The following is a 46863-nucleotide window of genomic DNA, read 5'->3' on the forward strand; positions in this document are numbered from 1 at the left end:
GGTCATCATGTCCAACGTGGTCATCATGTCCAACGTGGTCATCATGTCCAACGTGCTCTGCGTGTAGCTCAGATGAAGTTACGCTCTGTGATACAGGTTTAGCTTCAGTATCGTGATTATGCGGGGCATAACCTAACCAATGTGGCAGTAATACCGCAAGTAAGCAGATAGCGCCAATTAAGCTACCCGTACCGGCGGCAAATTTATCTCGCTGCGTTTCTTTACCGTGTTCTTGTTTGTACGGCTGATGAAACACAACATGTAAAATAGAACCCATCACTAACGCTTGGAACCAGATTAACCAATTACCGCTGTCGTGCGCGATCAGTTCGCCACCCAGCCAAGTGCCAGCAACAGTAGCCACTGACATTGCGGTTAATACCGCTAACGGTAAGGCTCGGCCATAATGCGGACGCAACAACCACCATACGGTTAGGCCAACAGGAAAACGATGCAGTACCACACCAATTGCTAATAAATAAGCGGTCTGATCATCTTCAATCGCCAGCGCGCCACCATCGGTGAGTGCATGTAAAACTAAGCCTAGTACGCCTAATATCAAGGTGACCGAATGGGTTTGCTTAGCGACTTTATGAAATACTTTTTCGACTATACCGGGGCCAAATAAGCCAACCAACATCAGTCCAAGCACGGCAATACCACCACTTTCCAGTAATTCTGGCAAGATATGGAATAGCACCAAACCGCCAATCGATACAAAAATAAAGCTATCGAAGAAAGCAAAGCGATCAGATTTAGAGCCGACAAATTTACATAAATAAGGGCCAAGGAAGAGCGTTGCAATGCTCAGAAATAACAGTAAAGACATGGTATGAACACGAGGTCAGTAAAACAGGTGTTATATTATAACATAACGGATATGATGGATGCCAGTTAGAATTGTTATATTATAACAATTCTAACTGGCATCCATAAAACAAGGGTAAGCCGTAGAGGAGTATTATTTTACGACTTTAATATTATGTTTTTCTAATAAATGCACATATTCTAACGAGGCGTCTTCGTCAGTGATCACCATATCAACCTGTTCAAATTGATATAATGGCGTATTGTGCACTTGACCAAATTTAGAAGAATCAGTGATGACAATGTTCTGTGCACCTTTTTCTAAAATGGCAACACCGACATCAGCACGCATCATGTTACGACTGGTAAAGCCAGTATTCGGATGCAAGCCATCAATACCTAAGAATGCTTTGGTAAAGTGAGTGTGCTTGATGCAAAGACGTGTCAACGTACCAACCATACTTTCACTTTCGTGTTGATATAGACCACCAAGCACGATGATTTTAACATCAGTCTCTTTCATCAAGTGAGCAATATAACTACTCGGCGTAATGATAGTCACATCACTACGGTTACCTAATTCTTTCGCCAATAATGCATTTGCACTACCGCCTTCGATCATGACTGTTTCGCCATGTTCAACCAGACTTGCTGCACACATCGCCATTTTGCGTTTGTGCTCATAATTTACCGTAATACGGTGAGACACGTTATCGGTATTATGTGGAGTAGCACCACCATGAACACGACGGATGAAGCCTTCTTTTTCTAACTTGTTCAGGTCATGACGGATCGTGACCTCTGAAACACCCAGCTTAATCGACATTTCGCCAACAGAAGCGCGTCCCTCTTCATTTACAAGATTAATAATATCAGTATGTCGTTGCTGCATGATTTCTCATATCCCACACAATTAAGTTACCTATTAAGTAGATAGTACCACTTTCACCTGAAAGTCATAAGTACTAATTAGAGCTACAAATTGAAAAACCCAGATACGTAGCATAACTGAGAGCTTCATCGCTAATAACAAGTTTAGCTTACTGTACCGACCATGATTTCTCGTGCCACGTTTGAATGATATGGGAAATTTCATACCAGTCGTGTGCACAAGTGACTTTATCTCTAAACACCTTGTTATGTGGTTGTTTTATCATAATACAGTTGTCGATACCGGCATTTTTCGCATCCACTAGATTGTCATATTTATCATCAACAAAAGCATGAATTTCATGTGTCTCATTAATTTTATTTAAATAAGTCGCTTTTGACTCACCAAATTCAACAAAGAAAATATCTTTAAAAATATTACCAAAGCAATGATACATATTGGCGCGACGCAGCGCTTCTACTTGTGGATCACGACTACAGGCGGTAATACAGAAGATTTCATAACCTTCTTGCGTTAACTTAGTCAGAATGCGAGATGCGCCTGGCAATGCGTCCAACGCACCAAATTGCCAGCTAGATGCAAACTCTTTTAATATTGAAACATCCTGGCCTTCTTTAATACCCAACCATTCACAGAGATCCCAAGCCAATGGCTTGCCAATCACTTTCTTATCATATTGATGATTTACAAATTCGCGTAATCGAGAACCAAAATCTAATACCGTATCATCAATATCAATGACTATCGCTTTCATAGACGTACTTCCATTTATTGTGATCATTTCTGTCATTAATCGTTATATAAAATACGATAATATTGCTCGAAGAACAATATTACATAGATAGCTGATTATGTATATTAATCATCTGTGAAATCAAGTCGCGAACCCTAACTGAGAGTCAAAACATCTCGTGTTCTCACGTCCCTAAACCACTGCATTACATTTACACAGGTATTAAAAAGGCACCCTCAGGTGCCTTAATATTAACGCATGTTTCTCTACAGATTAGATCACGCGAGAAAACTGTTGCTGACGTGCACGTTGACGCAAATACACATCGAAACACATGCAGATATTACGGATCAACAATTTACCTTTCGGTGCGACTTGCAGCATATTACCTTCAATAATAACCAATTCATCGTTAATAAAGGTTTGTAACAATGTCATGTCTTCAGCAAAATAAGTGGCAAAATCAAGCTGGAATGTAGCCGCTATCTTGTCCATATCAAGCTCAAAATTACACATTAACTGCTTGATCACAGCACGACGAATAGAATCATCGTCATTCAGACCTACACCACGCCATTGTGCATGGCCAAGTTCTTCAACTTGCTGGTAATAGGCTTTTAATTCTTTTTGGTTTTGCGAATAGGCATTACCAATCTGACTAATTGAAGAAACACCAAGCCCTAATAAATCACTTTCACCTTGGGTGGTATAACCTTGGAAATTACGGTGTAAAATACCTTCACGCTGCGCAATGGCCAATTCATCATCCGGTTTCGCAAAGTGGTCCATGCCAATAAATTGATAACCGTTGTCGGTTAAAAATGAAATTGCGTCTTCCAAAATCGCTAAACGATCGGAAGCCGACGGCATATCCTCTTCTTTCATTTTACGCTGACCCGCAAATAAGCTCGGAATGTGCGCATAGTTAAATACGGTTAAGCGAGCAGGGTCTAAATCAAGTACACGTTCTAACGTCTTATGGAAAGTCGCTTTAGTTTGGTGTGGCAAGCCATAAATTAAATCAATATTCGTCGATTTAAAACCAAGTTCATGTGCACGTTTAATAATAGCAAAAATGAAATCTTCATCTTGTTCACGATTAACGGCGACTTGTACTTTTTTATCAAAATCTTGTACACCAAGGCTTAAACGGTTAAAACCAACCTTAGATAATAGATCGATCGTACTCAGTTCAATTTCACGTGGGTCAACTTCAATCGAAATTTCAGCATCATCATCAAAATTAAAACTGTTTTTTAACACATCAATCAAACGTTGAATTTGTGGTTGTGTTAAGAAAGTTGGCGTACCACCACCCCAATGTAATTGCGATACATGGCGGTTTTTGAAAAACGGCGCTTGTAGCTTAATTTCGGCTTCAAGTACATCTAGGTACTTATCGGCTTTATGCAGATGGCGGGTAATCACCTTATTACAACCACAGTAATAACAAAGCTTATGGCAGAAAGGAATATGCACATACAATGACAACGGCTTATCTGGCGTCTCGTCGCAAGCAAAGCGAAAGTCTTGATAACTAAAAGATTCATCAAATTCCAACGCGGTTGGATAAGATGTATATCTTGGACCACTGTAATTATATTTTTCGATCATAGCCTGATCCCAGACTAATTTTTGATTTAGCATATTCATCCCCTAAGACAACTCGCGACAGTATGCCTAAAATAAGCACCTTGCCGCTTGTCTTACATCATAATATTAACGATTGCGCGCTATTGATTAACATTCAAATGTTGTTAAACGTGCGACATCTTGTTGCACACGCTCAGCATATTCACCTTCAAAACGAAAACGGTCTAAATCGAACTGCATACGTGCTTTTTTTGATAACTCACTGCGTGCATCCATAATCGGCATATGTTTTATTTTTTCATAAAACGCATGTAAATCAGGATACAGCTTAACCCAATCAACAGGTTCCGCAGCTGGAATTGCAGCGAGTAACTTACTGATGCGGATAGTGCCTTCAGACAAGTCACACTCTTCACTTCCCATTGCTTTAGCAATAATCTGCACACTTTCAGTGATACGGACTTTACGTGCAGCAATGGCTTCGTTTTGTTGATTAAGCTGCTGCACTTGTTGCGCTTTTACACGATACAGTAAACGTCCTGCATACACTGCTAATGCCAGAATGATCAGGCATCCGATGCCGATTAAAATCATCCAACTCGTTTGCATTATTAGTCCTCGCTATCGTTATTCTTTAACTTTTTTTCTGTTGCTAAGAAGCGAGCATACAACTCGTCTTCAGATAATTGTTCATTATTAGTCTGTAGTGATTTAGCATCAAGTTCTGCCATCATCGCTTCATCCCACTCTTCTTCATCATAATCTTCTTCAAAGTCTTCGTCATCAGCATAACCAAGTTCTTCAAGCAAGAATGCGTGACGCTCTACGCGCTCATCCACGTAATCTTGATCATCAAGATTTAATACTTCGTTATTATCTAGACGCAGTAATAAACCATTTAGACGCGCATCACTTTCTAACTTATCAAGCTCTTGCTCGAATGTTAATACTGGTGCAACTGGTTTCACATCTGCTTTTGGTTGTTTTACTTTTATAATTGCAGGTGCTGCTACAGGTGTCACTGCCGCCACTAATTGGATCGGCGCTTTGCTGCCTACGCGTGGATCGCTTGATTTACGTGGACCATTAGTGCGTTTTTTGCCTACTTCAGCTTCAGCCATTTTATTGCCTGATGCTAAGCCTTTACGTTTTTTTAAACGTTTTTGTTTACGCGCTTCTACTGCTTGGGTATTCGTTTCACGTTTAGCACGGTCTGATTTTGCAATTGCTAACGGGCCGCCTGAGCGTTCTTTTCTTTTACGAGTCATAGTATTCTCTGTTTTAGATCTGTCTAATAATCATGTTTATAGTGGTGCGTATTTATAACATTAATGATTAGCGGGTATCGTATTTCGTCTTATTTAAAGATAGTCAATTTACCAATCTTTATTAAGGACATAATGAGGCAATTCTTTAAGTGAGCGCAGACTACCAAAAAAGCAGGAAAGAAAAAAGATAATTTAGGTCAGATGAAAATAAAAAACTCAGCCGAGGCTGAGTTTTTTACGATATTAAAATGCACTCACTAAACAAAAATGATTAGTGAAGACCGCCTAGATATTTAGAAATCATTTCCATATCCGCAGGTTTCATTTTATATGCAATATCTTGCATCATACCATTATGGTCATTTGCACGTTCTTTACTGCTAAATTTCTCTAGTTGCGCTTTAATATAATCAGCATGCTGGCCAGAGATTTTCGGGAATTTAGCCGTTTCGCTACCATTACCACGTGGACCATGACATGCAGCACAACCAGCGATACCACGTTCGATGTCGCCACCACGGTACAATAGTTCACCAGCAGCAACCACTTCTTCAGGCGTTTCTTCAGGCTTCATTGTTTGCGCTGAGTAAAATGCAGCAAGATCCTGCATGTTTTCTTCAGTTAACATCGCCGCCATACCCATCATGACAGGATCGTTACGACCCTTTTCACCACCAGTTTGCATCGCCAGTTGAAAATCTTTCAACTGTTTAACAATGTACGAAGCATTCTGCCCCGCTAATTTAGGGTAGATACTTGCTGGGCTATTGCCATCAGCACCATGACACGCAGTACATGTACCAGAAATAGCTTCACCCGTTGCTGCATCCCCTGCAGCTTGAGCTGAACCCATTAATCCGATTAACATTGCAAAAGATAAGACAAGACTTTTCATAGCATTCCACTTGTTATTTTCAGCTTCCGATCCCATGTCACGGCGTGACATGTTACACTTATTATTATTCTATTTGACTATTTTACACATTTTCAAAAAAAAGTAATCATTTAACACAATTTCAATGAGAGATATTAGATTGGATAACAAAAAGATACACTTCGAAAACGCTGCATTTAGGATTAGTGCGCCAGACATTAGTCACCTAACAGATGATTCGGGCATTGAAATTGCTTTCGCTGGGCGATCAAATGCAGGCAAATCAAGTGCATTAAACACACTGACACGCCAAAAAAGCTTAGCGAGAACCAGTAAAACACCTGGCCGTACGCAACTTATCAACGTTTTTGAAATCGAAGAAGGCAAACGCCTAATCGATTTACCGGGTTATGGCTTTGCTAAAGTACCATTTGAAGTAAAGAAAAAATGGCAGAAAGCATTAGGTGAATATTTACAAAAACGCGATTCATTAAAAGGTATCGTGGTTTTAATGGATATTCGTCACCCACTTAAAGATTTAGATAAACAATTAATTCTTTGGGCAATTGATTCTGAAATCCCAGTAATGGCGTTATTAACGAAAGCTGATAAATTAAAACAAGGCGTTCGTAGTAAAACCGTTAAAGAAGTACAAGCTGCAGTGAAAGAATTTGGTGGTGACGTAACCGTTGCACCGTTCTCATCATTGAAACATACCGGAATCGACGTACTTAAAAACAAACTATGTGAATGGTATGCGCTGGAACCTTCAACAGGTATTCCAAGTGACGACGATGTACCGTTTGATGATAGTGATTTTGAATACATTGACGAAGACTAATTCAAACACTGAATTTTAGACAAAAAAAACGCCTCGTCAAAAAGTGACGTGGCGATGAATAATAAATTCAATTTGAAACAAAAGGTTTGAAATATAATTTCGAACCTCCATACCCTACCCCGCCAATATACTGCAAACTTATTTCACACGAAAGTAAAATACGTTATTTAGTTACATTTTTTGTGACAAAGCGCACTTACAGCATTAATTTATGTATAAAAACAACAAAACCAGCCCTAAGACTGGTTTTAGTTTTTATGCTTCATGCACCAAAGTTATGCAATTAAAGCTTAATCAGTGCTTCATTAGACATTAATGGGCTTCATCCCAGTTATCACCCACACCCGCTTCTGCAAGTAGTGGTACATCTAACGACATTGCCGCTGCCATGAGTTCTTTGATCTTGATAACGTAAGCTTCAACGTGTTGCTCTTTGATTTCGAAGACTAATTCATCGTGTACCTGCATTAGCATGCGAATTGAATCAACTTCTACCGTCTCCATCCAACCAGCAACGTTAATCATCGCCTTTTTGATGATGTCTGACGCTGTGCCTTGCATTGGGGCATTAATCGCAGCACGTTCAGCCGCCATTTGACGCATTTTATTACGCGCATTGATTTCCGGTAAATACAGACGACGACCCGATAACGTTTCAACATAACCATTTTCTTTAGCTACTTTACGCGTTTCGTCCATGTATGTAAGTACACCAGGGTAACGCTCAAAGTAGCGCGCCATGTACTGCTTCGCTTCTTTCTGTGGCACATTTAACTGACGGCCTAGACCGAATGCACTCATGCCATAAATAAGACCGAAGTTAATCGCTTTAGCACTACGGCGCTGATCTGTTGTTACTTCGTCTAACCCAACAGAAAATACTTCAGCGGCTGTGGCACTGTGAATATCTTTACCTTCCGAGAACGCCGTTAACAGGCCTTTATCTTGTGATAAATGCGCCATGATACGTAATTCAATTTGGCTGTAATCCACTGCGACATATTTATAACCTGTAGCAGGAATAAATGCCTGACGAATACGTCGACCTTCCCCTGCACGCACTGGAATATTTTGTAGATTTGGATCGCTTGATGATAAACGACCGGTCGCAGTAACGGCTTGATGATAAGACGTATGTACACGGCCGGTTTTTTCTTCAATCAAGGTTGGCAGCTTATCGGTATACGTTGATTTCAGTTTACTTAAACTGCGGTACTCTAAGATCAGTTTTGGTAACGGGTAGTTTAGCGCCAGTTCTTGTAATACTTCTTCCGCTGTCGACGGTGCACCTTTTGGTGTTTTCTTAATAACCGGTAATTCCATTTGTACGAACAGAATTTCTTGCAACTGTTTTGGCGAGCTTAGGTTAAATGGTTGCTCAGCAATTTCGTGCGCTTTTGCTTCCAGCTCTATCATACGCGCACCAAGCTCTACACTTTGGGCATCGAGTTTTGATTTATCAATCAACACACCTTCGCGCTCAACCGACGACAAGATGCTAACTAACGGTAATTCAACTTCGTTAAATAAAGTCACTAACGAAGGTTCAGCTTCGATCTTAGGCCACAACACATTGTGTAAGCGTAAGGTTACATCTGCATCTTCAGCTGCATACGGAGATGCTTGCTCGATCTCGATTTGGTTAAAGGTTAATTGTTTTTTACCTTTACCGGCGATCTCTTCAAAACTAATGGTTTGATGACCTAAGTATTTTTCCGCTAAGCTGTCCATGTTATGACGCGTCGCAATACTGTTATAGACATACGATTCGATCATGGTGTCATACGCAATACCAGCTAACTTAATGCCATAGTTGGCTAATACTGATGTATCGTATTTTAAATTTTGACCGACTTTTTTAGCATTACTGTCTTCAAGCAACGCTTTTAATGACGCTAATACATGGTCACGATCTAATTGCTCAGGTGCGTCAATGTAGTCATGCGCAACCGGTAAATAAGCCGCTTCGCCTTCTGCAACCGCAAATGACAGACCAACTAATTCAGCCTGCATGTAATTAAGACTCGTGGTTTCAGTATCCAGTGCAAACAGATCGGCTTTTTGTAATTTTTCTAACCAGCGATCAAAATCGGCTTGGGTTAAAATCGTTTCATAGTTGCTGCGATCAATAGTACAAGGCGCTACCACATCAGCAGTGTCAGAATCAGAGTCGCTTGTCGCTGAAGTTGATTTTGCTGCTTTACCTGCATGCACATGCTTAGTTGCATCTGCGCCGCCTACTAACGCCGCTAACCAACGCTTGAAGCCCATTTGCTTGTATAACTCAGCCAATGCATCAACGTCTGTCTCTGCGATCGCGAGATCATCAAGCGTTACACCGGTTTCCACATCAAGCTTGATCGTTGCTAATGCATAAGAAATTTCCGCATTGTCTTTATGTTCGATCATCTTTTTAGCCAGGGTTTTCGAACCACGGAAACCTAACGCTGCAATCGCATCTAAGTTTTTGTAGATATCTTCAATACTACCCAAACCCTGCAACAAACCTAACGCCGTCTTTTCGCCAACACCCGGTACACCCGGAATGTTATCGGCAGCATCGCCCATCAGGCCAAGCAGATCGATGATCAACTCTGGTGGTACACCAAATTTGTCTTTAACACCTTGTGGATCCAATACCGTATCAGTCATGGTGTTGATCAGCGTGACATGTTCGTCAACTAGCTGCGCCATATCTTTATCGCCAGTACTGATCAAGACAGCGCGACCTTCTGCACTCGCTTGTTTCGCGATCGTACCGATCACGTCATCGGCTTCAACACCCGAAATACAGATCAAGGGTAAACCCAGCGCTTTAACAGCGTTATGCACAGGTTCGATCTGACAACGTAGATCATCCGGCATTGGCGGACGATGCGCTTTATATTCTGGGTACATTTCATTACGGAACGTAGGGCCTTTGGCATCAAAGACAACGGCTATGTGGCTTGGATCGAACTGGGTTAATAAGCTCTTTAACATGTTAACGACACCATACACAGCGCCCGTCGCCATACCTTCAGCATTGGTTAAATGCGGAGGTGAATGATAAGCACGAAACAGGTACGAAGAGCCATCGACAAGCACAAGGGGATTGCTAGGGATCGTAGACATAAAAATTAAACTCAATGAAATAAATGATGAATAGAGTAAGCATGCCACAAGCCGCCTATTCACGCTATGTTGATGATAAAAATATATCTCGCGATCAGATCTTAACCACCAGATCATAGATCTGGATCTAACTGTGGATAACTCTGTTAACAATGACGATCTAAAAAACGAAAAATCTGTTAAGATCTTAACTGCAAGCTTTAAAAACCAACTAATAACAGTAACTTACTTATTTTTAACGTAAGATCTAAAATAATTTAACGCTTTTAGGATATGTGGAAAAGAATCTTAAACTGAAGAAAGTTATGCATAAAAAGAACTCATGATGATTAAAAAGAATACACTATGGATTACAGAAAATGTTTGATTTATGTTAATAAAGAAGGTTTTATTGCAGAAAATAAAAAGCCGGTATTGATCAAACTTCTCTATAATCGAGGGATTAGAAGTTTGATCTACCGGCCCGAAAAAGATTCGGTTTACCCTGCAAGGAGTAATGGATTAAAATTAACCCGGAAGCAATGTGAGCAATGTCTTGTCCTACCGAAATAAATACTGACTTCCTGAAGAACAAGTTAATAGTAATCATTCTCATTACTGTTTGCAAGACTTTCCGATCAAAAACTTAAAATAACTTTGCCCCTGAATTTCAGGCATTAAAAAGCCCAGCAATACTGGGCTTAACAATCACATCTAAATAACCGCTACTAATCAGCGATAGTTAACTGCTTCTCTACTGATTTCGCATAACCAGCCAATACCGTCGCATGTAACGCTGTCGGTATGTTTTGCAAATGCGCAGCAAACTTAGCACGTTGCCCTGCCGTTACCGAACTCGCTGCTTTTTGGTATGCAGCGGTGCCGTGTAATTGTTCTGCCGCTAATAAATTAGTGGTGTGCAGGTGATAGTTATTATCTATCGTTTCATCAATACGCAGCGCTAATTCGTTCGCGTCGGCAATATCATCGACAATCACGTCACCAAAAGTAACATTGACGTGACCTTTAAAACCGACAATGCCTTTCACAATACTGTCGATATCTTCAAATTCAGCTTTATTGTACTCACCAGCAGTCGCTAACTTACAAATCTCATTGGCTTTCGCCGCATCGTTTGGATCGAATTCATAAGAGATCGCCACCGGCACGATATTTAATGATTTCATATATTCAGGAAAGCTAATTTTCTGGCCCTTACCATGCATATACATCATTTTTAAAATCGCAGGGTCGGTTTGATCATTACCATCTTTAGCACGACCTTCTTTCTGGGCAATCCAGATAGATTGGTGTTCTACTTTGATTGAATGGGCAATATAACCCGATAATGACTTAAAGGCCGCGATCATTTCACGCACACCCTTGGCTGAGCGTTTTACAATGAAACTTTTATTTAAGCGCATCAAATCGGCTACAAATGGCTTTTTCAATAAATTATCACCAATCGCAATACGCACAGTATCAAGGCCATGATGATGCAGCGCCCAGTTTACAAATGCGGGATCCATGGCAATATCGCGGTGATTGGAAATGAATAAATAATTCTTATCTTTGTCTAACTTCTCGGTCCCATTAAAGGTGACTTGAGTTGTGGTGGTCGCGATCATTTTTTCCATATAAGCGATCACTTCGTGCTGAATTTCACTCACGCTAGTGATGCTGCGACATTTACGGCGCAGCGCCATACGGATCATTGGGAATATCACCCAACTTAAATGCTTAACCAAGCGCGGGAACTGAAAATGCGCTATCGCAGTAATAAATTCTTTATCGTTAACCAAGCGTTCAACAACACTGGCTATTTCGTCATCATTAAAAGGACGAATATCATCGTATAATCCGACGTCAGTTGCCATTCGGCACCTCAATTGCGTGTAAATTAAAAGCGTAAAATCTGGGACGCGGCGATTATACCTTAACTACCAATACATTTACTGTAATAAAACAAAAAAGGCGCTAAACTTTTCACTTATAGGTGAGTCAGTTTAGCGCCTTTCGCCCTCGTGCTAGCTAAGTTGTATTAACTCATTTTTGCACTTGTGAGGTTGTTGTTACTATTACCTTGGAAAGTAATAACACTCGCCAATTTAGTTAATAGCACACCGTACAATGGTAAAAATATCGCCAAACTAATCAATAATTTGAACCCGTAATCAACCGTTGCGATTTCAACCCAGTTAGCTGCCATGAATGCATCTGAACTTTGGTAAAATGCCACAAAGAAGAAAATGATGGTATCAATTAAGTTACCAAATACCGTTGATGATACTGGTGCAACCCACCAGGTTTTTAATTGTCTTAAACGATTAAAAACAACGATATCAAGCGCCTGCCCGAATAAATAAGCCAAAAAGCTTGCTAGCGCGATACGGCCAACAAAACTATTAAACTCGCTTAAGCCAGCAAAACCTTGATAACTACCTTCAAAAAATACCACAGACAACGCATACGAGATCGCTAATGCCGGTAACATCACTTGCGCAATAATGCGTTTCGCCATGCCAGCACCAAAGACACGAATTGTCAGATCGGTTGCTAAGAAGATAAACGGAAATGTAAATGCTCCCCACGTTGTGTGGAAACCAAATATATTGATTGGAAGTTGGACTAAATAGTTGCTCGCTGTGATCACTAATATATGAAAACAAGAGAGACAGATCAACGCTTGACGCGTCTGCATTGCAGTTAATTCACGCATAATAAACCTTTTTAGTTAAATTCATGGGGTAAGGGAACCCATGCAAATTGTATCCGCCCTTTCAATTGAAACAGGCGGACGGGCATTATACAAAAGCTGACCTTGAATTCAATGTAATTATATCAAGCTGAAATAGAAAAACTTTATTTCTTATTTATATGTGTCTATATAAATAGTATTGTTAATGCGATTAAATTAAAGCAGAATTCACGTTAGAATTCTGTATCACACACAGCTGGAGATGGCAGCGGCCAAGTCCAACAAGCAATTTGAGCCTTGCAAAGAACGCAAAGCACAAGTACTAAGATGTTAGGCTTCAGGATGAGCTTTCGTTATCTTAATTAAATCTTTGTAAGGATATTAACGAGTAGATGAATAATCAAAAAGTTGACCCTCAGAAGGTCACTAAACCGATTCAGTTGTTGGCCGCGTGGCTAGTAGGTTTGATTGTGGTTAACGGAAGCTTCCTAAGTTCTGCTGTTGCAATAGGTAACTCAGCATGGGAAAGCTCAGTGTTAATCATTGCGGCTGTCGTTAATGTTCCTATGTTTTTAGGGGCAATCTTCTTGCTTCAAACTCGTTTTAGACCTGAGTTGCAAGAGGATGTTTTTTATTCTCAGTACCTAGATAAGAAGTCTAACCAAATTGTTACTGTGAAAAATGATGACCATCATGAGATTAATACGTTAAAAAGTGAAGTTAAAAAGCTAGAGGTCTTACTTAAAAGTGCAACTTCGAGAGAGAAAAATAGCTGGGGAAACTGGTCTATAGCATTGAATAAGTTAATGCCAGATTACTCTGAAATCATAAAATCGCTTAGAGGTAAAGACATTCAGCTGAAATCAATATTTGGAGACAAAGAAAACTCAGTCATGCCATTAAATAAAATTGTTGCAATCAGTGATAACCTTGACTCTCAGTCAGTCATTACAATACTAAAATTGATTAGCAAGTTTGACATGGATGGTTACGTATACTTCGACCCTATCCATGAAGTTGACCAAGAAGATGTTTATATCGGTTCATATGGTTATGATGAAGGTGAAAGATTGAGCCATATAATTCCCATTAATAACGAATTAAGACGACTTCTTGCTGATTCATGTGATGCAGCAGACCTGAATCAATATGAGTTATTAAGCAGGTAAAAACGACAAGCGGGTTGATACCTAAACTGTTTAGCAGTGATATAGCAGGAAAATCCATTACAACACTGCCCGTTGATTTACCCATTGCCCTATGCCTTGCGTAACATACGTCTAAAACCAAAGGCAATCCAATTGAAGGGGTCAGAATGCTAAAACATAAGCAGTCTGAAATGGGATTTTTGCAACCTGCGCAAGTAATCAATCTACTCGAAACACTCCGCAAGGCGCACAACAAAGATGCACAAGTCATTACAAAAATATGTTTAAGTACAGGTTGCCGATGGGGTGAAGCAGTAAATCTTCGCAGTGAGCATATCGCAAATAACATTGTGACGTTCGTCAGTACCAAAGGTAATAAACCGCGATCAGTACCAATATCAAGCGCATTATCAAAACAGATGCCAAAGCGAACGGGCAAACTATTCCCGAAAAGCTGTAATGATTCCACATTCAGAACTGCAATCAAAAATACCAAGATAAAATTACCCGCAGGTCAAATGACACATGTATTACGCCATACTTTTGCTAGTCACTTTATGATGAACGGGGGCAATATTTTGGTGCTGCAACGTATACTGGGACACGCTTCAATTGTGGACACCATGAAATATTCACACTTTGCGCCCGACCATTTAGAAGATGCAGTTAGATTGAATCCGTTGGTTGGGGTTGAATAATTGAAAATCAACGCCCTGTTAAGATTTGAAGCACGAATGACCAAATCTCTGCAATGCAACATAAACACTGCAAACAGAGGGTCAAGCGTGCTGAATCATTCTTATTTGTTAAGTGTAATTTTCGTTTACTACTCTATTGAAACATTTAGTACTTCAACATCAACTTTTTTTACCTTAATTCGTTCTTTCGCTTTCAGGTCGTAAACTCTAACGGTGTACTTTACGAATTTTTCATAGTTTCGTTCTAACGTTGGATATACCTTAAAAAGAATTTTTGACCATTCAGATTTTCCTAGTGGTGATGACAGAACTGTATTAGGGTTATAACTTTCATAATCAAGCTCCCAAGCTTTGTCATGAAATTCAATTGCCTTTTCAATTTCATTGCTAGCTAGATGCGATATAAACAATCCATTGTATGAAGACGCCGATTCGTCAACTTCATTTTGTCTGTAGAGGGAAAGAGATTTGGTAAAAAACTTGTTCGCACTTTTCAATTCATCAGTGCTTAAATAAAACCAACCAAGACTATTACTCATAGATGCCGTTAGTGGTACATCATGACCTATTAGCTTTAATACTTTATTTATTTTATGCGTATATTTATGTGGGTAGTCGTTGTCTGCAACTTCAGCTAAATATGATTCAACTATAGAAATAAGCATCAACTCATCAACATTCTGCTTACTAAGGCGATCCAACACAAAATCATAAGATTCAATGGCTTTCTCACCAGAAATCGAATTCGCTATAGCGAACTTCTCATATGGCTGTAATCGTTTCTCGACCACATCGTTGACTTCATTATCTATATATAGAGCTGCGCCATAAATTGAGACAATTAAGCCTACAATACCACCAATAATAGTTACTACCTTTTCCAACTTATACTCCTTTATTACACTTAACATTAGTATAAAAAGGCGTGCCCACTCAGCTCATTAGAACAGCTTAATTTACCGCCAATAAGCTATGAATTAAATGATTTCATCATAATACCAAAATCAATCATTTCTGAGAAAAAATGCGCGCCTGATATATCAAATTTATGTTCCAGTTACTTCCTCACCGAAACTTGTATCTTACTGAGCTTAAAGAATAATAATATTTATTACAATAGAAAGTGTCAGATGTGTACTGCCAAAACAGATATTGTTCCATGTAAAATAATACTGCACAAAAACCGACTTCCCCTAACCCCTCACAATCAACCTTACCGCTACTACTTTAACGAGTATTGAGATTAAGATATGTTCATCAAAAAAATTTCAACATCGGCGCGTAATTCTTAAGATAAAAACAGGTTTAGCAGAGGTTAAAGGGTTATCTTCGTAGCGCAATCATGAACCGCTTCGCGGGTTTCGCCGCCATCATGGTAATCGTAATATTAACGTTTAACGGGCGGCTTATATGCTCACACGTTCGCATGGTATTAAACCCAAGAATATCGTCACAGTTGAGCACATCAAGGTTATGTAGCCCCATCAATTTAGTCACAACAATAGAATGAAAACTCATTGAGTTAAGTTTGATTTTTGGATCTGTTTTTATAGGGAATTGGCGGCAGATTGGCGGCTAAAAGTACATCAGGTTTGATGTAAACCATATCAAAAGTAAGGTGGGAATTATAAACAATACGCTAACACACTCAATTGGGTGTGGTTTGAGGGAACCCATGCAAATTGTATCCGCCCTTTCAATTGAAACAGGCGGACGGGCATTATACAAAAGCTGACTTTAAATTCAATGTAATATATTTATCAATACTCAGTAAACATTTTCTGTAGGTATAAACAATTAATTGAAACAACTGATATATAGTAGTTAAGCTTTATTGATTTAGATATCAAGTCGTCATAAATATAATTATTAGATCCCCAATAAACATTGTAAGTGGTTCGCACTAATTGAACTTTAACAGATTGATTTTAAAATATAATGCGAGTATCTTCAGTTCATAAACTTAAGTAAGACTCAGCTCTTATTCGGGATTCAACTTAATAACTGTCATGTGTCGGTGAAACCGCCCAAGCTTTTACGATACTCAACATATTAATTAGAGAGATTTTAGATGGCTAAAAATATTTACAGTGTTACGGTAATTCGCAAAGGTCGAGAGTCTGATTATTACGACTTTTGGGAGAACGATTTGAAAGTAAACTCTCAAGGTGAGGAATTACATTCAGATTTAGTGGGATTCACTGAAAATGTTGAAGCTAAAAATTTGAAGAGTGCTATTTCAATGGTAAAAGAGAATCATCCTGACAACCATATAGTCAGTGAACATTCAAGCAAAGCTGGTTAGTTCCGTAAATGACCCACCGCTAAGGCGGCGTCATGTGTCAGTGAGTAATATATAGTAATTATTCATTTATCCAACCAAGGCCAAAATAGAAATAATGATAAGCGACTGGAACGAAAAAAACATTGGAACTTTTAGTATTAATGGTAAAGATTATTTAGGAGAGTTAAAGCTAAGCGGCTCGAACTCCTTACTAACTGTTTGGGGGGAGGATAGGGCTACGTCAGTGCTTGGACATAACTTACCAGATCAAATACACGGTTCTTTTAACGATTTAAAAAAGGTAACTTTGTTAGATCTATTTAACTTTGGTGGCGGTCATAATTCAAAACAACGTTCTGATGGTAACTATGATTATCGTTATTTCAGTGAAATATGTCCGAGCTACGTTATCCTTGGAGATCGTTATATTGCAAAAGAAGAACAAAGCTTCGAGGCAATAGAATTTTTCATTACTCACTCAAGTACATTGTTCTTCGACTCACAGACCTTTCATGACGTTATTCATACAAACAAAGAAATGGTTGAAAGGCTTATAACTGAGGATCATTCTAAGTCTGAAGAGTTATACGAGAACTCTTTTCCAAGAAGAAGTATAAAAGTTGGTGATTACCCGATTGTTTCCATCTATACAGGTGCCCATGAAATAATTTCTTTCGACACATCTCTGGGTAGAGTTGAAATATGTAATAGACCACTACACCAATTAGCGTCTCCTAATGGTTATAAATTAGAAAACAAGGTTTCTTGTACTATTAGATTTACTAAAAATCTAAACTTTGAACAGGCCAATAAAACCACCCCACCATTACTTTCCATTTTCGAATTAATCTTGGGGTGTAAGCTAGAAATAATTGAATATAAATTACATTCCCCGTCCACTAAAGAATACCCTGAAATTTTTGATATTTACCAATGCAGAGAAAGTTTAAATAATGATGATGAAAAAATTCCTCATCCTGCACAAAGGCTTATCCACGTAGAGTCTAACCAAGACGAATTCAAACGGGTAGTTTGCAATTGGCTTATAAAAAAAGATGATTGGCAGGACGCGAGATGGCAGTTCTTCGGCTCTTTTGCTGAGAATAAATATGATACCGATAGGTTGATAAAAGTTGCTAATATGTTCGACATCATTCCAACTAGTGCTTACGGTAAAAAAAATAACCTACCAACAGAACTCGAGGCCGCTAAGCAAGAGTGTAGAAAGATATTTAAAGGATTGCCTGATAGTATAGAGCGAGGCTCAATACTCGGTGCATTAGGGAGACTTGGAACAAAAACTCTTAAACATAAAATTCAGATTAGAACAGATATTATTAAGAGTGGGGCTTCATATGATTTCACAAATATTGAATTAGTAATTAGCCAAAGTGTAGATTGTAGAAACTATTTTGTTCATGGTGGAAATCAGAAATTCGATTATTATGACAACCTTGATATGGTTTGTTTTTTCATAAGCACACTCGAGTTTATTTATGGGGTGTCTGAATTATTAGAATCTGGGTGGGACTTTAATAACTGGAAATATAATAGCCCAATGAACCACCCATTCTATTTTTATTTGGAAAGCTATCAATTTAATATTAATAAGCTTAAAAATATTACAAATTAAACTTGATGCTAACGCTTGTAAAAAGCCTCCTAATTTAAGGCTAATTAGTAGGACTACAACTGCTATTTTAAAAGGGAAAATTAATGCTTAACAATACATTTAATGCTTTATGTAATGAAGCCATGTTCACTAAAGATATTCTTGGTGCAGGAGCAACTCAAATTCGCTCTGGAAACTATGCTCAAAAAGGAGCTTATTTTCAGTCTTTTACCAGTCTATCAACAGGTTTAGAAAGAGTAGGGAAAATATGCCTAATATTGGATTATTATATTGAAAATGATGGTAAATTCCCTGATTTTAAATATTTAAAAAACCAAATCGGGCATGATCTAGAACTAATTTATCAAAATAGCCAAACAATAATCAGAAAACGAGATATTAAATCACGCTGGTTAAAAAATTTAGATGGTGAAGTACATAGCAATATAATTAAGCTTCTTTCTTCATTTGCTAAAGGAGATAGATACTCAAACATTAATGTTTTAATTAATAGCAAACAGCAAAATGATCCTGTTGCTATATGGTTTGAAAAGGTAGACCTTGTTTTATTTAAGCATAATGTAACAGAAAAGAAAAAACAAAAAATAGCTAATGATGCTCGTATTACAGAGCAGATAACTGGTCATTTTACTTTCGTTAATCATACATCCGAATTAGGGGCTAGTATTACATCTGTTGAAGATGCATGCTTTAGAACTGGTGTTTACGAATCTGTAGCACCGCTAAGACAACTATTCGTACTGCAAATAATTCGCTACTGGATAGAGTTAGCAAGTAAACTACAGTACTTAGCTATGGAGCTTGGCTATCAAGACATTCCTTTTCTTAATGAAATATTTGCTCCATTTTATAACGATGACAGCTACTTTAAAACAAGAAAGACTTGGGATAAATTTTAAAGTAACTAATAACATGATTCAGTAGTGATACAGTTAAATAACCATGCTTTAAGAGTTACCGTAGTTTATCCTCAAAATAAAAAGTCTCCCAATTGGAGACTAGGTTTACTGCGCTACTATATTTTATAGATTAGCTTTCTGGGCTACATATTTACGGTTAATATCACCAACAAAAGTTTCAACTAATACAATGCATTTATTTAAGACTTCGTCTGTAATCTCCACAGTACTACCATCTAATTTATAGCCATTACGATGTACTAAGTGATGTCGTATTTCTAATTGGGAAAGCAACTCACCACTAATGTTAAGTCGTATGTTCATAACTTTTTTATAATACATATCTACGTCATTCAAGCGATGCCAAACCAACGATTTCATAGATTTGATCAAGTGTTCTTTTATAGAATTGTTTAAAGCAAAAGAAATGCTAACGGTTGCAGTTCGAAACTTATCATGACTTGCTAACTTCTGTAACGACAAGTGATTATTTGCAATTTCAAAAATAAACAGGTTAGATAAATATTGTTCCATTAAACTAATAATATTAGAGAAATATAATTTATTATGAAAATCATCTTTATTTTGTTCTTTTACTTGCGTGATTCCAGCATTAAATGTAGATATAAATAATGCAGGCGAAGGCTCAGAATTCATTAGCATGATACTCAACCCTAATCCTACCCATTAAAGATTCATCAAGTGAATCAATTTCAACAGTCCAATCGACTCCTACATTTGATGACGTTACTATAATGTTAAATTTATTGCCTTCATAATCTTCAATTGAATCATAATTATCACTAACGCTATCTCTATACCTATCAGCGGTATAGTTTGGAGATGGCACACTGACCACAGTTAACTCAGTAGTATCTTTATAGACAATTAAATAGCCTCCTGAGATTGGTGGCATACAATCATTGCCTTCTAATGTAAAACTCATATATCCAATGCTCTCATGATCCTAATTAAGATAATTATAGCAATTTAAAGTGAGTGTTAACATGATGAAAGGCTCGCATCACATTAATAAAATATCGAATAAGAATAATTTAAAAATAAACAATCCCGCACAAAGCGGGACTTCTCACCATTTGATTTTACCTTTCGAGTAATCTCGGCCTTGTTGCAAAATGTAATCAAACTTTCGTAGTTCTGCTATGTCGTTGACGGGAACACCCGTGAGTTCATCAAGGTACTTCGCGGATTTGGGCGTTTTCTGCATCATGATACAAGCATATTCGCAGTTATCTATGATGGTTTTACTCACCTCCTGACCACGTTGAAACACGTTGATTGTGTGGATACCGTAAGCCCTCGATAGCCGCAGTAATTTACCGAAGTAACCCGTTGCTTTACCCGCCCCCGTGCTGCCATATTCCGCCACTTCTTCGTTAATCGTTTTCAGTGCTTTTTTATGTCTGCCATTACCTGCCGCCCAAACTACACGACAATAATTATCAAAGTCAGCAACACTGGGTTCATTAGGCCGATATGCGATTTTGAACCCTTGCGTGGTTTTTCTCCCCGCCAGTAATGCCCGTGCAAAGTCTTTTAACTTGTCATAGCTTCGCACTTGTCGCGCTACAAGTTGGCCTTGGTATTCTCGTTTCGGGTAGTAAATTGCCACTTGGTCTGTGGCTTTAAGCAGTTTCTTTTTTACGAATGAGGTTTTACCACAACCCGACATTCCGACCACAAAACCTGATTTATAAACTAAATCCAACGCCCTCATCACGACAAGATTGAATTAGGAGATAGCAGTCGCAGAAAAATCCGTAATAAAAATAGACAGTTTCAATGCACCTAGATCAAGATTCTATATATGCAATTAAGACTTCACTCCAGCCGAATGCTAATTAGTGTAATAGGCCACAGTTAATACGGTGAAATTTAGTATAATTCCCAGATAGGGTAATTAGGATGGAAAAGTACAATGGAAGTAATAAAGGGTACAGCTAAAAAAGTTAGAAACACTGTAAAAATAAGTGGCAAAGGTAGTAGCGTATCAACCACTCATATTTCATTATTCCAAATAGAAGGCCAACCAGTTAAAGTAAAATCTAATGAACCTCTTATGATTGAAAATCACGATTTAATTTGTGTCGCTGGAAATAAAAATAAAGGATTATTTAACGCCTATGCATATAAAAATCTAACAACAGGGGTGTCTGGAAATGAAAATATTACACTAATATTTATCTTTGGTCTTATATTACTATTCGTAGGGGTATCTGTGTTTGCTAAATTTTCCGTTCCATTTTTTGGTTTCATGCCAAAAATACTTAGCTTGGTATTTGTTTTTAGCGGACTGTATTCATTTTATATGGGAAACCAAGTATTAAAAGCTTCCAAATTACTCATCTTAGAAGAAATATCTTAATAATCGTGAGACTTAAATTGTAGTAGTTCCTTACGAAGTTGAAATAATAGAGCTGATGATTAATCACATATTATTTTTGGTCACGTTAATTGTTCAATATAATCCGTATACAGGCGATTTGCTCTCTAGATAAGAATGCAAAACTCATCATTATATCGTCTCATCACAGTTTTAAAATAACATTACGGTAACAAAACCATTCACTGATCTGGATCAGTTTCCTCGTGTTTTAACTTGTTATGATTACCCATAAATAAGTAACTCATAACATAATTACTGACTAATAAAGGATGAACACGATGGACATTTGGACTAAACTTTTAGGCGATCTTTTCTCTGATACTGTCGGCATTGCGTCATTCAGCGTGATTGCACTGACGTTTATTATTGTTAGTGTGCTCATCAGTATGTTTATTGTTAAAAGCCGATAACGCGCCAGTATTTATCACGGTACAACAATAATTATCAGCAAATAGCGACTATAGTTAATTCATCATCATGAATGTTAGCCGCTTTGCGCCCCCTCATTAATGCCTTAATACATGATGGGCAATAATGAAGGACATTCAGCCACTCGGAGATGTCCATGATCACTATTATCAATCTAGCTGAAGCCAACCTGTTTATTAACCTGTCACAAACCATCACCCACAGTGATTACGAAACCGTATTAGAGCCGGTGATCGCCGATATACTAAAACAACATCAGCAAGTGAATGTCTGCGTTATATTCGCGAATGACTTTACAGGGTTCGAACTGCATGCGTTAGTAGATGATGCGATGATGGGGATAAAGTATTGGCAATACTGGCATAAAATAGCGTTTATAGCCGAACCGAAATGGTTACATACCATGGTAAACGCCATTGAAGCGATAAACCCGATCGCCGTCGAAAGTTTTTCAACGACGCTACAGGCTGAGTTATGGTTTAAAGAAGAAGAGATTTTTTAATCATAGGACAGAAATAGAATAGAATAAAACTAACTGGCCGCAGCGTTGCGGCTATTTTAACTTTACTGTGATTTTAACTTTTCTGCTATTTCGACCAGTATGCCCTGTTCTTCTTCACGGGCAACTGCCAACCATGCACTGGCAGTGTAATCTTCAAATTCAAATAACAAATTAATATCTTGGTATTCTAATACCCAAGCGTGACGATCTGCGCCCCAGTTTTTATCACACAAACGTGCATCTAATAACTCAACTAATGTCGGCGCTAGCGTCGTAAAGTTTTCAAAATTCAATCCCGCATGTTCTAACATTAAAATATTATCAGTCGCTTGCTGCGTTGCCAGTGTCCAGTTCATGTTTTTATCCTTAAATACGTTTGCTCTGCAATGTGCATGGTTAATCGTAAGCGGCTATTTTAGTCAGAAATTGACGCCCAAAGCGTTCCAATTTAACGTGACCCACACCATTTATATCTAACATTTCCGCTTCATTTTGGGGTTTAATCTCTGCCATTTCAGCTAATGACGCGTCATTAAACACCACATACGGCGGAATATTTTCACTGTCGGCAATGTCTTTACGTAACTTACGCAGCGCAGCAAAGAGTTTACGATCATAATTAAAATTGGCGATACGGCTACTGCGTTTTGGCGCTTTGTCGACATTAGTAATAGGTTGTAAGCGTGGCTCGGCTAATTCCAGTGCCTGCTCACCACGTAATACGGGGCGCGCGGCTTCAGTTAACTGCAATACCGAGCTGCGGGTAATGTTTTGCAATAATAAACCGCTGTGGACCAATTGACGCAGAACACTTAACCAATGTTCTTGCGATTTGTCCTTACCAATGCCAAACGTCGATATTTTATCGTGACCACGTTCCTTCACCCGTTGGTTTTGTGAACCTCTTAATACGTCTACAACATAGGCCATACCAAATGCTTGGCCAACGCGATACACACACGACAATGCCATTTTCGCATCTTCAGCACCGTCATAACGTTTCGGCGGATCTAAACAAATATCGCAGTTACCACACGCTCTGTCATTAAACTCACCAAAATAATTCAGTAGTACCTGACGACGGCAGGTTTGTGCTTCTGCAAACGCCACCATGGTATTAAGCTTGTGCATTTCTACACGTTGTTGCTGTTCATTTTCAGTTTGCTCAACCATATAACGCACGCGCATAATATCGGCCGGATCAAACATCAATAACGCTTCTGCAGGTAAACCATCACGCCCTGCACGACCGGTTTCTTGATAATACGATTCGATATTTTTTGGCAGATCATAATGCACCACAAAGCGCACATTGGGTTTGTTAATACCCATACCAAAGGCGACGGTTGCCACCACAATATCAAGTTCATCACGAATGAAGGTTTCTTGAGTATCTTGGCGTTCTTGTTGCGATAACCCTGCATGATAAGGTTTGGCATCAAAGCCCGCGCGGCTTAAACCTTCGGCGACTTCTTCTACGCGTTTACGACTGGTGCAATAAACGATACCACTGACACCGTCTTGCTGTTTCACATAACGTTTTAGTTGGTCTAACGCTTTAAATTTTTCTACCAACGAGTAACGAATATTAGGGCGATCAAAACTCGACATGCTCACTTTCGGATCATGCATTTGCAATTGATTAAGAATATCTAACCGTGTTGCGTCATCAGCCGTGGCCGTTAATGCCATCATAGGCACGTTGGGAAATAGTTGTTTCAACTTACCTAATTGATTGTATTCAGGTCTAAAATCATGACCCCAAGACGAAATACAATGGGCTTCATCAATGGCAAACAAACTGATCTGAAACTGCTGTAGGTATTGTAAGAAATCCCCGACCATCAAACGTTCAGGTGATAAATACAATACCTGCAAGCGGTTATTCTGTAGATCCTGATAGATTTGCGCTGATTCTTGGCGCGCCAAGCTAGAATTCATATACGCAGCCGAGACACCGCTGGCGCGTAAGGCATCGACCTGATCTTTCATCAAGGAAATAAGCGGACTCAGCACGATGGTTAAACCACCTCGCACCAATGCCGGCACTTGATAACATAATGATTTACCGCCACCCGTGGGCATAATAACGAGACTATCGAGACCAGCCACCGCATGTGCGATCACCTCTTCCTGACCCATGCGGAATTGTTGATAACCAAAAACACTTTCAAGCACTTGTTGCGCGGATGGCAGGGTAGAAACGGTTGCAGTCATGATGATTTGATCTCAGTTTGAGTAGTCGTTTAGGACTCGGCTCTAAATAGCGGTAATGCTGTAAATAACGCAATCGGCAATTTTAACAGGTTATCGAGGCAGTAAACAAACTCTAACCGCAACAAAATTTATGCAAATAATATTCACAGCCCCATCAATCGAATAAATATTGCCTAAACTAGATCGTAACAGTATAAAAAATAGTTATATTTATACCTAACCCACATACAAGGAGAGTCTATTGTGGAACCAGTTAATCCAGCTATAGCGGCATTTTTACCGAATGAAGTTCAGGATATGTTCTTCCCTTATGCCAGTGTCATGCTTGCACCTTTGTTACTCAACTTAGTCATAGGTTTTGCCTTGTCTTGGGTTATTGGTGTGCATTTCCGCTATTTTGCTTCTTCGTTTTGTAACCGCCAAGATTTCTCTCGTTTATTTCCGCTACTCATGCTCACCGTGATCCTGATTATTTCCATTGTTAAAGCGTCACTGGCATTAGCATTAGGCCTCGTTGGGGCGTTATCAATCGTGCGTTTCCGTACTCCGATCAAAGAACCTGAAGAGTTGCTGTATTTGTTTTTAAATATTGGTATCGCCGTTGCCCTTGGCGCAGGACAAACCATCGCGGCCATCTCGGCTTGTATTACCACATTAATATTAGTGAGTTTTATCAAACACTCGAAAACCGAGCATCATGGTGAAAAAGGGATTTTCTTATCACTGCGCCACCAACATGAGGGAGAAGATGAAGTTAGTATCAGTGAACTCCAAAAAATATTTACCAAGCATACCACCCGCAGCGATCTGCGACGGTACGACCATGAACAAAAACTAATTGAAGCCACCTTCTTCATTTCGTTCGCCAACAGTGAGCATTTAGATAACTTATTTGAAGCGTTGAAACTGCGCTATCCCGGCGTATCGTTATCATTACTCGAGCAACATAATATTGCTGGAGTGTAACTATGATCCTATCCGAGAACCGGTCGCGGTTTGCTAAACGCGACCGCTGGTATACGATTGGCGGAATATTACTGGTTTTATTCTTTGTCACGCCATCACCAAGTAGCATTAAAATCATGTTGGTTGAGCATGGCTTTGTCGCTCACAGTACTGATAGCAGCGCGAAACAAGCTCAATTAATCGATGCGCTGATTGATGCGCCAATGAAATACCTGAATGCCGATACCAATATTCCTCAGTTACAACTGGACATTAAATATCAAGATTGGATGCGCATAGTTGCCGACCGTAAACAAGCATTACAAGCAGGTCAGATCCCTGACCAACGCGCTGAAGTAAAAGCCAGTGTTAGCTATGAAGAAAATAAATACAGCGCAAAAGTACGTCTACAAGGCGATTTACTTGATCATGTTGCAGGGCCACAGCGCTGGTCGTTACGGGTAGAATTAAAAGGTAAAAGCAGTCTACTAAAAGTAAAACGATTTGCCCTACTCAGCCCCAATGTACGTGGTAATCATGCCCCCTTGTTGTTTAGTAAAACCTTAGACATCGCCGGCTTCGATATCATTTCACCGCAACATATCCCGGTAAATCTCACAGTGAACGGAACACCATGGGGTTTAATGTTATTGGAAGAAGTCTTTGCCAAAGAATTACTGGCCAATAACAACCGCACCGAAGGCCTGATTGTTAAGTTAGAACAAGCTACGCTTAATGAAAAAAACAGCCAACTACATAAGGTCTTCCGCCCTAAAGTATTTCAACAAAGCGATGCGATTAGTGATCCGAGCTTAAATCAGCAGCGCAAGATCGCACTCACCTTACTCAGTGATTTTCTCAATCAGCGTCGCAGTGCATCCGATGTCTTTGATAGTCGTAAGCTGGGCCAATACATCGCGACCGTCGATCTCTGGTCTGCCTGGCATGCCTTTAGTTGGAACAACTTACGTTTCTACTACAACCCGCATACCGCTAAACTTGAACCGATTCAAAGTGATGAAGCTTTATCACCAGTAGCAGATAAAATCTTATTACAACCAGTGAGTGCCCAGTTCCCACTGATCCAAGCCATGCTTGCCGATACCAAGGTGCAAGAGCAATACGATCAAGCACTCAACCATCTGCTCACGTTAGTCAATAACAAACAACTGCCCGATCAGTTAGCAGCATTACAGCAGCAAATACTCAAAAAAATGCAGCATGGTTCGCCACTACTGCAAGGGTATAGCTTTGATAGTTTAACCGCGCACGCACAGTGTTTAGCACGAGGTTGTCGTGATTTACCGACAATGCCGACCGCTTGGCACCGTCACGTCAATACATTTAGTGCCGAATTACCTTGGGATCTGGCGAGTCAATTCCGCTATAGCAATAATCAAAAGCAACTGCAATTACGTAATAATAACCAAGCACCTATCTCGATCATCGATTTAATTGTCAGTGATAAATGGGGCAGTGAAATTAGTTTAACCGACGCCCCTGAATTACCTTTTACCCTCGCGAGTAATCAAGCGGATAGCAGTTTAATAATTGCGCATCGTGGCGCTTACAATATTAAATTACTTACTCGTCAGGGTGATAAAAAACTGCAAACTTATCGCTTCCAACTGGGTGAATCAGCCACCAGTTTCCTACCGCGTCCCTTACCCATGCAGCAAGAAGCGGATGTACTGGCTAATTACCCTTTCATTCAAATACAGCAGGATGGTTGGTACTTTAAACCAGGAAACTGGCACATTAACGATTACTTGATCACCCCAGCTGATACGCGGGTATACATCCCCGAAAATACCCATTTACGCTTTAGCAAAAAAGCGGGGATGCTTATTTTTGGCCAACTTGATATCGAAGGCAGTCAACAATCACCAGTCACGTTAACACCCAGCAATAATAAAACATGGCAAGGCATTGCGGTATTCGGTGCGGGCAGTAAATCAACCATCCAACATTTGGATATGGCAAAAAGTACCAGTCCCAAGCAAGGTAATTGGCAACCAAGAGGCGCGTTGTATATGTACGATGTCGATCTCGATGCCAGCAATATAACGCTACGTGACAATCGCTCTGAAGATGCATTGAACATGATCAACAGTACCTTTAATTTAGCCAGATTGGTCATCGAAAATGCTTACTCTGATGGTTTTGATTGTGACTTTTGTCAGGGCAAGATCAGTGACAGTCAATTCAATACGGTGGGCGTTAGATCGGGAGGGGACGCCATCGATATTAGTGGTTCTCGCATCATAGTACGTAATAGCCAATTTAGTCAGATCCGTGACAAAGCCATTTCAGCCGGAGAACACAGTGATGTCGATGCCGCTAATATCCAAGTAAATAGCGCGGCGTTTGGCATTGTGGCCAAAGATGGTTCACAGGTGGTTGCCGACAATATAACGGCTGTCGATATTAAACATTACCTGTTCATGGCTTACATGAAAAAGCCCTTCTTTGGTGGTGCCAACCTACAAGCGTCTAACTTTAGCTGTGATAACTGCAGTGACATCAGCATGCTGCAAAAAAATAACGTACTGATTTTAGATGGCCAGCAACAGATGGCGAAGAAATTAAACGTGAAGAAACTTTACACTAGCTCTATGCGCTCGGACAAACCAAAATGACCCCAGATTATCGCTTTGAAGTTAAAATACCGATCCCACTTAATCGTTTAGAGTACATGCTATCGTGGTTAAGACTGTCATCGATGGGATTTCGTCAGCATCACCCTGACCAACATGTGAATAGCGTGTATTTTGACAGTCACCAAATGGCGTGTTTTGCCGAAAATCTTACCGGTATTAGCAACCGTAATAAAATGCGTATCCGTTGGTATCACGATATTACCAACGCAGGTAAGGCCCAGCTGGAATTTAAACAGCGGCGCAGCGGTAAAGGCTGCAAGGTTATTTATCCTTTACAGCTGAACTTTGATGATCCCGATATCACCTGGTCAGAACATATTAAACACTGCCAATCGCAATTATCGCTGCAAGCACTGTCAGAATGGGACAGCCAAACGTATCCAATATTACTCGGTCGCTATAAGCGCCAGTACTTAGTCAGCTTTTGTGGTCGCATACGCGCAACGCTCGATAGTAATATGGAAGTGTACGATCAACGCTATTGGAGTAAACCCAATACCACTCGGTCACGCAGAATGGGCGATTATGTATTGCTGGAATTAAAATGCCAAGACCAACACGAACGCTTGCTCAGTGAGTTAGTGAGCCGATGTCCACTCAACCCATCTCGACACTCAAAATACGTCAACGGTGTAAGGCATATGATCTATGTATAATTATATCAGCAACGCCTGTTATGGGTTAATTACGTTCATCATGTCAACATCGATAGCGGTTAGCCAAGTATATCCGTCAGCGGGTACCGCATGGGTCATTAATGGTCAACAACAAGCGGCGCTAGCACCTGATTGGCAGCAGCAATTTGATTCAGCCAGCGCAGTATCCCAATGGGAAGATGAGCATGCAGATATCAGTATTGGCGGAAGCTATAATCAATATGAAGCAAAAAAAATTACCCAACTCGGTTACATGTATAGCCAAAAACTCGAGTGGGTGATGGGCGAAAAAGAACAACAATTACGCCTGTGGATGGCAGAGCAGCAGCAAGACTATGAATCTCTGTTTCTACACTTTCAACACGACACCCAATTTGAGATACCGACCAACAAACATGCTTTACATACCCCACTTTACGGTATGCCCGAATTCGTTGCGATTCAACAAACCTCAACACTGACGCAGCAGGGACAAATAACACGCCTTAACATGCCAATGCAAACAGCATTGCCACTCGAAAATAATCAAACCTTCTATGTATTTTCATCCGAAAAATTAACTGGACTGGATATTGAATTCACGGGGAAGAAATTAGCGAAGGCCAACATAACTATTGCCCATGCCAGCCAAGACTTCAGCAGTAAGTCGCTAGAATATGCTTGGCAACCACTATCAACACAACCCTTATCAGCAACATTAAATAGCCGTTGGTCACTGCCCACAAGTTGGCCTCGAGTCGCTATTTCACCGCAACTCAGCGCGCAATTAGGCGGTCAACTGGCGATTAAAAATGCGCGTTTTTACATTTTAAAAATAACCGTTAATCATTTAGATTCTGAGGCAAAGCTTACAAAAATACGCTTACCGAGCTGGTATCAATTTAGCCAAAAAGCATCTAAACACTATGTCACTATCCCCGGTTGGGATCCGCTTAACGATAGCAACAAAGACGGTTATATTGATGATCGTGAATACCAACAACGCTCGAACCGCAACGCCAGCGCTCGCTTACCATATCAAGCGCGCTTGATCCCATTAGGTCGAATGTGGAGTGAAGGTTCATCATTTTGTTATGTAAATCTATTCTCTACTGATAACCGGGTGTTGTTAAGTAATTTCCTACAGCAGCGTTGGCAGCAACAGGGTCAACAAGGCGCTTATAATGACTCCCTTTTCCACGTACCCAATCATTCTCAATTTCCAACTGTGAGTGGTGGCCAGATTCTTGAGTTACAAATGCCGGTGCGACAAGCAGGTGCATTTTATTGGCAGAGTCTCAGTGCTTTTAATAAGGGTTTACAAGGATCCAATCAACAAGCTTGGGTTGGTGCCAACATATCTGATTTAAACCTGTTCACCGAACCCGGTTTACAGCCTTTAACCGACGGCTTTAATTTCTTTGTCCGCGAAGATTATATTCACCCCAGTCTTGGGTTATCTGAACAGCGTGGATTACTACAGCGCTGGGAACACTTTGCATTAAGTGCGCAAGGTAAGCGCAGTGTATTGATGGCGCATATGCGTAAAGGCGGTAAAGTACGCTGGCATGGAGACAGTAAAGTTAACTGGCAACACGACCAGACCACCAACCTGGCTATCTTTTACCTGTTAAATAATCCGCAATTAGATTTTTATCAACAATGGAATCATAGTTTCTATTACTCCAGTAAAAATACCCGCGACGATAACTACTATCAAGCCGGTATTCCTCATAATGTTGCCTATCAACCAACCGCCATGCTGCAACAGGATCTTGGCAAACCCATTTCAGCGCCCGCTAATTATCCCGCCGTTGAATACCGAGATAAAGCCAATAAGCCACTGGCATTAAGCAGCGATTCGCAGCTCACCCTGAATAAAAAAACATTAACCATCACACCAAGCCATTGGTTTTATCTCTACCGCAAAACGTCTCTTACGCTGCCATGGAAAAACGCAGCACCGCAAGAAGCCGTTATTGCACGACAATATCAGCAAGGATTAATCCTCTACTACACCGACCGTCATGGTAAAAACAAAAAATTTAGTGAACAAGCCTCTACGACCGTTGATTTACCCGGTCAATACCGCAGGCTGAATGCGGATGGCAGTCTTGGTCAGGTTATGAATAAGATCACCTTAACGGGTTATCAAGGGGTCATCTTGATCCCAGAAAAGCCGTCAACATAAAATAAAATCAACCGAATACACAATTTCAGGTGTATTCGTTTTAAAACTGAGTTACCTTAACGTAACTCAAAGTATAAGTAACATTAATTTTCGATAGCCGATAGCGCTTAAGCAGGATGCATGCAAACAATGACCGAGCAAGATGTAATTGACCAAGAACTCACTGAACAACAGATGTTAGATTTCATCAGTGATATGTTTATGAACCAAATGCCATTTAATGATTTACTGGGTATGCGGATCACCAGTTACACCACTGACAGCATCGAGTTACGTATCAACATGGATGATAAGTTAATCGGTAATCCGATCCGAAAAATACTCCACGGCGGTGTAACGGCCAGTCTGCTTGATGTCGCTGGCGGCATGTTAGTCGCGGCGGCAGCTATTCCACAAATGGAAATTAAAAGTGCAGAAAACTTCCACAAAAATCTTAAATCACTGGGCACTATCGATCTGCGAGTCGATTACTTACGTCCTGGCTGGGGTGATGAATTTACCGCGACAGCGCAGATTATTCGTTCCGGTAACAAAGTAGCCGTCACGCGGATGGAACTACACAATCAAGAGGGAGTGCATATTGCCTTTGGTACCGGTACCTATTTAGTTGGTTAACCAATCGCAAAGATAATTAATATCACTATCGCTGATTATCCATCATTGTTATGCTGGCCGACCTATTTATTCCTATAAAAATCGCTGGCATAACCAATGACAACCAACAATGATACTAAGCACGGCATAATATTCGCCATTCTTGCTTATGTAATGTGGGGCATGGCTCCGCTCTATTTTAAACAATTACACCAAGTACCAGCCTATGAAATCCTAGCCCATCGCGCGCTCTGGTCATGTATCCTCATTGCGGCATTGTTGAGCCTATTTAAATTATGGCCAATGGTAAAATCGGTATTATCCGTGCCTAAGAATGTATTATTACTGCTGTGCACATCATTGCTGATCAGTGTTAACTGGTTAACTTACATTTGGGCAGTAAATAACGATCACTTGCTCGATGCCAGCTTAGGTTATTTTATTAACCCCATTATTAACGTTTTTCTGGGTATGGTGTTTTTATCTGAAAGGTTGCGTAAGTTGCAGTGGGCAGCGATTTTATTGGCGGTGATCGGCATCTTAATTCAAGTTATCACGCTAGGCTACCTGCCTTGGGTGGCGTTGGTATTAAGTTGTAGCTTTGGTTTTTATGGGTTACTGCGTAAAAAGTTAAAACTCAATGCACTGGTTGGTCTGTTGATTGAAACCATTATCATGCTACCAATCGCGGCGACCTATTTGTTTATCTTTGCAGACTCTGCGACATCGGATCTAAGCGCTAATAGCCTACACCTTAACTTGCTGTTACTCAGTGCCGCCTTTGTCACGACAATACCGTTACTATGCTTTAATCATGCAGCCGTACGCTTGCCGTTATCAACGTTAGGCTTCTTCCAATACATAGGTCCAACATTGATCTTTATCTTGGGTGTGACACTTTATGATGAAGTCGTTAATACAGAAACATTAATGACATTTGGATTTATTTGGGCTGCATTGGTGGTATTTAGTATCGATGGTTTTAAAAATAATCGCCATCAACGGGCAAAATTAAAATCTTAATGGCGCAAGTCAAAATACGTATACAAGTATAACGTTAACCATCAACACCCCGATCAGTTATTACGGGTGTTGGTGTTATTCGCGATCAGCATAATCTTCAAGCTTCAAAAAAGTGATCGGTATATCCAGTCGACCCGGCACTAAATTGCCAAACTTATCATAACCGCCATCCAAAAATGACATATTCACTTCCGATACCGCAAAAAACGTCGTCATCAGTGGCATCCCTTGATGGGTAATACAAGAATCAACATCGGTCTCACCGACAAAGGTACTCGTGACCTTTAACTCAATCAATAATTCGCAATTATTGCTAATACTAAGCTGAGACTGAGTCAAACTGGCTAATACTTGCGGGAAATAATAAGCACCAGCAAAATCAGATGCACGTGGGATAGTGTAACTGTATAAACGAATCAAACCGTTGGGTGTAGCCACAAGTTGCAAAATACGCTGGCGGAATGGCTTGTTTGGCGAGTCAATAATACGACTCTCGATGTACAGCCATTCACCATCAATGCGATCTTGCCAAATCGGCAGTATTTGCAAGCCGATGTTAACTGCTCGCCCTTGAATAATGTCGTTAGTCGATCTATGAGTACCAGCTAACCATTGCTTTAATAACACTGTATTTTCTGATTTAAATACAGCAGAATAAGCAAATGAGCTGAACAGACACATAAGCGCGACGATAGATCGTAATATCAAAATAACTCCCTGTAGCCACATCGGTAGCGCTAACATCCAAGTTAGCGTGCAGTATGCAGTGATACTATCCTAAAAAATCGCGCAACTATACTACAAAAAGTTGAATCTGACTATAGAGCCTGCAATCTAGCGTAAGATACTACCAACCATTTGCTGCCGAGTTGATCAAACTCAATTTGAATGCGGCATTGCGGGCCACTGCCTTCATAGTTCATCACAATACCTTCACCAAATTTAGCGTGTAATACGCGCTGACCTAATTGATAACCGGTCGACTCAAATGACATTTTTTCAGAACCCGCACTAAAACGCCCAAACTGGGTTGGTTGGCGGATTTGAGTTTTCAAACGGATCTCTTCAATGTACTTTTCTGGTATTTCACGGATGAAACGTGATGGACGGTGATTCATCTCTTTACCGTATAAACGACGTGACTCTGCATAACTGATATAGAGCTTCTTCATGGCGCGGGTAATACCGACATAACAAAGACGACGTTCTTCTTCCATACGGCCTGCTTCTTCTGTCGATTGTTGACTTGGGAACATACCTTCTTCGACACCGACCATGAAGACCACGGGGAACTCCAGACCTTTCGCCGAGTGTAATGTCATCAATTGCACAGCATCTTCAAATTCATCCGCTTGGCCTTCTGCAGATTCTAATACTGCAAAGGCTAAAAATGCCGATAACTCGGTCATTTCTTCACTGTCATCGGGGATCTTAAAACCACGGGCAGCAGAAACCAGTTCGTCTAAGTTCTCAATACGGGATTGGGCTTTCTCGCCTTTTTCCAGCTGGTACATAGATTTCAGGCCAGAATGTAATACCACATGATCGATTTGTTCATGCAGGGCTAACTCAGCAACATCGTTATCCAGTTCGGTGATCAGCTCAACAAACTTACGGATCGAACTTGCTGCGCGACCGGCAATCAAATTGTTATCAAGTAAATAGATCGCGGCTTGCCACAAGGTTGAGCCCTGCTCGCGGCTTGCATCGCGTAATAATGACAACGCGCGATCACCAATACCACGTGTGGGTTTATTGACGACGCGTTCAAATGCCGCGTCATCATCGCGGTTATTCTTCAAACGCATATACGCCATCGCATCTTTCACTTCAAGACGCGCGAAGAAACGCAGTCCACCATAGATACGATAAGCGAGTTGTTCTTGTAATAACGCATCTTCCACCACGCGAGACTGAGCATTACTGCGGTATAAGATCGCGCAGTCACTGAGTGAACCGCCTTTATCTTGCCATTCTTTAATCCGGCCAACGACAAAACGTGCTTCATCGACTTCATTGAATGACGCATACAAGGAGATCGGCTCGCCTTCGTTGTCTTCGGTCCATAATTCTTTGCCCATACGCTCGCTGTTATTGACGATAAGCGCATTAGCGGCATTCAAAATATTGCTGCTCGAACGGTAGTTCTGCTCAAGTTTAATGGTTTTTGAACCTTTAAAGTCTGTTAAGAAGCGTTGGATGTTGGCCACTTGCGCGCCACGCCAGCCATAAATAGACTGATCATCATCACCCACGATCATCAAGTTACCGCGATCACCCGTTAACATACGTAACCACGCATATTGGATGTTATTGGTATCTTGGAATTCGTCTACTAGGATGTTAGAAAAACGCTCTTGGTAATGAGTTAAAATATGTGGTTTGTTCAACCAAAGTTCATGTGATCGTAATAACAGCTCACCGAAATCGACTAAACCAGCACGATCACACGATTCTTGATAGGCTTGATAAATCTTGATCCAGGTACGTTCAATTGGATCATAGGCCTGTAAATGTTCAGGGCGTAAACCTTCATCTTTTTTACCGCCGATATACCACATTGCCTGTTTTGCTGGCCACTGCTTTTCATCCAAATTCATGGCTTTGATCAAACGTTTTAATAAACGCAGTTGATCGTCACTGTCGATAATTTGAAATTCAGCGGGCAAACCCGCATCCAAATGGTGAGCGCGTAATAGACGGTGAGCGATACCATGGAAGGTACCAATCCACATGCCTTGCTGGCGGCCTTTTAATAGCTTATCAACACGGCCACGCATTTCTGCGGCGGCTTTATTGGTAAAGGTTACTGCTAATAAAGAATAAGGTGAGCAGTCTTCCACCTGCATTAACCAAGCTAAGCGATGTACCAATACTCTGGTTTTGCCACTACCTGCGCCAGCTAACACCAGCATGCTTGATGGTGGCGCCGCAACGGCATTACGCTGCTCATCATTGAGGCCGTCCAGTAAGAGAGATACATCCATAATTTAGTCACCTTAGACTGTATATTTAATCAGTAGAATAAAAGGATTATAACAGGCTTGTTAATTCATCCAAGTGCGTTATTTCAATATCGGGTAAATGACTGGTTCTGTTACTCGTCATTAACGATTGTTGTTGATCATTAAACCAAGCAGACATGAAGCCATTAGTGATTGCACCGGCCACATCAGACTTAAGGTGATCGCCCACATGGAGAATATGTTGCGGTGGTAATGCTAGCGTTTCTGCCGCCAGGGTAAATAAATCCGGATACGGTTTCATTCTCAAGCCATTACCCGGTTTTATTACGGCGGTAAAAAAAGGCGTTAGGCCAATTTTATCGGTATCGACATTGCCATTGGTTACCGCAATTAACGGGATCTTACTGGCGAGTTCAGCTAATACAGTAAAGGTATTTTCTGGTACCACAAAGTCACTACGTACGGCCAGCACTTGCTTAAAAATATCTTCAGCCACTGCACGTGCATCTTGATCGCTATAACCATGACGTAAAAATAACGCAGTTAAACAAGCAACGCGGATCGCACTGACATCATGAATTAAGCTCGGCTGTTGATGTATCACGTGGCGTTTTAACTGCGCCCAAGTATTATCATCTAAATGTCTGATGTGTGGATATTGACTGCGTAAATGCATGTGCATCCAAGCCTCGGCCCGACGTACGACCGGACCGTTATCATATAAGGTATCGTCAAGATCAAAACTCATGGCTTTAATCTGTTGTAATCGTCGATAGAATTTCATTAATCCTCCCTGTTCTTTTTCTTTGCGCGAGGGTGAGCGGCATCATACACTTTGGCCAGATGTTGAAAATCTAAACTGGTGTAGATCTGCGTCGTACTGATACTCGCATGCCCTAATAGTTCCTGAACCGCACGCAAATCACCGCTTGATTCAAGCATATGCGTGGCAAACGAATGACGTAATTTATGCGGGTGAACATGACTCGTTAATGTTTGCTGTTGCCCCCACTTCGCCATACGACTTTGCACACTGCGATGCGAGATCCGACGGCGCAATTGACTGACAAATAATGCTGGCTGCGCACTATCGGCATATTCACCACGTACGGCGAGCCATTCTTTTAATGCGGTAATAGCGACACTGCCAATGGGTAACTGGCGCTGTTTATCACCTTTACCAATGACCCGCATGGTTTTATCAGCTAATTTAACGTCTTTTAAGTCCAAGTTAACCAGCTCGTCTAACCGTAAACCTGCCGAGTACATTAATTCCATCATGGCTTTATCACGCAACACTAAAAACGGAGTGTCTTTTTCTTCCGCGTTGGATACCGCGAGTAATTGATTAATTTCATCAACATCCAGATTTTTGGGTAATGATTTATGTTGTCGTGGTGCTGATACACCTTTCGCGGGATTGGCACTCAAATCACCTTGCAGCACCAAGTAATCACAGAAACTGCGCAAGGCTGACAATTTTGTCGCCAGACTGCGAGGCGATAAACCCAGTTTATGATTTAAGGTCGCTAATTTACGTACTTGGGACGCATCCAGCGCACGCCATTCCGTGATCGGAAACGTCAGCATTTGCTCGGCGAATAAGGTCAAATGGCGGCGATAGTTACGCGCAGTATGCAGACTCAATTGTCGCTCACTGGTGATATAACGTAAAAACCGTTCAATTGGTTTCAACAACTGCACAGGTAAATCAAGTTGTATAGGTAGATCGCATGGTGCAGGTAAGTCATTACCTGCAGCGATATTATTTTTTGATGGCGTTGTCACGTAAAGGCATCAGTTGCGGTAACAGGGTAGAGATAATGCGGCAAAGCTGACCTAACAGCAAGTTATCCATGCCCGCTTGATAATGATCGGCGTTGGCACTACCGATAGCAAGTAACCCATATTCGCCACGCTCACCCAATGCCATTAAGGCCACGGAGTTAACCAAGGCATCTTGGCCAAACAGTAAGGCTTTATCGACACCAGCCACAGGACCAAAATAATGATCACCACCGGCAAACTGTTGCTGACGAATACGCACTAACTGTCCCGCTGAAATCGCCAGCGGATAATATTGCGATTTAAGATGAAAATAAGCTTCATTCAGATGTAAATTAACCGCAGCCAAAGGCAGTTGCGATTGAATTTGAGTCACCAGAATACGCTGCATTTGCATCACCGAAGTACAATTAAACAAGGCCGTATAAATATCTGCATAGATACGAAATAATTTATCGTTATCGGCAGCAATCGCCACTAACTGTTGTAATTGCTGTTCTAAATCGGCAATACGCTGGCGTTGACGCTCTAACCTTAGCGTCACCAAAGACACGCTGCCTTGGGCACCATGAGAGATAGGTAAGGAATCGACTAAGTCATTATTACGCACAAAAAAATCTGGATCCGCCTGCAGAAAGGCAATCACATCTTGCTCTGTCATCACAGCCGGCTCCGCGATCAACATTGGCACTGCAACGTCGATCATATATTAATTTGTCCATCGTATACATGTGTTGCAGGACCCGTCATGAATACCGGTGTACCTGGACCTCGCCATGCTATTTGTAATTTACCGCCAGGCAGTTCAATACACACATCTTGACCCAGTTTACCTTGTAATTGACCGACAACTGCAGCCGCACAAGCACCCGTACCACACGCTTGAGTTTCACCGACACCGCGTTCATATACCCGTAACTTGGCATGATCGGGCGACATGACTTGCATAAAGCCAGCATTTACTCGGTTAGGAAAACGCTCGTGATGCGCGATCGCATGACCAAGATCAGCCAACGGTGCCGACTCGATATCATCGACTAAAGTAACACAATGCGGGTTACCCACAGACACCGCCCCACAAAATACCGTGCTGTCTAATGCCCGTAAAATATAGGTTTTTTCTTGTTGTTTAGCACGAAACGGAATTTTATCAGGGGCCAATTCAGGCACCCCCATATTCACCGTGATCTGACCATCGTATTCAACCTGTAAAGAAATTTTACCGCCACTGGTACTTACCGCGATCTTACTCTTATTGGTTAAACCTTTATGACGCACAAAACTAGCAAAACAACGCGCACCATTGCCACACTGCTCTACTTCGCTGCCATCGGCATTAAAAATACGATAATGAAAATCAAGATCAGGGTCATAGGGCGCTTCTACCACTAACAGTTGATCAAAGCCAATACCGGTATTTCTATCCGCCAAACGACGGATATTGTCATTATTAAAGAATACATTTTGGGTCACACAGTCAACAACCATGAAATCATTACCCAAACCGTGCATCTTGGAAAACTGTATAAACATATGAACCTGTAACCTTTATTTCATTCAGTAGGTAAACTAATATTACGCAGGTAAACGACTATTGTGCTGGCAAAATCGCTTCGTCTTTCCAGATCTCTGCCAGTTCTTCTCGGCGACGAACTAAATGCGCCACATCACCATCTACCATCACTTCAGCAGGTCGGCTACGAGAATTATAGTTCGAACTCATCGTTGAACCATAAGCACCGGCAGAACGTACAACAATATAATCATCCATAGCGATGGTTAAATCACGGTTCTTACCTAAGAAATCACCGGTTTCACAAATAGGACCAACAACGTCATAGTTGCGAGATTCACGCACTAACGATTTATTCACTGGTGCAATCGCTTGCCATGCGCTGTATAACGCTGGACGAATAAGATCGTTCATTGCGGCATCGACGATAGCAAAGTTTTTATGTTCAGTAAGTTTTATATACTCAACTTTACTCACCAACACACCGGCATTCGCCATGATCGCACGACCAGGTTCAAAAATAAGCGCCAGTTTGCGACCCGCTAACTTATCTTTTAATGCCTGAGCATACTCTGCTGGTAATGGTGGCGTTTCGCCTTCATAAGGCACACCTAAACCGCCGCCCACATCAAGGTGCGCAAGCACAATACCTTGAGATGACAGTTTATCAATCAATACCAATAACTTATCTACGGCTTCTAAAAACGGTGAAAGCTCAGTTAACTGAGAACCAATATGACAATCAACACCGTTTAATTTAATGCCCGGCATTTTACTCGCCGCTTGGTAAACACCTTCAGCAAGATCGATATCGATACCGAATTTATTTTCTTTTAAACCGGTTGAAATATACGGGTGCGTACCAGCATCAATATTCGGATTAACACGGATAGATATTGGCGCTTGAACACCTCGGCTTATCGCAATTTCATTAATGCGTTCTAATTCAGATGTAGATTCAACATTGAAACAATGAATTTGATGATCGAGTGCTAAATTGATTTCAGCTACCGTTTTACCGACACCCGAGAACACCACTTTGCTTGGATCACCACCGGCCGCAATCACCCGTAGCAATTCACCACCAGAGACAATATCAAAACCTGAACCTAAACGCGCCATCACGTTAAGCACTGCAATATTCGAATTAGCCTTTACCGCATAACAAACCAAGTGCGGGTGCTCACCAGCGGCGTCATTAAATGCATGCCAATGGCGTTCAATTGTCGCTCGGCTATATACATAAGTTGGCGTACCAAATTTTTCTGCAACGTCTGCAATCGCACACTGTTCTGCAAATAACTGGCCATCATCCTGATAATTAAAATAATCCAATGCTCTATTCCTTTTCTTTAATTCGTAAACACATCCATTCATTGCCCATCATGTGACAATGTTTGTTTATTCCGCTTCACTGCTTGGCGTCTTACTCGCCACATTATTATCAACACTATTATCCACACTTTGCGCTGCTGGTGTCGCGACTGACTTGGCCTTCGGGGCATCACGTCCTGTTCCTGGCGCATATAAAGGACCCGAAATACCACAACCACTCAGCAAGCTAGCACTAAATAACAAGGCTAATGTAATAAATGTTGTTTTTCTTACTTGGCTCATAACCGACTCAATGATAAATTAATTCTATCCCTTATAATCGCACTGACAAAATTAAAAGCAATAGGATTAATAAAAAATGACTGATTCAGAATTCCACGAACAAGTAGATGAACTATTAATTAGCTTTGAAGAGATCATTGATGACAGTGATGTTGAGCTCGATTATGAAAACAGCAACAGTATTTTGACTTTATACTGCCGTGATGGTTCGCAAATCATTTTGAACAAACAAGCACCATTACATCAGATTTGGGTAGCAACGAAAGCCAATGGCCATCATTTTGCATTAATTAATGATACTTGGATAGATAATCGCACCCAGCAATCATTATCAGTCGTGTTGACTGAAGCGGTTAAAAATCAAGGCGGTGAAGACGTTAGTTTTTAACGTGAAGTGAATACCAACGGCGTAAATAAAGCAACATTGACGTAGTTGGTATGATCTCAATAGTAGTGCTGCTGATTTTATTGGTCTTATGAATACCATCACGCTAATGCTGTTATCGCTAAATTTTAGGCAAAGAAAAAGGCCGCACTAGATGACTAATGCGGCCTTTTTACGTTGTCGTAATAGCTCATATCCTTGAACTTATTGTGCTCCCTGCACTTAGACGTTTTTACCTAATCCGTTAGGTGATTTACTTTTCCCCAATCCTTTGAGTTGTTCCTTTTGGCAATCCTAGCCTAACAAGTCATCCTAACCTGTTTCTCATCTCCGTCCTGGAGGTGTCCTTTATTCACTCTAAATCCGTGAGTGCTATCCTTGTAATCCACCACATCCTTGCGGTTTCAGTAGAGGGCCAAGTCATCATCCTGATGAACTTCCTGCGTCTCTGGAAACAAATATAACAAATCTAGAAACAATAAATAGCGATAAAAAACAAATTTAATTAGTGCTAAAACACTAACTTTTCAGTGCAAATCGCTACAAATACCGTGAGAATAGGCTGTAAGCCTTGTATATCAAGAAATAAAAACATTCACTACCTAAGATCACCCCTGAATATAAGTACGATGTCCCGCAACATGAATAGTCGATCTCTTACACGCCAATGTCAGTGGATAAACTCACCGCCTATATCATGTAAATCAGCAGCAGTTTATTTGTGATCGAGATCACTCGACCTTATTAATCACCACCAATAATCAATCCAAAAGGCGCTAATAGTTGTTCCTGCTGCCAGCTACAAATAGTCACACCGTACAAATTAACCCGTCGAGGGTCGAGTCCGGTTAGATCTACATGGCTTAAATTACAATGCTGAAGATTAAACTGTGACCAACTTTCTTGAGAAAATTCACCGCGACTCAAATCAGAGCCCTGTAAGGAGGCGCCGACTAAATTACAACCAGTCCAGCGGTTTTCATACAAGTCACATTTTTCCAGTCGCTGATCTGCAAGGTTGGCATAACTCAAATTACATTGGGTTATATAAACAGAACAAAAGAAGATTTTTTGGGTAATATAATTAGCAAAACTGGCACGACTAAAATCGACACCCTTTAAATTACAGCCTCGAAATTCACTACCAAAACACTCAGCACCAATGAACCTACTCATATTTAAGTCGCAATTTTTAAAACTCGCGCCTTTCAAGTCAGCATAATCAAAACAGCAACCGCTGATATCCCCTTGCTCGATAAATTTACAATCAATAAACTCAGCATCACTTAACTGGGCATGATTAAAATCACAACGGTAAAATGCACAGCGCGTAAAAATCATTGATTCTAAATCTTGATCGGCAAAATCTGCTGCAATAAAGGTATTATCGGTCGTCTTCATAATCTCATTCTCTTGCTCTAATTAGCCTCAGATTACTACCAATACAGCCATCAGACCAAGCACTTTTATAACGCTAATGATAAATAAAAACAGGTCATTATAATTGCGATTTTAAGCGCTATAGCGAAGTGCTAGTGAGGGAAAAATGAATCAAATTGAATGGCAGTAGAATGTTCAATAGCGACGGCGATAAGCCTGGTTAAGCGCGTTAAACATGCATGGGAGTAAATGCACCGGTTCGGCAAGAAATAGTATAATAAAGCAGCAAGGTAAGTCGTTGACAGGTCGTTAAGAAGAGACGTAAAAATAAAACCGTAGATAAAGAAAAGGACGGCATAAATGCCGTCCTTAAATAGTCGTGTAGCCCAATCCTTGAACTAATTTTGCTCCCTGCAAATTGACTTACCTAAATCCGTTAGGTTTAACTCCCAATCCATTGGGTTTTTTTATTACCATCCTGGTACAATAAATCAATCCGATTTATTTCCTCTCCATCCTGGAGGTGTCCTTTATACTCATATCCGTTGAGTGTCCATCGCATCTTCATCCTGAAGACTTTTCCTTGCGACCACATCCTGTGGTAAATCCTATTCGATAATCCATATCTAGTTAGTAATCCTTACCAACTACGTCTGCGTCCTTACTGATACCTACTATAGAGAAATGCCATTTTGCTGCAATACGTAAATCGACATTTTTGCATAAAAAATACAAGATCCAGGTCACAAAACACTTTTAAACAATTAATTTCAACAACTTAAAAACCAAGACAAGGTGTATCACATCATTATAAACGAATAAGACCACAACCATAAAATGGCGAACTCTTACATTCACAATGGGCAATGTCTTACAGGTGTAAATCAAATGAAAAAATAAAAGTTGTCGTTTTTAATAAAAGCACCTAGGCGGTGGTCATTATGGATATAAAATGAGGAACTATTTCGTCGATACGTAAGGAATTACTTCTAATTCTTTGTTTTCAGAATAGACGATATCGTAAAACTGCGGTAAGTTGAAATTGGCAAATGTACCTTCGTTACGCGATTCTTCCTGAGAATTGGTATAAAAGCGATGAACACCTTTGATCAACTCATCTTTATTACCACTTAAATGCTGGTAAGTTTCCACGCGGTTAGCTTCATCGACTATATAGACGTTGAAACCATTTTTATAATTTTCAAAAAAGAACTGCACTAAGCCTTCTGACGAATGCGACTCCACCGCCAAAGGCGTACCTTCTGCTGTGGTAGTTTTATCAATTCGTAATGGCATCTGCTCTAACTTACGCTCAGAGATATGGTTATACAGATCCAGCGAACTCTCGAGTTTACGAATAGAGACGCCACGGCGTTCAAAATAAATGCCAAAGCGGTCTTCACTAATCGTTAGCATTTTAACGACCTGATCTTTATCTCGTTGTAATCGCGTACTTATACAATCTCGTACCAAACGTTCGAAGCTATGACGGATCAGACCACGAAAGTGCAAGCTATAACAGAACACCTTAATTGAATCAGGTTCTCTCGCGTCTTGATGCATCTTGCCCATAATAGTGGTTAATGCATCAACAATACGTTCTTCACCAGAAAAATGTAGTGTTCTCACTTCATTCCAAGAATTACGATAAATCAGATCGATACTACCGACTAAGCAGGCTTTACAATCACCAAATGAGAATACATCACTGGTATTAGTATCAAATTCAATAATACGACCACCCCAATGGTTAGTCGGATCATGTTCTAAATTCAAAAATATAGATAAATCACGGATTTCACAAGGGCGACTTAATGCTTGATTAGAGGCTGGTTTTGCTTGAATTGGAAATTTGTTTTTAAGATCTTTACAGAATGAGTTCAGCACATCGCTGTTCATATCTGAATCTTGATTAAATATATCAACTTGCGTTTTATCCGCCATCAAACCGTTGAAGTAACTCCAGGCCACTAATTTACTCAAATAGCCGTTATGCTCTAAAGGTTTACGACCGACAATCTGCATTGGCTCTAACGACGAGTTATATAAGTACCAACCGGAATTATTAAAGCGGCCATCGGGTACTTGCACAAAACTGAGTTGGTGTTCCGATAAGTCTGGCGAGATCTGTGGGTTAATGTAAGTCACTTTACCCGGCAGAGATTCAAACGCGGCATATAACTTACGCGATAAAATACCGATATCGGCAGGGTTAATCGATTCACTGATATTATTGCGACGGGCGAAACCAATCAGGTTACGGTAACCCTTCATCATCGCATCCAATAATTCGGGATGCGCTTCTTGAACCTGCTCAATCTTCCAATTATCGCGATTATCAAGATGGGCAATACGATCAGGATGCCAGTGCCATTCGCTAATGACGTCAGCAACAGAACTACGATGCCACTCTGGACGCGCCAATTTTTCAGCGGCGCAATTACCACTGAACATTTTCAAGTAAAAACAACGACGTAATAAATCAACGCGGGCGTTATCGCCTATTTTTTCGAGATAAGCCGTTACTTTAACTAAAATCTGATAATAGGTATCGTGTGCTAATGCTAATTGCGGTGAAGAGGCTAACTCTAGTGAAGACGCCAATTGAAAGTTTTCTTTCATTATTTGCGATAATAAACGGTTATTTGGGTATTCAGCTGAGTAAGCTTCCATTAATAGGGTTTTCAATACCGCCTTATAAGGGGAATCGATACCTTTATACAGCTGCCATAATGCAGATCCAAAATATTCTTCAGCCGGAATACGCGGAAATCCGCCTAAATCGACCCATTCATTACGATCAAGTACGCCATCGGCAACCAATTCATCAACGTAATCATCATAATTGTTGTCAAATTCAACCGGTAAAATGTGCCATAGACTTGGCTTACCGGCGATCCGTAAGGCACTACGATAAAATTCATCTAACAAAAGAAAGTGTTGGGCACTGCCACAACTTTCTTTTGTCATCACCGCATTATTTACTTTACGAAACTTATCTTCTGCAATTAAAAAGAAATTAACTTCAATATTATATGTTTCAGCCCACACCGTGATTAACGTGCATTTCTGCTCTAATAAATCAGCTTGCTCTGCACTCATCGCCGGATCATGGCATACCCAAATATCGAGATCACTACGCCAATTCTGACCAATCGAACCGGTACTGCCCATCGCATATAAACTGTATATAGGCGAACAAGTAACACATGTGTCATCCGTTAATTCGACATTTAATGCAGTTAAATAATCTTGTTGTTGCTCATCTGGCGTAAACAAACAAATGCCATGCGGAACCGCTGTATCAAGATAAACAGGTAGATTGGGGTGATTACAATGCAGTAAAAGAGGTAAAATAGCTGTTACTTCACGCCCGTTATCATCCATTAAGGATAAGGCACGATCAAGTCTAAGCTGATTGAACAGTTTAGCTTTCAGTTTCAGTTCAACAATTTTATTCTGCAAAATAAAACCTTAAATGAGGAAAACCATGCTTACTATTAACTGACTTTTAAACATTAAAAATCACTTAATATGGCGGGCACAGAAGTGTGATGATGCTAACAGTTTTCTAGATAATGGTAAACTTATAGCGCCAAAATAGTCACATTATTAAAATGGGTAACCTTAATGCTCGATTAAAATCATCCAAATTGTTGCTTCATAACTATTGTGGCGGTTCATAAATTTGTTATCTATTATTATAAATCGGGTTCGCACAAGTGATTGCCGTGCATTTTGTAAACAAAAAGAAGTAAAAAAGATCGCAACCAAACAATTTAAATAAAATAATTAATTTAGGGGTTGCATAACCAATTGGATCTGGATAATATCTGCCTCCTCGATTAGGGGCGCTGCTTCAAAACAACGTTACCAACATTAATCGAAAGTATGGGGTCCTTAGCTCAGTTGGGAGAGCATCGCCCTTACAAGGCGAGGGTCACTGGTTCAAGCCCAGTAGGACCCACCATATATTAAATCTGGTTATATATCTTTTATAAGATAAGTAACGGGATTTACTATGAAGAAAGAATTCGGGGGCTGTTAGCTCAGTTGGTAGAGCAGTTGACTTTTAATCAATTGGTCGAAGGTTCAAATCCTTCACAGCCCACCACTTTCTTTATAACACAGTATTGTCGCGGGATGGAGCAGT

At 40.4% G+C, this 46863-nt stretch carries 42 protein-coding genes and 2 tRNA genes; 18 read left to right on the forward strand and 26 right to left on the reverse strand.

What is annotated here, in order from left to right; genetic code table 11:
• The 7 genes from A923_RS0120095 to A923_RS0120125 form a co-directional block, all read right to left on the reverse strand.
• A partial coding sequence (locus A923_RS0120095; protein WP_017223490.1) for a hypothetical protein occupies positions 1-829 on the reverse strand: 829 nt, incomplete at its 3' end.
• A gap of 132 nt (positions 830-961) precedes the next feature.
• Entirely contained in the window at positions 962-1699 is a 738-nt protein-coding gene (locus A923_RS0120100; protein ID WP_017223491.1) for a DeoR/GlpR family DNA-binding transcription regulator, read from the reverse strand.
• Between the two features lie 148 nt (positions 1700-1847).
• Positions 1848-2489 carry a 5' nucleotidase, NT5C type gene (locus A923_RS0120105; protein ID WP_420192183.1) on the reverse strand — a complete coding sequence of 214 codons (642 nt, stop codon included), beginning with the start codon at positions 2487-2489 and terminating at the stop codon, positions 1848-1850.
• A 216-nt stretch (positions 2490-2705) separates the two neighbouring features.
• Positions 2706-4079 (reverse strand): oxygen-independent coproporphyrinogen III oxidase, encoded by a 1374-nt coding sequence (gene hemN, locus A923_RS0120110; RefSeq protein ID WP_017223493.1) that lies wholly within the window; start codon positions 4077-4079, stop codon positions 2706-2708.
• A 93-nt stretch (positions 4080-4172) separates the two neighbouring features.
• Positions 4173-4634, reverse strand: coding sequence for a DUF2489 domain-containing protein (locus A923_RS0120115; protein WP_017223494.1), 462 nt, complete (start codon positions 4632-4634; stop codon positions 4173-4175).
• A gap of 2 nt (positions 4635-4636) precedes the next feature.
• The gene (gene yihI, locus A923_RS0120120; RefSeq protein ID WP_017223495.1) at positions 4637-5293 is read right to left on the reverse strand and encodes a Der GTPase-activating protein YihI; all 657 of its coding nucleotides are present in this window, start codon (positions 5291-5293) and stop codon (positions 4637-4639) included.
• A gap of 271 nt (positions 5294-5564) precedes the next feature.
• Positions 5565-6188: a c-type cytochrome gene (locus A923_RS0120125; RefSeq protein WP_033197672.1), complete on the reverse strand. Its 624-nt coding sequence runs from the start codon at positions 6186-6188 to the stop codon at positions 5565-5567.
• Between the two features lie 139 nt (positions 6189-6327).
• Here A923_RS0120125 and yihA point away from each other — a divergent pair, with 139 nt between their 5' ends.
• Positions 6328-7008: a ribosome biogenesis GTP-binding protein YihA/YsxC gene (yihA, locus tag A923_RS0120130; RefSeq protein ID WP_017223497.1), complete on the forward strand. Its 681-nt coding sequence runs from the start codon at positions 6328-6330 to the stop codon at positions 7006-7008.
• 312 nt (positions 7009-7320) lie between these two features.
• On the opposite strand, the gene polA is transcribed toward yihA, so the two are convergent.
• The 3 genes from polA to A923_RS0120150 form a co-directional block, all read right to left on the reverse strand.
• Complete coding sequence (gene polA / locus A923_RS0120135) at positions 7321-10122, reverse strand: DNA polymerase I (protein WP_017223498.1); 2802 nt, start codon at positions 10120-10122, stop codon at positions 7321-7323.
• Between the two features lie 707 nt (positions 10123-10829).
• Positions 10830-11978 (reverse strand): 1-acyl-sn-glycerol-3-phosphate acyltransferase, encoded by a 1149-nt coding sequence (locus tag A923_RS0120145; RefSeq protein ID WP_017223500.1) that lies wholly within the window; start codon positions 11976-11978, stop codon positions 10830-10832.
• 164 nt (positions 11979-12142) lie between these two features.
• On the reverse strand, positions 12143-12820 hold the full coding sequence (locus tag A923_RS0120150; RefSeq protein ID WP_017223501.1) for a 7-cyano-7-deazaguanine/7-aminomethyl-7-deazaguanine transporter: 678 nt from the start codon (positions 12818-12820) through the stop codon (positions 12143-12145).
• 371 nt (positions 12821-13191) lie between these two features.
• Here A923_RS0120150 and A923_RS0120155 point away from each other — a divergent pair, with 371 nt between their 5' ends.
• Together A923_RS0120155 and A923_RS22390 are read left to right on the forward strand one after the other, a co-directional pair.
• Positions 13192-13968, forward strand: a complete 777-nt coding sequence (locus A923_RS0120155; RefSeq protein WP_017223502.1) for a hypothetical protein — start codon at positions 13192-13194, stop codon at positions 13966-13968.
• Positions 13969-14114: 146 nt separating this feature from the next.
• The gene (locus A923_RS22390) at positions 14115-14645 is read left to right on the forward strand and encodes a tyrosine-type recombinase/integrase (RefSeq protein WP_017223503.1); all 531 of its coding nucleotides are present in this window, start codon (positions 14115-14117) and stop codon (positions 14643-14645) included.
• A 128-nt stretch (positions 14646-14773) separates the two neighbouring features.
• Here A923_RS22390 and A923_RS0120165 read toward each other — a convergent pair whose 3' ends face one another.
• A complete protein-coding gene (locus A923_RS0120165; protein WP_017223504.1) occupies positions 14774-15529 on the reverse strand; it encodes a hypothetical protein in 756 nt (251 codons plus the stop codon).
• A 1187-nt stretch (positions 15530-16716) separates the two neighbouring features.
• Between A923_RS0120165 and A923_RS0120170 the strand changes: the two genes are divergently transcribed.
• From A923_RS0120170 to A923_RS0120180, 3 genes are all read left to right on the forward strand, one after another.
• A complete protein-coding gene (locus A923_RS0120170) occupies positions 16717-16950 on the forward strand; it encodes a hypothetical protein (RefSeq protein ID WP_017223505.1) in 234 nt (77 codons plus the stop codon).
• Positions 16951-17044: 94 nt separating this feature from the next.
• Positions 17045-18562: an ApeA N-terminal domain 1-containing protein gene (locus A923_RS0120175; protein WP_017223506.1), complete on the forward strand. Its 1518-nt coding sequence runs from the start codon at positions 17045-17047 to the stop codon at positions 18560-18562.
• Positions 18563-18645: 83 nt separating this feature from the next.
• A complete protein-coding gene (locus tag A923_RS0120180) occupies positions 18646-19461 on the forward strand; it encodes a hypothetical protein (RefSeq protein WP_017223507.1) in 816 nt (271 codons plus the stop codon).
• 123 nt (positions 19462-19584) lie between these two features.
• On the opposite strand, the gene A923_RS0120185 is transcribed toward A923_RS0120180, so the two are convergent.
• The 3 genes from A923_RS0120185 to A923_RS0120195 all read right to left on the reverse strand — a co-directional run bounded on the left by A923_RS0120185 (position 19585) and on the right by A923_RS0120195 (position 21190).
• A complete protein-coding gene (locus A923_RS0120185) occupies positions 19585-20124 on the reverse strand; it encodes a hypothetical protein (protein WP_017223508.1) in 540 nt (179 codons plus the stop codon).
• Complete coding sequence (locus A923_RS0120190; protein WP_017223509.1) at positions 20108-20407, reverse strand: hypothetical protein; 300 nt, start codon at positions 20405-20407, stop codon at positions 20108-20110. The genes A923_RS0120185 and A923_RS0120190 overlap by 17 nt, the downstream gene beginning before the upstream one ends.
• A gap of 144 nt (positions 20408-20551) precedes the next feature.
• Entirely contained in the window at positions 20552-21190 is a 639-nt protein-coding gene (locus A923_RS0120195) for an ATP-binding protein (protein WP_202800854.1), read from the reverse strand.
• A 210-nt stretch (positions 21191-21400) separates the two neighbouring features.
• Between A923_RS0120195 and A923_RS0120200 the strand changes: the two genes are divergently transcribed.
• From A923_RS0120200 to A923_RS0120210, 3 genes are all read left to right on the forward strand, one after another.
• Positions 21401-21847, forward strand: a complete 447-nt coding sequence (locus A923_RS0120200) for a hypothetical protein (RefSeq protein WP_017223511.1) — start codon at positions 21401-21403, stop codon at positions 21845-21847.
• Positions 21848-22146: 299 nt separating this feature from the next.
• Positions 22147-22278, forward strand: coding sequence for a DUF3149 domain-containing protein (locus A923_RS22825; RefSeq protein ID WP_017223512.1), 132 nt, complete (start codon positions 22147-22149; stop codon positions 22276-22278).
• A gap of 155 nt (positions 22279-22433) precedes the next feature.
• Positions 22434-22799 carry a SpoIIAA family protein gene (locus A923_RS0120210; protein ID WP_017223513.1) on the forward strand — a complete coding sequence of 122 codons (366 nt, stop codon included), beginning with the start codon at positions 22434-22436 and terminating at the stop codon, positions 22797-22799.
• Between the two features lie 62 nt (positions 22800-22861).
• Here the strand turns inward: A923_RS0120210 and A923_RS0120215 are convergent, their stop codons facing one another.
• Together A923_RS0120215 and recQ are read right to left on the reverse strand one after the other, a co-directional pair.
• Positions 22862-23155, reverse strand: a complete 294-nt coding sequence (locus A923_RS0120215) for a DUF3630 family protein (protein ID WP_017223514.1) — start codon at positions 23153-23155, stop codon at positions 22862-22864.
• Positions 23156-23195: 40 nt separating this feature from the next.
• Complete coding sequence (recQ, locus tag A923_RS0120220; protein ID WP_017223515.1) at positions 23196-25016, reverse strand: DNA helicase RecQ; 1821 nt, start codon at positions 25014-25016, stop codon at positions 23196-23198.
• 243 nt (positions 25017-25259) lie between these two features.
• On the opposite strand from recQ, the gene A923_RS0120225 reads away from it, so the two are divergent.
• From A923_RS0120225 to rarD, 6 genes are all read left to right on the forward strand, one after another.
• Complete coding sequence (locus tag A923_RS0120225; protein ID WP_017223516.1) at positions 25260-25982, forward strand: DUF4956 domain-containing protein; 723 nt, start codon at positions 25260-25262, stop codon at positions 25980-25982.
• A gap of 2 nt (positions 25983-25984) precedes the next feature.
• The gene (locus A923_RS0120230) at positions 25985-28600 is read left to right on the forward strand and encodes a CotH kinase family protein (protein ID WP_017223517.1); all 2616 of its coding nucleotides are present in this window, start codon (positions 25985-25987) and stop codon (positions 28598-28600) included.
• The gene (locus A923_RS0120235; protein WP_017223518.1) at positions 28597-29277 is read left to right on the forward strand and encodes a polyphosphate polymerase domain-containing protein; all 681 of its coding nucleotides are present in this window, start codon (positions 28597-28599) and stop codon (positions 29275-29277) included. Before A923_RS0120230 ends, A923_RS0120235 begins: the two co-directional genes overlap by 4 nt.
• Positions 29270-31447 (forward strand): hypothetical protein, encoded by a 2178-nt coding sequence (locus tag A923_RS0120240; RefSeq protein WP_017223519.1) that lies wholly within the window; start codon positions 29270-29272, stop codon positions 31445-31447. The genes A923_RS0120235 and A923_RS0120240 overlap by 8 nt, the downstream gene beginning before the upstream one ends.
• A gap of 120 nt (positions 31448-31567) precedes the next feature.
• Positions 31568-32062, forward strand: coding sequence for a thioesterase family protein (locus A923_RS0120245; RefSeq protein WP_017223520.1), 495 nt, complete (start codon positions 31568-31570; stop codon positions 32060-32062).
• A gap of 96 nt (positions 32063-32158) precedes the next feature.
• Entirely contained in the window at positions 32159-33064 is a 906-nt protein-coding gene (gene rarD / locus A923_RS0120250; RefSeq protein WP_017223521.1) for an EamA family transporter RarD, read from the forward strand.
• A gap of 75 nt (positions 33065-33139) precedes the next feature.
• On the opposite strand, the gene A923_RS0120255 is transcribed toward rarD, so the two are convergent.
• From A923_RS0120255 to lptM, 8 genes are all read right to left on the reverse strand, one after another.
• Positions 33140-33772, reverse strand: a complete 633-nt coding sequence (locus A923_RS0120255; protein WP_237716254.1) for a chromophore lyase CpcT/CpeT — start codon at positions 33770-33772, stop codon at positions 33140-33142.
• Positions 33773-33882: 110 nt separating this feature from the next.
• Positions 33883-36051 carry a DNA helicase II gene (uvrD, locus tag A923_RS0120260; RefSeq protein ID WP_017223523.1) on the reverse strand — a complete coding sequence of 723 codons (2169 nt, stop codon included), beginning with the start codon at positions 36049-36051 and terminating at the stop codon, positions 33883-33885.
• Between the two features lie 46 nt (positions 36052-36097).
• Positions 36098-36814 (reverse strand): 5-amino-6-(5-phospho-D-ribitylamino)uracil phosphatase YigB, encoded by a 717-nt coding sequence (gene yigB / locus A923_RS0120265; RefSeq protein WP_017223524.1) that lies wholly within the window; start codon positions 36812-36814, stop codon positions 36098-36100.
• Positions 36814-37818, reverse strand: coding sequence for a tyrosine recombinase XerC (gene xerC / locus A923_RS0120270; protein WP_017223525.1), 1005 nt, complete (start codon positions 37816-37818; stop codon positions 36814-36816). The genes yigB and xerC overlap by 1 nt, the downstream gene beginning before the upstream one ends.
• Positions 37796-38521 (reverse strand): DUF484 family protein, encoded by a 726-nt coding sequence (locus tag A923_RS0120275; protein ID WP_017223526.1) that lies wholly within the window; start codon positions 38519-38521, stop codon positions 37796-37798. The genes xerC and A923_RS0120275 overlap by 23 nt, the downstream gene beginning before the upstream one ends.
• A complete protein-coding gene (gene dapF, locus A923_RS0120280; RefSeq protein ID WP_026006391.1) occupies positions 38518-39348 on the reverse strand; it encodes a diaminopimelate epimerase in 831 nt (276 codons plus the stop codon). The genes A923_RS0120275 and dapF overlap by 4 nt, the downstream gene beginning before the upstream one ends.
• A gap of 58 nt (positions 39349-39406) precedes the next feature.
• A complete protein-coding gene (gene lysA / locus A923_RS0120285; RefSeq protein WP_017223528.1) occupies positions 39407-40663 on the reverse strand; it encodes a diaminopimelate decarboxylase in 1257 nt (418 codons plus the stop codon).
• 66 nt (positions 40664-40729) lie between these two features.
• Positions 40730-40945, reverse strand: a complete 216-nt coding sequence (gene lptM, locus A923_RS0120290; protein ID WP_017223529.1) for an LPS translocon maturation chaperone LptM — start codon at positions 40943-40945, stop codon at positions 40730-40732.
• Positions 40946-41021: 76 nt separating this feature from the next.
• Here lptM and cyaY point away from each other — a divergent pair, with 76 nt between their 5' ends.
• Positions 41022-41333 (forward strand): iron donor protein CyaY, encoded by a 312-nt coding sequence (gene cyaY / locus A923_RS0120295; RefSeq protein WP_017223530.1) that lies wholly within the window; start codon positions 41022-41024, stop codon positions 41331-41333.
• 741 nt (positions 41334-42074) lie between these two features.
• Here the strand turns inward: cyaY and A923_RS0120300 are convergent.
• Positions 42075-42731, reverse strand: a complete 657-nt coding sequence (locus A923_RS0120300) for a Qnr family pentapeptide repeat protein (RefSeq protein ID WP_017223531.1) — start codon at positions 42729-42731, stop codon at positions 42075-42077.
• A 939-nt stretch (positions 42732-43670) separates the two neighbouring features.
• Positions 43671-46175, reverse strand: a complete 2505-nt coding sequence (locus A923_RS0120310; RefSeq protein WP_017223533.1) for a class I adenylate cyclase — start codon at positions 46173-46175, stop codon at positions 43671-43673.
• Positions 46176-46604: 429 nt separating this feature from the next.
• On the opposite strand from A923_RS0120310, the gene A923_RS0120315 reads away from it, so the two are divergent.
• Both A923_RS0120315 and A923_RS0120320 read left to right on the forward strand, forming a co-directional pair.
• A tRNA-Val gene (locus A923_RS0120315) sits at positions 46605-46680 on the forward strand.
• Between the two features lie 68 nt (positions 46681-46748).
• Positions 46749-46824, forward strand: a tRNA-Lys gene (locus A923_RS0120320).
• Positions 46825-46863: the final 39 nt, after the last annotated feature.

This window comes from Moritella dasanensis ArB 0140 (assembly GCF_000276805.1).
Classification (GTDB): domain Bacteria; phylum Pseudomonadota; class Gammaproteobacteria; order Enterobacterales; family Moritellaceae; genus Moritella; species Moritella dasanensis.

Excerpts from the sequence above, each read along its gene's own strand:
- lptM (WP_017223529.1), bottom strand. The coding sequence starts at position 40,945 with ATGAGCCAAGTAAGAAAAACAACATTTATTACATTAGCCTTGTTATTT.
- A923_RS0120300 (WP_017223531.1), bottom strand. The coding sequence starts at position 42,731 with ATGAAGACGACCGATAATACCTTTATTGCAGCAGATTTTGCCGATCAA.
- A923_RS0120245 (WP_017223520.1), top strand. The coding sequence starts at position 31,568 with ATGCAAACAATGACCGAGCAAGATGTAATTGACCAAGAACTCACTGAA.
- A923_RS0120150 (WP_017223501.1), bottom strand. The coding sequence starts at position 12,820 with ATGCGTGAATTAACTGCAATGCAGACGCGTCAAGCGTTGATCTGTCTC.
- A923_RS0120190 (WP_017223509.1), bottom strand. The coding sequence starts at position 20,407 with ATGAGTTTTACATTAGAAGGCAATGATTGTATGCCACCAATCTCAGGA.
- recQ (WP_017223515.1), bottom strand. The coding sequence starts at position 25,016 with ATGACTGCAACCGTTTCTACCCTGCCATCCGCGCAACAAGTGCTTGAA.
- A923_RS0120155 (WP_017223502.1), top strand. The coding sequence starts at position 13,192 with ATGAATAATCAAAAAGTTGACCCTCAGAAGGTCACTAAACCGATTCAG.
- A923_RS0120100 (WP_017223491.1), bottom strand. The coding sequence starts at position 1,699 with ATGCAGCAACGACATACTGATATTATTAATCTTGTAAATGAAGAGGGA.
- A923_RS0120145 (WP_017223500.1), bottom strand. The coding sequence starts at position 11,978 with ATGGCAACTGACGTCGGATTATACGATGATATTCGTCCTTTTAATGAT.
- A923_RS0120175 (WP_017223506.1), top strand. The coding sequence starts at position 17,045 with ATGATAAGCGACTGGAACGAAAAAAACATTGGAACTTTTAGTATTAAT.
- A923_RS22390 (WP_017223503.1), top strand. The coding sequence starts at position 14,115 with ATGCTAAAACATAAGCAGTCTGAAATGGGATTTTTGCAACCTGCGCAA.
- dapF (WP_026006391.1), bottom strand. The coding sequence starts at position 39,348 with ATGTTTATACAGTTTTCCAAGATGCACGGTTTGGGTAATGATTTCATG.
- A923_RS0120170 (WP_017223505.1), top strand. The coding sequence starts at position 16,717 with ATGGCTAAAAATATTTACAGTGTTACGGTAATTCGCAAAGGTCGAGAG.
- A923_RS0120125 (WP_033197672.1), bottom strand. The coding sequence starts at position 6,188 with ATGAAAAGTCTTGTCTTATCTTTTGCAATGTTAATCGGATTAATGGGT.
- A923_RS22825 (WP_017223512.1), top strand. The coding sequence starts at position 22,147 with ATGGACATTTGGACTAAACTTTTAGGCGATCTTTTCTCTGATACTGTC.
- A923_RS0120180 (WP_017223507.1), top strand. The coding sequence starts at position 18,646 with ATGCTTAACAATACATTTAATGCTTTATGTAATGAAGCCATGTTCACT.
- A923_RS0120200 (WP_017223511.1), top strand. The coding sequence starts at position 21,401 with ATGGAAGTAATAAAGGGTACAGCTAAAAAAGTTAGAAACACTGTAAAA.
- A923_RS0120105 (WP_420192183.1), bottom strand. The coding sequence starts at position 2,489 with ATGACAGAAATGATCACAATAAATGGAAGTACGTCTATGAAAGCGATA.
- A923_RS0120215 (WP_017223514.1), bottom strand. The coding sequence starts at position 23,155 with ATGAACTGGACACTGGCAACGCAGCAAGCGACTGATAATATTTTAATG.
- A923_RS0120275 (WP_017223526.1), bottom strand. The coding sequence starts at position 38,521 with ATGATCGACGTTGCAGTGCCAATGTTGATCGCGGAGCCGGCTGTGATG.
- polA (WP_017223498.1), bottom strand. The coding sequence starts at position 10,122 with ATGTCTACGATCCCTAGCAATCCCCTTGTGCTTGTCGATGGCTCTTCG.
- yihI (WP_017223495.1), bottom strand. The coding sequence starts at position 5,293 with ATGACTCGTAAAAGAAAAGAACGCTCAGGCGGCCCGTTAGCAATTGCA.
- A923_RS0120240 (WP_017223519.1), top strand. The coding sequence starts at position 29,270 with ATGTATAATTATATCAGCAACGCCTGTTATGGGTTAATTACGTTCATC.
- A923_RS0120185 (WP_017223508.1), bottom strand. The coding sequence starts at position 20,124 with ATGCTAATGAATTCTGAGCCTTCGCCTGCATTATTTATATCTACATTT.
- rarD (WP_017223521.1), top strand. The coding sequence starts at position 32,159 with ATGACAACCAACAATGATACTAAGCACGGCATAATATTCGCCATTCTT.
- cyaY (WP_017223530.1), top strand. The coding sequence starts at position 41,022 with ATGACTGATTCAGAATTCCACGAACAAGTAGATGAACTATTAATTAGC.
- yigB (WP_017223524.1), bottom strand. The coding sequence starts at position 36,814 with ATGAAATTCTATCGACGATTACAACAGATTAAAGCCATGAGTTTTGAT.
- hemN (WP_017223493.1), bottom strand. The coding sequence starts at position 4,079 with ATGCTAAATCAAAAATTAGTCTGGGATCAGGCTATGATCGAAAAATAT.
- A923_RS0120115 (WP_017223494.1), bottom strand. The coding sequence starts at position 4,634 with ATGCAAACGAGTTGGATGATTTTAATCGGCATCGGATGCCTGATCATT.
- A923_RS0120230 (WP_017223517.1), top strand. The coding sequence starts at position 25,985 with ATGATCCTATCCGAGAACCGGTCGCGGTTTGCTAAACGCGACCGCTGG.
- uvrD (WP_017223523.1), bottom strand. The coding sequence starts at position 36,051 with ATGGATGTATCTCTCTTACTGGACGGCCTCAATGATGAGCAGCGTAAT.
- A923_RS0120210 (WP_017223513.1), top strand. The coding sequence starts at position 22,434 with ATGATCACTATTATCAATCTAGCTGAAGCCAACCTGTTTATTAACCTG.
- A923_RS0120235 (WP_017223518.1), top strand. The coding sequence starts at position 28,597 with ATGACCCCAGATTATCGCTTTGAAGTTAAAATACCGATCCCACTTAAT.